The organism is Bacillus sp. ISL-34 (genome assembly GCF_018613325.1).
Lineage (GTDB): Bacteria > Bacillota > Bacilli > Bacillales > DSM-1321 > Peribacillus.
Genome location: NZ_JAGGQJ010000050.1, coordinates 1 through 40,383, shown reverse-complemented (window position 1 = coordinate 40,383; position 40,383 = coordinate 1). Strand labels below are relative to the sequence as shown.

The following is a 40,383-nucleotide window of genomic DNA, read 5'->3' as shown; positions in this document are numbered from 1 at the left end:
AATAAGCTTCTACAATGGATTTATGCACTATTACAAAATAACTCGACTTTCCAAGATCTAACCTAGTTTAAAAGTATAACTAAATAGCACAAAACTTTCCAAATACGGTTCATTGGAAGGTTATTTGGCATGCACAAATTTAGTATAGCATGAAATATTTTAAGTTTTCATTGAAAAATGTTGACTAACTATTAGCTGGTTTAGTTCCATAAAGAAAAAGCTGCCTTAAAGACAGCTCCGATCTTCAGTTAGAGCACCTATTAGTTCACGAACTCTTTTTCTTTAAACTCCAGTAAATGACAAGAACTAATGGAATAATAAGAGGAATAACAATAAAAAATGAAAATGTCCAAGCTGTACTCAAAAAAAATACTGCATCACTACAGCCCTGCGTCCCACATTCCGTTGCTCGTAGCCCTTTTTCATTTATGGCTGAAAAATAACCGATTAGTCGTATTCCGAATAAGAAAAACCATACTACCACTATAGCAATTGAAATTAAAATTAATTTAGACCAAGCTCCTACTCGTTCCATTAAAATCCTCCCAAACTACTCAATAACTTAATTCCCCAATGAAAAGAATTATATCATTTTGAAATGGTTTCTTCTTAAACTAAACTGCCCCGATAGTTGCATAAAGAAAGAGCTGCCTTAAAGACAGCTTTGATCTTCAGCTAACGCACCCGTTAGTTTTAGTACATTTCTTCACAAATATAAGAACAAGAGCTGCCAATGCAACTCCCTTATTGAGTAAAGCACCTGTTAGTTGAAGAAATCATATCCTTGCTTAGCTTCTCAAATAAACAACACTGTTTCTTCGTTCTACTTGAAAATTTAAATCATCCTTAATATTAAGCATATAAACTGCATCTTTATAATTCTCAGATTCAAAAGATATACCATATCCATTATTCTCAGGATAACCATATAAATAGCAGACCACTTTTCCATCGTTCAAGAATACAATTTGATTCATTCCTTCATTTACAGTTGCGTTAATAGTATCCCATTTATAACCTACCGTTTCATATATATGATCTGACGGGGTATATGGTTCAAAGGAATATACTACATCCCAGTCAAACGGTGTTACTTCTAATAAATTTATTGTTTCAACGGAATGTCCAATTGATAACACTTCTTCTTTTAACAACTCTTCGTTTACATCCCATAAATCTTTCTTTAATAGATTTATAAAGATAGCTATACAAATAATACCCAAAGCTATAATTAATACTGTCTTTTTAGATTTCATAACTATACTCCACCTTGAACAACAACCTTCCTAACAAATATTCTATTTCATTATAACAATTATTTCTAAAAATGGAATGTATTCTTAATGAACTAACCTGCCCCTTTAGTTCCATAAGAAAAGAGCTGCCTTAAAGACAGCTCCAATCTTCAGCTAACGCACCCGTTAGTTCATTACTTTTTTAGGTTGTACTTATAAGGTATTATATTCGGAACTTTTATAGCGTCTGTTCGTATAGATTATAGGAGGGGATAGTATGGAGAATAAGAAAGAGACAAATGTTTTGAAAGATGCGGCTAAATCTTTTGTTAAAGGGGTTACTTTTGGTAGTGTTTTTGATCCAGATATGAGAGAAGAAAAGGCTGATAAAACCAAAGAATTTACTGATAAAGAAATTATTGATCATTTATCAGGAAGAAAGAAGCTCCCTGATGCGGATATTGAAGAGTTAAAAAGAGCAGCCAAATATAGAGGATTATTATAAAAATAAGAAAGCCCTATTTATATCAGGGCTTTTTATTTGTGCCAATAACCTAATTACGTGTGATTTCTTATTAAACTATCCTGCCCCGATAGTTCCATTAGAAAAAGCTGCCGAAGCAACCCCTTATTGAAGTAAAGCACCCGTTAGTTGAAGAAGACCGGTTGTAGATTTTGACATCAACTGTACATTAAATAAAAAAACCACTGCATTAGAGTGGTTGAAAAAATTGAAGACGGGCTGACAATGAAAATTAATCGTTGGGATTTATTATGGCTAATACCTGATGATCCTCCCAACGATCATTTATTTTTATATTTTGTTTTGCGATTCCTTCTTTATGAAAACCAGCCTTTTCTAAAACACGTATTGAACCTATGTTATGTGGCATAACGCCAGCCTCAATCCTATGTAAATTAAGAGTTCTAAAAGCATAATCTACAACCATTTTAACAGCTTCTGTAGTGTAACCCTTACCATTATTTTTTTGATCTAAGTAATAACCTATCAATGCACTCTGAAGGGGACCGCGAATAATTTCAAAGAGGCTGATAGTTCCTATTAGTGAATCATTTTTTTTTAGAAAAATTCCAAACTGGTATTTAATATTTTCTTTTGATTTTTGTTCCCAAGTTATTATTAATTCTTTTTGCTTTTCTAAAGAATAGTAGTTAGATGGACGTTTTATTGAGAATGGTTCAAAGAAATCCTTATTTTCTACTAGCAATTGTAGTAAATTTTCAGCATCTGATAAATTAAGTTCTTTTAAATAGACAACCTCACTGGAAAACACAATTAATCCCCTCCCTTAATGGAATATATTTCATTATATACTATCTATAAAAGGCAAAGATTATTTGTTTTTCGCACAGTTCGTCTACTCTAAGCTTCTTCAACTAACCTGCCCCGATAGTTGCATAAAGAAAGAGCTGCCTTAAAGACAGCTCTGATCTTCAGCTAACGCACCCGTTTTAGTGGAAAAATAATATTACATTTGGTACCAAGTTGAGGTTTACTATCTATTTCAATATAACCATCATGAGCTATAACAATTTGTCTTGCAATTGCCATCCCTAAACCAGTACCTGAAATATTAGAAGAAGCACTTATTCCTCTAAAATAACGGTCGAATAAGCGTTCAACTGTTTCTTGGTCCATTCCTACCCCATCGTCCTCGATTGTAAGTTGAATTTCTCTTTCAAGCGAATCCTCATGTAATATGATTCTAACTTTAGTATTTGGAGGGTTGTGTTTGATACTATTCGCAATTAAATTTTCAAATGCTCGCTTTAAATATCTTTCATCCATGTTAAAAATAATTGTATTATTGTTAGGTTCAAAAGAGAAAATCTTATTTTCTGATTCCGGCAATCTTTTCAGTTGTTCCAAAACGTTGTTGATGACTTCTACTAAATTTTTTTCTTCACGTTGTATAGGAAGAGCCTCATTTTTCAATTGAAAAGTTAAGCTAAAGTCTTCAATCAGTTGCTCCATATACTCCACACGTTCTTCCATGGTTCTAGCAAAGTGACGCACTTTATCTTGTTCCCAATCATATTCAGTTGAAGATAATAGTACAGTATAGCCCTTAATAACAGATAAAGGAGTTTTTAAGTCATGGGATACGCCTGTCATCCATTCTTCCCGTGTCTTTTCTAATAACTCTCTTTCTTCTGTGTTTTTCTGAAGGGTTGATGTAAGTTTAGAAAGAGATTGCATCAATTCTTGATATGTTTTATATTCGGCTTTATTGAGTAGGCGTTTTTTAAAATGAAAATTCCCAAAGGGTTCTTCATATTTTCCTTTAGATAGATTTTCAATCCAGGAAACCATATACAGCAATGGAGCACCTAATTGTTTCCCGAAGAATAAGGCAATTAAAATTCCTATTACAATGATGGAAAGAATCCACAGATTATTCATCCAATAAAGAAATGGATTATTGCTTTTCATTGGTTTCCCTAACACCCATGTTAAATCTTGATTGTTTTTGGTTTCATACCATGTAGATAATTGATACCCCTTTTTGGCAGGATATAGGTAATCTGATACTAGCTCTCCAGGTATATAATGATTCGGTATGGTTTTGGGTTTATTAAAGAAGAAGATCTCATTTCCCTGTTCATCTAATACCTGAATCCACATCTGGTTCTTTAATAAATCTTCCTTTGTTTTCGAGTTGATTGAAAGTTGTTGATCTCTAACAACCGTATCAGCAACAATTTTGCTAATTGATAAGCGTGGAGTTTCAATTTTGTTATGCCCTAGAAAGAAGCTGAACAAAAGCGTACTAATCACGATGAGTGAACCCCAAATAAGCATGAGCCAGAAAAGACGTGATACAAAGTAAAATGCCACTCGATTTCTTAATTTCACTTTATATCCTCGCTTGTTGCAGCTTCAAATATATAACCTAATCCCCGAACTGTTTTAATCCATTTAGGTCTGCTTGGATCTGCCTCTATTTTTTCACGTAATCGGCGTACATGTACCATTACGGTGCTATCCCCACCATAAAATTCCCCCCATACATCTTTATAAAGTTGATGTTTGCTCAAAATTTGATTAGGGTGTTTACAAAAATAGAGCAAAAGTTTCATCTCTTGGGTTGGGCATTCTATCCTTGTTCCATCAACAATAAGTCTTCCCATATTGGGGTCTATTTTAAAATAGTCATAATCAAACACCTGCTTTAGAGAATGAGATGAGGAAACTTGAGGAGTTCGCTTTAATTGAGCTTTGACACGAGCTACAACCTCTAATGGGTTAAAGGGTTTCGTAATATAGTCATCTCCACCAAAACTAAACCCCTGCAATTTATCTAAATCTGTTGCTTTTGCTGTTAAAAACAGTATGGGGGCATTTGTATGCGAGCGAAATTTGCTGCATAGAGTAAAGCCATCAATGTCTGGCAGCATAACGTCCAACAATATAATGTTCGGATTTTCTTGTGTTGTTTTTAAGAGGGCCTCGGTTCCTGTAATGGCTGTTAAGATATTATGAAACCCTTCCTTCTCAAAGACAGTTATTAATAAATCTAGGATATGCTGATCGTCATCAACCATCAGGATTTTATGCTCTTCGAGCTTGAAAGTCATATGTATCCTCCCCTTCTATCTTATTATTTTACATGAAAGGGTTGGCTTGCAAAGTAGTTATAGAAAAGAATTAATACCCCGTTCAGGATTCTAAATATTCATTTTTTTTATAACCCTGTGCTTATTGAGGTTTATCATATTAAATAGAAACATTTCTAGAAAGTCGTTAAACAAATGTTTAGTAAGAGTTTCGTTCGTGTTTAAAAACTTTCGTTTACAATAGAAGTGAAGTGAGGAGCAAATGAAAGATCAAATCGTTGTCACGAACGAACTGACCAAAAAGTATAAGAAGCACACATCCGTAGATGGGTTAAATTTACGGATTGAACGTGGGCAAATTTACGGCTTTCTCGGCCCAAACGGTGCTGGTAAAACAACAACAATCCGAATGTTACTAGGTTTGATTAAACCAACAAAAGGAAGTATTGAAATCTTTGGCCAGAACCTTATCAAGAATCGTTTGCAAATTTTACAACGAATCGGGTCACTAGTCGAGTCTCCAACGTATTATGGCAACTTAACTGGTTACGAAAACTTAGAGGCCATTCGTAGGTTACGGGATATACCCGAAAAACGAGTCAATGAAGTTCTGGAAATTGTCAGATTAACTAAAGTAGCTAACCGGCTAACAAAAGAGTATTCCCTTGGAATGAAGCAGCGTCTTGGGATTGCTGCAGCTCTGTTAAGCAGTCCAGATTTATTGATTTTGGATGAACCCACAAACGGTTTGGATCCGTCGGGCATCCAAGAAATGAGAGAGCTGATAAAAGAATTACCTAAGTCAGGAATGAGTGTTCTTGTATCCAGTCATTTGTTGAGTGAAATAGATCAAATGGCTACACAAGTAGGAATCATTAATAACGGAAAAATGATTTTCCAAGATTGTATAGAACGATTACGACAAAAACGTAAACCATTATTAAAAGTCGGGGTAAGCGACGTAATCAAAGCAAAGACACTATTAAAAGGGAAAGGATTAAAGGTTGAAATGCAAAAAGACTTTTTGTGGTTGGCCCAAACAGAACCAGAGTTTGTTTCAGAGATAAACTCCATTCTTGTGCATTCGGGAGTATCTGTGTATCTGCTTGAAGAAGTTAAACGGTCGCTCGAAGATATTTTCTTGGAATTAACCGGAACCGAGGGAAGTCTATGAAAAAGATATTATGGGCGGATCAAATAAAGCTAAAACGTTCCTCGTTATTTATTGTAGTCTTATTGGTCCCCTTACTGATCTTGGCATATGAATTGGTGAATCTCACATATCGAGTTGAGTATGTGGAAAAACAAGCTGAAATGTTCCATGCCGGCTCTATGTGGATGTATTTATTGTATGATAATAGTTTATTATTCGGCCTTGGTTTTCCGTTAGCCGCCACACTTGCTGCGTCAATAATAGCAAATATCGAACATCAGGCGAACGGATGGAAACAAACGCTGTCATTACCCATTTCAAGAGTTCGAATCTATTTAAGTAAATTTGTTTGGTTAGTGGTTAGTTTATTCCTTTCTCTTTCAATTTTTCTAGTTGGCATGGTGTTGTTAGGAAAGATGTTAGTGTTTGAAGGAAGTTTGCCATGGGGGCTGTTGCTCGGCGATTGTTACGGCATGTTGATTACAGTGTTGCCTATATTGGCTTTCCAGCTATGGTTATCCATGATTTTTAAAAACCAGGCATTCTCGATTCTTATTGGATCCGTATCAGCCATGATGGGCCTGTTTTTGGCTGCTTCTCAAACGACGAGATGGTTTCCACTTGCTTATCCTAGTCAGTCTTCAACGGTTATTTTACAGTATGAAGGCATAGCGTATAATCCCGATTTTTCAGCCTACCTTATCATCAGTCTTTTGGTAGGAACAATCCTTTTATTTATAGGATCTATTCATTTTGCTAAACGCGATGTTTTGTAAAAAGGGAGGGAAATACTTGAAAAACATCTTATTTGTTGAACGGTTAAAACTAAAGCGCTCAAAGTTATGGATACTTTATTTGATAGGCCCCTTACTAGGTGTTCTCCTAGCATATACTAATTTCTTTAAAAACTATGATCTTTTTATGAGTCCTGGAGATAATCCATGGGTAGAAGCTTGGACACAAGTTGCCTTGTTTATGGGCCCTTTTGTATTGCCAATTATGGTGGGCATTTATGCAGCACTTGTTTGTCGGGGAGAACATGTCGGAGGAGGATGGAAACAACTTTTAGCTTTACCAATCAAACACTCAGACATCTTTTTAGGGAAATTCTTAACAGTGGTCCGCATGGTAGTCATTACAATGTTAATTTTATTCATCTTTTTTGTTGGATTTGGTTATATGGAAGGAATGGAAGGTAGTCCTCCTATTATTACAATATTAGGGTTCGTGATCAGGGGGATTTTTGCTTGTTTGCCTTTGATCTTGCTACAACTCATTATATCCATCCGAGCTAAAACATTTGGCATACCACTGGCTGTTAGCATTGTTTTTACGCTTCCTGCCATTATTATTGCCAGTACACCACTTGGACAGATATATCCATGGACGCAACCTATGTTAGCCATGTCACCGGAAGATGAATCGCCTATTCAATCTTATTTCCTATTTTACACACTTTTAATTGGATCCTTCATCGTTCTACTACTTTACGGTGTGAAAAGTTTTACTAAACGTGACATAATCTAATCTTACCTTAAAAGCTGTTATTTAAATGAATCCATAAGGATTCAAACCGTAGGAAACAAACCTTCAGCAAACTTATTCTATTTTGGGGATTTCTGATAATAAAGGAATTTCCACCTATACGTTTCGTTTTTATGAAAGGCTCTGTTAAACGATAATGTTTACAATCAGTAAAAAATATAGGACCTTGGGAGGTCCTTTTTTGGGGTTCTACTTCAACTAACGCACCCGTTAGTCCATTAAGGAATACCTTATAGAATTCCGTATAGACCTAAAATAACACACATTAATCCTCCGAAAATAAATAAAACTTTAAGAAACCAATAGTTAAATGTTAGAGGTAAGGGCGTTATATATTTGATGTGTTCAAAAAAATTTCTATTATTAAATCGATAACGAGTTGTATAAAACAAACCAGTCCACGTTGCGATAATACCAAATATAGTAGCAATTATAGACCCAAAAAAGTCTTTGTCCACTCTTTTAATCCCACCTAACCTGGTCTTGAACTCTTTTCCCTGTTATTGGATCAACAATTGCCTATTTTAAAACAAAGCCGTTATGATTATAGATGTCGCAATAAAAGTCAACCAGCCTACTTTATTTGATACCGATTTCTGGAGGAATTCGATTTTAGATAAAATATAAAAGACACCATAAACCATAGCAAATATACATAACAATATAATCCAAAAAGAAATTCCTATTTTTTCAAGATAAGGAGGAAGAAAAGTTAGCACGATTACCATTGAAATACCCCTCGCTACATTTTCCCATTTCTTCATTTACTCTAACCTCCTTTTAGTTTCAAGTTTTTATCATCACTAATATCATAATCGTTTTTTTCATTAGCTATAAAGCTAATTTCAGCCATTTTTCTTTAAATTCCTCTTAGAAAAAGGCATTAATCCTTAGCAAAACTTCAATGCTTTATTCTTTCTTTTTCCAAGACATTAAATCAGAAAACGCCAATCCAAATGATACACCCAAAGGAATACCTAAATCCCAAACACCCATTTCCGAACGTCTAAAAAAATAAGAAAGAAGATAGTGCAAAGCACTTAAAGAAATAAACCAAATAATAAACGTAAAAAACCTTTTTCTTATTTGAATCCAATTTAACTTCCTTGTATTCGCAATAACTAAAAAGATGGAGAACAAACCATATAGAAGAAGATAAATTACATATCCTATAATAAATTTAAGAGATAGCGAAGTACCAATATCCTTATATATTATAAATATCGTAAGTATGGTTCCTGCCAAAAGTACAATAAACAAAATTAGGTTTAACGAAATATATTTCTTCATCTTTTACCCCTTACTTCCAAAGTCTAGATTCCTTTTGATTATCTCAAAATATCAAAACTTAGGTATTGGTAACTAATTCCTTGTTCAACTAACCTGCCCCGTTAGTGCCATAAGAAAAGAGCTGTCTTAAAACAGCTCCGATCTTCAGCTAACGCACCTGTTAGTTGCATAAGAGAAAGCTGCCTCAGCAACTTTCTTTATTGAAGTAAAGCAACCGATAGTAATAAAAAAGAGCTGTTTACTCAGCTCTTGTAAAGGTAATGCTTCTCTAACCGAAGCATTACCCCTATTGTAGCTTTGGAATAATGTTTGACCAAATTGATACTAATAACCCTTATAAACGAACAAAAAGAAAGAGCGTGTTTTGAAAAAAAGTTTGATCAAAACACGCTCTTAATTATATTCAATTGAATCATTCTTTTATAAAAAAGTTTGATCATTTCTGTGATTCTTCCTCAATTAAAGCGCCCGATTGCGGAACAATGATAATTCGAAAAATGCATATTAATCTGTCTCTTTAACTTCCTCATCTGTCGACTTGAATATTTTATTCCTCTAGTTGTTTTAGATAGTTACGAAGACGATTCTTCGGGTTTAGTTCTATATTTGTAATATGCTCTACATACTGAATCGCACTTTGGGCGATTTCTTGGTCACTGATTTTATTTGAACGATATTCGACAAAGGGAGGAAGATAGGTCATGCCTACAAAATTAGCAGATGCTTGAAAGGGCTTTGTCAGTTCGCTTACTGAAAATAAATTATATCCACCGGCTTGAAAAGAATGTTCAGGTGAACCGATAGAAATGGCCATCACCCATTCCTTTCCTCTCAATTTCGTTCCGCTAGGGCCATGAGCCCAACCAAAGGTAAACACTTCATCAAACCACTGTTTTAAAAGTGGGGGACTGCTGTACCAGTACAACGGAAACTGAAAAACAATACGATCATGGGCGAGGAGCAGTTGTTGTTCAAATTCGACATCGATGGGTTGATTACGATATTTTTCATAGAGATCATGAACGGTTATATCCGGTACACTTAAAAGCGCTTCTTTCCACTTTTTATTTACTCGGGAGGATTCAATGTTCGGATGTACAACGAGTACTAATGTTTTCATATTATCCATTCCTTTCATTCCTTTGATATGACTTCGCCCGAGAATTATTTAGATTGGGATGTGCAGCGATAACCATAATTTTCATAACGATCATCCTTTCTTATTTTTCGTTACATCGTGATCTACACACCTATTATTGTGCGGAATTTCATTTTTGCAAAGTACGCTTTTTTTTCAGACTAGGTCCTGTAAAACGTACCATAGACGTTGCCTGATGTAGGTAGGTAGTACGGTAAACCTTACTAAGTATGATAAAACATCGTACTGTTTTCATTCTGGATACTTTGATAAAATTATAACTAACAAGGTAAAGATCATGTGATCGGGAGATGGTAAGATGCGAGAGGAAATTCGCGATTCTAATAAGACACAGGGGATATTGGCCACTCTGCAGGTGATTGGAGGAAAATGGAAACCACTCATTTTGTTTATTTTACTGCATCAAGGCACAAAGCGGTTCGGGGAATTGAGACGTCTGCTTCCGAATGTCACGCAAGGAATGCTCACCAATCAGCTTCGTGAGATGGAACGGGACGGACTCATCGTACGCCGAGTGTATCAAGAGATTCCGCCCAAAGTTGAATATTTTTTGTCCGATCACGGAAGAACGTTAAGTTCGGTTTTGGCCGACATGTGCGGGTGGGGATTTAAGCATATCGAATTTATGAAGAATGCGAATGGGGACGACACGAACACCCTTTGATCTCAATGAAAAAAAGACTCTGGTAAAGGTGTCTTTTTTCGTTCCTGTACATGCCATTTCATTTCGAACATACATGTGCTTTTTTATCGGCACGTGGCATAACTTCCGTCCTTAAAGCTGTTGATTACAAATAAAGTTGTTAACTTCCGAATCATTTATGCAACCTTTTATTCAATTAAATGTCCCTTTAACGGAACAACTCTATTGTCACTATAAAAATACCCCTTTAGATAACCGTATCCAAAGGGGTAAAACGGTGCAACTTTATTATAAACGGTTAAACTTTATTCAAAACGGTACATCTTTTTTATAAACGGTACGACTTTATTTAAAATCTACACCTATTTTTAATCACAACGTTTGTCTAAATGAATAGCACCATTTCTCATAATCTAATTTCTCTTCATAAAAACGGTGAGCATTGTTTCGCTGAATTCCAGATTCTAATGCTACATATGCGGCACCATTTTCTTTTGCCCAGTTATGTATATAACTTAATAATTTCTCTCCAAACCCAAATGAACGGTAAGCAGTATCTGTTACCAGATCATAAATAAAAACGTGACGTTTATTATAAAAGTTAACTCTCCAACTTAAACCAGCTAAGGATACAATCCGATTATCCTTATATAAAGCATACAAAGAATACCCATCTTTCCTCATTTCTGCAAGTAACTCCAGATATGTCTTTTGAGTTAACTCAGTACGTAACTGATTCATAATTGGAAAGGCTTCTAACCATTGTTCTTTATCTGTTAATTCTTGTATTGTTTCTACCGTAGAATTCACATTCACACCCCTAAAAAGTTTTATTAAAATTAAATTCAACTTTGAATCCCGTAATTCCTTCTTCAACTAAACTGCCCCGTTAGTTCCATTAGAAAAGGCTGCCTTAAAGACAGCTCAGATCTTCAGCTAATGCACCCGTTATATTTGTTAATTTTACGGGTTATTTCTTTTTTATAAAAATAAATATTGGTGTTTTTAACATTTAATTTACACCCTATTAAAAATATATTAATATACTTCCCCTATAATTCTCTTTAGCACGTATAATACGACAACAATTGGAGGTAACAACATTGTTTAAAAAGAAGTTAAAGAAAAAGTTATTTCCAGTAGCTGTTCTTTCAACAGTTGCCATTAGTGGTTTAATGGGTAGTTTCTCACATGTAAGCGCAGAGGATTCTGTGAATAAGAACGCAACAAATAACGGGGAAATCAAAAACGTCATTGTTTTAATCGGTGATGGCATGGGAGTTTCTTATACTTCTGCCCATCGTTATTTAAAAGACGATTCATCAACAAAAGTTGTAGAACCAACTACATTTGATCAATACCTTGTTGGTCAACAAACAACTTATCCGGAAGACCCTGAACAAAATGTAACGGACTCTGCTTCTGCAGCAACTGCCATGTCTGCAGGTATTAAAACATATAACAGCGCGATTGCAGTTGACAATGATGGTTCAGAAGCAAAAACGGTTCTTGAAGCTGCTAGAGAAAAAGGAAAAGCAACAGGTCTTGTTGCAACTTCTGAAATTACACATGCAACACCTGCTTCTTTCGGATCACATGATCACAGCCGTAAAAATATGAACTCAATTGCTGATGATTATTTTGATGAAATGGTGAATGGCCAACATAAAATCGACGTTCTTCTTGGTGGTGGTAAGAGCAACTTTGAACGTAAAGACCGCAATTTAACAGAAGAATTCAAAAAAGATGGATACAGCTATGTTGAAAATCGTGAAGACATGTTAAAAGATAAAAATGGCAAAGTTCTTGGTTTATTTGCTGATGGCGGACTTCCAAAGAAAATTGACCGTACAGAAGAAGTTCCTTCATTAAAAGAAATGACAAACACTGCTCTTTCAAAATTAAACAAAGATAAAGACGGGTTCTTCCTAATGGTAGAAGGAAGCCAGATTGACTGGGCAGGACATGACAATGATATTGTTGGCGCTATGAGTGAGATGGATGACTTTGAACAAGCATATAAGGCAGCAATTGAGTTTGCAAAAAAAGACAAGCATACATTAGTAGTAGCAACAGCTGACCACTCAACTGGCGGATACTCGATTGGTGCGGACGGTATTTACAACTGGTTCAGCGAACCAATCAAAGCTGCAAAGCGGACACCTGACTTCATGGCGCAAGAAATTGCTAACGGCGCAGGTGTTGAAGCAACATTGAAAAAGTATATTGATCAAAATATTCTTGCATTAACAGAAAAAGAAATTCAATCAGTTGAAGACGCAGCTAAAACAAAGAAAGTTCTTGATATCGATAATGCGATTGAGAACATTTTCAATAAGCGTTCTCACACTGGTTGGACAACAGGCGGACATACAGGTGAAGATGTTCCTGTGTATGCATTCGGACCATCAAGTGAAAAATTTGCTGGACAAATCGACAACACTGAAATTGCAAAAAATGTTTTTGATGTCTTAGATTACGATATTAAAATTCAAGATAAGTAAGAAATAGATGGGCAAGCTAAAAATATCCCGTTGCTATAGCAAGTAACGGGAACTTTTTTTGAATATAGAATCCTACCTACGGAGGAATCATCATGAAAAAGACTCTTTCTATATTATTTTTAATGCTCCTTGTTGGCTGTTCATCAAATGCCAGTCCTGAAAACGATGAAAAAAATTCAGGGAACGAAAACCAAACAGAAAATAACGCCAATGAAAAAAATGATGAAACGAAACAACAAAAGAATCAAGAGCAAACTGAGAGCAAAATTGACGAGTACCAGCCTAATCCTCAAGTAACAGATGACCGTTCATTGCAAAAGGTTGGTCAAACATATGCAGACCAAAAAGGGGAAGCCACTTTAAAAGAAATTAAAAATGTTAATAAAACGTATGAAGTGGGATCGATCGAATTAACAGTAAGAGAGATGAAATTGATTCACTTAAGACCTGATTATGGTATGATCGATTATTTTCACGTATTAACACATGATGAGGAGTTTGATTTTGTTAAAGTTTTCGTTGAGATCAAAAACAAATCTTCAGAGAAAGTGAATTTCGCACCAATCGCATTACTTGAAACGAACACAGGCGAAACTTTTGATTGGCAGAAAGATATTTACCTTGAAGAATTAAACGGTGAAATTGACGGAAACGGTACAAAATTTGGAAACCTTGGTTTTATTGTAAATGCTACAGGTGATGATCATGTGCATAAAGAGGGGCACAATGAGTCGGACCACAAGGAAGCAAAGGACATTAAGTGGATTGAAATAACAACAAGTGATGTATTTGATAAAGACCAGAAAAAAATTAGCGAAGCGCAAAAAATTAGAATTGAGTTTTAATTCTATGTAAATAAAGATTTCCCGAAATAGATCTTAAAGTTATTCACTCTTAAAGGAACCCATAAAAACCCCTTGACGGCCAAGGGGTTTTCTCTATAGTAAAATAAAGTTTAATCAAATTAATGCTATTAGAAAAGATTAATCAAAATATGCCCTTATTCTATTCTATTGGATTATTCTTTAATAAATTAGATTGATCATTTTTGTGTTCCTTAATGAACTAACGCACCCGTTAGTTTAAGTAGAAACCTTCACAATCTCAATAGAGTAAAACCTTTGGTACATAATCAAACCCTTAAAATTAGACTTCATAATGCCTCATAAGATCTGTATCAAATGCTTATTGTTTGTAAAAATCCATATTTTTCTGATGCCCCCCTATAGGGGGTCTAGCAGACATTTACTTCTTTAGTTAATTCTTAAAAAGAAGATGAAGAAGGTGTTTCGAAGTTCCTGAGTAAAGAGTCCCTTCCAGTATATTTCTACAAAAAGAATAACTTTTGGGGGTTATGGAGAAACCAATTTAACCTTAGTTTATGGCGATGGAACAGCTTCTTTTATGCAGGCCGAGAAAAATAGTTCGTTGTATACAAAACATTTTCTAAAACGCTTTAAAACATCGCATTTATAACCGTTCTTATGAAAAATATCTATATATCCTTTCTCATCTCTGATAAAACGTCCTTGATCTAACCAGTTCATAAAGAAGTTACAAAAAGGTTTATGTTGGTACATGCAAGGCTCAATTGCAATGACTCTCCCATTTGGTTTTAATACTCGCTTAAATTCTTCCGTATAGGTTTTTATGTCAGCACAAGAGATGTGATGTAACACGGAAATAATGAGAATATAATCAATACTTTCATTTTCAACTGGCAGAGAATATTCTTCTAAAACTTTGAATTCATAATTTGAATATAGCTTTTTCGAATACATAACTCTTTTTTGGTCAGGCTCTACACCCATATAACCTTCAGAAGAAAATAAAGTGCAGTTTACCCCTGTACCTGAACCGAAATCTAAGACAGTTTTATCACTAAATTCAAATTCCTCTTGTAAATGAAGATGTATATACTTCTCTGTAAACCACTTAGGACGTACTAAGTTATGATATAATTGCGGGAAAAATTCAGTTAAAATATGCCCTTCACCAACTTTCGCTAAGATTTCTTAATTAAATTTCCTTTCTTCATTCGAAATTATGCAAAAAAGCCAAATGTAAAAATGGCTTTCCTTCTATAATGGTGGAATATCTACAGAATTCCTGATAATAAAAATGAGTACTAACGATGATTTTTGAAACTTGCCCAATTTCACCCGTTCTTTTGATAGATGCTTGTAAAGCATTTCTAATATGTATACTTGTAGACGCTTCATACCGGAATATAATTCCGAATAGTCTTAACCTTGGCTTTAGTTGACCAATATCTAGGTGATTATTGCTTATTATGTTCCAAATTGAGCTTTCTATTTTTTTAGACTAATAACATAATCTAAAATAATAACCTTTTCAAATTTTGGGCAACATGTATATATCTATTCCAAGCAATAGTGGAAAATATAATAAGACCTTCACCTCAAAGAGGTGAAGGTGAAGGAATTTCCGAAAAAACACTAAGGGAAATTTTAATTGTTTTTCTTTTAGATTCAAACTAAAATTTCCTCTGTACTTGTTTTAAAGATTAGGAATTGTTAGTTCATGAATAGTAATTTCCGGTCTGCTCCCTATACGAATATTAAACAAGGTTTGTCCAAGTCCCTCATTTATATAGAAAAGTTTCCCTTGGTAATGAATAAGCCCCTTAATTAAGTTGAGACGAACAAGTTTCCCGAACTTTCTTAAGTGGTACGGTTTCGGCCAACAAATTTGACCGCCATGAAAATGTCCAGCAAGTAGATAATCAAAGTGGAACTTTTCCATTTGTAGAACAAGGTTGGGATCATGAGTTAAAACAAGTCGATAACCTTTTTCTATCAAGCCATTATATGCTAAGCTTAAGTTGCTCCTTTTTGTATGGTAATCATCAATTCCGATAATATAAATTAAGTTTCCTTCCACAATAATCGTATCATTCTGATTTTGCATTGTTTTGATATCATATTGTTCAAATAATTCCTTTAAACGTCCAAAACTGTCCTCTCTTAAAATATAATCATGATTTCCGAAGACTGCATATATGCCATATTTTGGATTAAATTGTTGTATTACTTCTAGATAAGGAATTATTTTAGGAATACTTTTCGTTCGATCTAAATAGTCGCCTGTTAAAGCAATCAAATCAAAATTCTCTTTCTTTAATTGATTATATAGTTTTTCTGGAGAGATCGATAAGTTTTCTAAATGCAAATCTGATAATTGAAGAACGCGTAGATTAGAACAGTTGGGGGTAGTCACATTTGCAGAAACGGGAGCTACAGTGTTAACGATTGCCTCATGTGTATTTTTATTCGCCCTATATATAAAATAAACGAGAATTATCAACATAAAGAATAAAAAAATCAAACTATTTCCTCCTCCCTATAAATCAGTATAGGGATTAAGAAAAAGAAAGTAAAATGAAAATAAAGGAAGTTAAAACGCGTCGTAAGAACCAGACATCCGAGTGATTAATTTGTTGATTGTGCTTCAGGACTATCAAGCCTCCCGTTGAAGATTTTTTTACTGAAATACTGATTAAATGATTTATGATATAAATACGCTTTTACAAAGGTATCATGGGTCAAATCCTCTGCTTGTTGATAATCCTATCAGTTGTCTTAGTAAATAAGGTAAAAATCATGCTCCAAGCTCATGTTTTCCTCCTTAAAATAAGTTCCTCGTTAGATCTAATATTTAGGTATTCCTAATGGGACTATGCTGCCCCGTTAGTTTAAGTACATTTCTTCACAAAATAAAAAAGGTTGTTTTTAGAAACCTATCCAATTTTATCTTTTACTCTCTTCGACTATTTCACATAATTGTATAAATGTGTAATCTTTATCAGATATATTTTTATTATCTGGTAAATGCAACACCCATTTGATTCTTTCTTTTTCCTTATTTAAATAACCTCTAATAAAGGCTGAGCTATTAATTTTAGAACTGTCTAAAGTAACTCCTTTTTCTAAAAATGCATCATCACTTATTCCTTTAGCTTCATAAAAAAACACGGGATACTTTACCTTATTGAAATACTCAACAAACTGATCTTTATCAGCTTCTGAGAAAGCTTCTTTAGTTATAATTAAAGCATCAAAATTGATTCTGCTACTGAAATTTTTAGTGAGGATTGGATATCCGATGACGAGTTTTTTGTCACCGAATCTTTATGGGAATAATAAACACTATCATCAATTGAAAAAAGAACTTCGAATAAGAAAAACATAGGGAGATTTTAGTCTTCCTATGTTTTCATTCATATTATTTATCTGTTTGTTTTTGCTTCTTTTTCAAATACTCCGCACGTATTTTTTCAAGTTGCTTCTTTTTATCAAATTTGGCAGGCGTCTGTTTTTCATGAAACTTTGTCACAGCTACCTGACCTTTGTAATCCAATTGATATTTTCCCACTTTGTTCACCTACTTTTCTTGTCTTTAAAGAGAATCTATTCAACAAATATAATATACCTTATTTTACTGAAGTAAACCTTATTACTTTATTAGTGTACTACTAACTTTGCATATATCAGTAAAAACATTAAAAACTTAGTAAAATAATTCATCGCCAAATGGTATTCATTTCATTGCTATAATCAAAATAAAATGCCTTGACACTCTGCATAAGCCTCAATAATTCTATTTCTTGTTTGTTCAGCTCTCTTCTAAAGGTCCAATTGTTCGGTAAATAAGGTTTAAAATTTTAAAACAATCTAAGTCTACTCCATCTTTTAAATGGTTCTTAATGCTAATAACCATTACGTTCTCGATGATTTCAAATTTAGGTTTCTGAGGGGAAATATTGTTTTTTTTGCAAAGTCTTTTTACTACTTGTTTAAAAAAATCTACTTCCCCAATATTTTTCTCCAAAAAATCACCCCTTGTTATTAACTTTTCTACTTACATCTATCTTAATCCAAATATTACCTTATTCACCTAACCTGCCCCGATAGTTCCATAAGAAAAAGGAACTATCCAAGTATGAACAAATTATAAAGGTTTAATCAAATAAACCATCTCCATAATTTGTTCCATCAGTATCCAAAATGACTACCTTTGATTTTATACGAGTAAGTGCTACAGCTATATACGGATTTGGCTCAGGGTTTTTATTATAAGATGTCCGAATGCGGATGATAGTCTTTTCACTATCTTCGTTCACTTCCAACACTTCAATGGTATTTCCCTTTCTTTCACCACCCATTGATATTAATAAAAAGTCCTCCCCTTCACCTCCTTTAAACTTTTTGTAACCGACAATCGATGTATCTTTCTCGATTTTTTCAATATAATTCCCGGTTTCATCATCCATCAGTCTTTCTTTATCCACTACCCTGTAGTCAACTTGATTGATAAATACGAATAATATATGAAGAGCAATGATTAATGGAACCCCAATAAAGAGAATTTTCCTTCCTAAGGAATACCTATTTAAGAAAAAATATAGAACCGCCAGTGTCAATACACCAAGGCTCAATACACCATACGGCATCCCCTCGAACCCACCAATCACAAAAAGTGAAAACACTAAAATCAAAATGCCTAGTGAGAATAGAAGTAAGAATTGAGTTCTGTCCTCTATCTTTCTCAAAAATAGATAGGTGAGTCCACACATAATAATTCCCAGTATAATTCCTGCTTCATAAACGTATAAAAAAATACTTATCTCTCCCTTGGTTATTATTTATATAAGGATATGTTTGTATAAATGGTTGTTAAGGAATTCCAGTCAAATTTTCAAGGAATTTTTGTGCGGTAGAGACGCGAATACACAATCACACGATTTGTTTTTTTGCTTGTTTATCAAGAATAATAATGAGCGTTTCACTCGGTTTCTTTTTCTTGATCATTCTATTAATTGAATAACGTTGTCCTAAGTAACCTCTAATTTGTTGTGATTAAAAAGCCTAGTGTATTTAGGATTGTAATACAAAGCCGTAAACCAATCGTATTCTTTTAGAATTTCAATGTGTTTGTCCATATGTTTCGTACTATTATGCAATGACATTGATGCAACGAATAAAAAATCTAATGCTAACGATAATAATTCACCCATAACGGGCCTCCACTCTCTAGTTACCCATGTTAGATGGGTTTTTCAAATAAGAACTAAGTATGTAGCCACAATCTGAACAATAGTAAGCAATAATCTTGGAAGGTTTATTCCTTAAATTATCATGGAAAACATCTGAACAAATTTAAACCCGGTTCCAAGAGCTCCTTTCTTAATATTGTTTGAGTAACATTTAGGGCATTGGTCGTCGTTCATTCTCTTTTACACGCTTCTCATTTGGATAATATTACTAATTAATAGGATACCACATTCATTTATTTTATTACTATTCTTAAGGAGTATTAATGTTTACCGCACAGTTCGAATACACTATATTTCTTGAACTATCCTACCCTTTAGTTCCATAAGAAAAAGAGCTGCCTTAAAGACAGCTCCAATCTTCAGCTAAAGCACCCGTTAGTTCTATAAGGAGGTGCGTCAGGAAAATGCGGATTTACAACGTTAAGGAAGTTTCAATATAAAAAAACCTAATTTCTCAGCATTAAATGAGAAATTAGGTTTTTTCATTAATAGAAAAAGACTTATAAGTATTTATCGCTAATCACTTTCAAATGGTGTAACTCGTGCCCGACAATGCCATATGCAAAGGTACCTATCGAAACTGGCCTGTTCATTACAGTTCCATTACGATCCCACGCTGCATCATCAATGGTTGAAATAAGACTTAACGTGTTGGAGCGTACCGTGTCTAAACCAGCTAGTAGCTGCTCCCAGGATAATTTGTTGAAGTTTGCCGCAGAAACGTATTGATCCTGATCCATTGCTGGGAGTGGTGCACTTTCATTTCGTGCAATGGCAAGCATTCGATACGACATCACACGTTCCACGTCGGCCATATGCCCAATCACTTCTTTTAAAGTCCATTTCCCTGGTGCGTACGCCTTCCTTGCTGACTCCTCTGATATGCTGCTCAAGAAGGTAATGGTTTTAGTTCGTTGCTTACTAAGTATTTCTTCAATATCTCCATCTGGCACAAGACTTACATACCTATCATACTCTGGATTTTCAATAGATAATGGTCGTGGACGCACAAGAATCCTCCTCATCGGAATAGTTAATTATGGTTCTAGGCTAATATTCGACTGTCAAGAAGGTATTTCCTTTATTTGATATTTAATTTCATTACCGCAAAATAATTGCAAATTAAACAACTTTATTATCTCTGTACAACTGATTTATGCAGTTAACATACTACAGATAATAATGGAATAATTCACTTTTTATTCCACTAACCTGCCCCGTTAGTGCCATAAGAAAAAGGCTGCCTCAGCAACCTCCCTTATTATGATCTTCAGCTAATGCACCCGTTATGTTTCCCCTTTCCCCTTCATTTTTTCAGTGAATAGGCAGGATACTTCTGTTGGATATAGCGTATAAGTGCAGTGACAACTTGTGGACCGGATTCTACGAGTCTACCTTGTTCAAATGCAGTGAAGTTATCACCGCCTGAAGCTAAATAATTACTAACCGCTACTTCATATTCGTTGTTTGGCTGAATCTCTTGACCCTTCATGTCTTTCAGCGCAACAATGCGGCTGCCAATTGGAGCTTTGGGGTCCCAATCATACGTTAAACCAACCGTTTGCAACCTATTTTCATAATCTTTCGTCCACTGCTGTTCTAAAGCAAGTTTTATCTGTTCTCCTGTTAAGATTAACTTACTGACACTATGACCCATAGGCAAGTCTGTATAAAGGTCTTCTACAGTGATATCCCCTTTTTTAAAACTTTTCCGCATTTCGCCTTGATGGACAAAAGCTATATCTACCCCCATGGCTTCCCGCTCAGATTCTGCAATCATTTTCGCTAATGGGGATTCACCGTTTGCATCTTGATTTCGTGTGATTTCTTCAGGCATTTCTCCTATTACCTGATTAAAATAGCTCCCCAACCTTTTTCTATATTTATTTAGAAGAGCAACCGTTTCTTTATCCGGTTTTATATGATGATGTGAAGTGACAACAATCTTTGCTTGTTTCTTAACAATAATTTTAGTATGTGGGTCAATTTTAAGATTTACTTGAGAAAAGGCTTTCCCATTAGAATAAGCTTGAACGATCAGTTTACCTGCTACAACGGTATTGGCATATTCATGGCTGTGACCCGCAAAAATGACATCGACCTCATCATCGATTTTTGGAGCCATCTCCACTAAAGCTCCACTGGAATTTGCTCCTGCCTTATCTGATTTAGCTGAATCATGTGCCAGTATAACAATCACTTTGATTCCTTTTTGCTTTAAAAGCTTAACGGTTCGGTTAATACCTGAAACTTCATCCGTAATTTCTACTTCTTTTCGATTTTCAGGGGACACATACATGTTGGTCTCTTTTGTGACCACACCGATAAATCCAATATTAATTCCGTCAATTTGTTTAATAACATACGGTGGTAACAAGGGAGTACCTGACTTTCTGTCGATGATATTTGCAGAAATGTAAGAAGTATTGGCACCTTGAAAATAACCTGTTTTTTTATTGAATCCTCCATGAATAAGCCGTTTCATTTCATTTACGCCTTGGTCCAATTCATGATTTCCAGGTGTCCCGACATCAAAGTGCAGGAGGTTTAAAAATTCAATCGTGGGTTCGTCTTGAAATTGAGAAGAGATTGGAGGACTTCCTCCTACCATATCACCAGCATGAACAAGTAGTGTATTTGGGTTTTCTTGTTTATATTTTTTTAAATAGGCAGCCAGATATTCAGCACCCCCTGCCATGGTTCCTGAAACCATTTGATATTTGTTTAGTTGGCCGTGAAAATCATTAACGCCTAACAATTGTAGTTGAATGTAACGGTTGGATGTGGATTGATTCGTTGTGGAATGATTGGATGAGAATGCTGTGATTTTATAAGTTACGAAAATGATGATAAATACCAAGATGAACAAAGAAGTTATGGCCTGAAATTTTAACAACTTCCGATCCCTCCCTCTAGATGTAAATTAAGAATAACTCTGGAATTTTATATCCGTATAAAGGGACCGTGATTTTTTGTTATATTTTATATAATAATTATTAAATTAACCCAGTACATGCATATCTTTTTAAAAATACTCATACGGCTTAACATTTAGAAATTTGTTAAGATTTTGACTGACTTAATTGGAAATAAAATACAGTTTTATTTAAAAAGGCTCCAATTTTTCTTTCATTGTTAAATATACTTTAATATTTTCTGCGATTTCATCAAAAGTTGGAGGATTGGATAAATCTTTAATTGTATATAGCTCTGTACTATAATCTTTAAATAATTTTTCTGCCTCTTCTACATTGACCTCCTCACTATTTTGATTGACCGCATCCTGGTTACAAGCAACTAAACTAAGAAACAATACAAACAAAAACAATAAACTGAGAATTTTCCTTATGATAGCCGCCACCTCACCTCCTTCAAATGTACATACACTCTACAAGTTCTATACAAATTGTGAATTACCCTACTCCATTTCCTGAAACCACTGGGTTTGGATCAAGAGTAGCAATCACCACCTTCTTAATGCCTGCCTCTACAATCGCTACTGCACAAGGACCTGTTCTACCGTGATGGGAACAAGGCTCGAGAGTAACGTAAATAGTTCCGCCTTTAGCTTTATCTCCCGCCATACGAAGAGCGTGAATTTCAGCATGAGGTTCTCCTGCCTTTAAGTGGGTACCAACCCCTACAATTCGGTTATCATTTACAATAACAGAGCCAACCAATGGATTGGGATCTGTCTGGCCTTTCATTGCCTGTGCATTTTGTAAAGCTAAGTCCATATAAAATTCATGGCTAGTCATTGCAGCAAGTCCCTTCCTCCTCTAGGTGACCAGACTTGTTTATTTTAGTTTTTAAATATTTCTCGTTATATTCGGAAATATCTCCCCACAATGGTTTTCTTTCTGAGACTGTAAGCCCAGCATTTTTTAATGCTTCTAACTTTTTAGGATTATTCGTCATCAAAGTAACTGGTTTTGATCGAAGTGCTTTTAGTACTTGAATAGCATCTGAATAGTTTCAAGAATCATCTACAAAGCCAAGAGCATGATTAGCTTCAACAGTATCGTAACCATTTTCCTGTAAGATATAGGCCATTGCTTTACTAAATAACCCGATTCCTCGACCTTCGTGGTTTGCTAAATAAAATAAGGCTCCATTGCCATGCTCCACAATCAGTTTCATTGATTGCTCTAGTTGATACCCACAATCACATCGCTTACTTCCAAATATATCACCCGTATGACAAATAGAATGAAATCTTATAACAGCATCATCTGAGTATCCGAAATCGCCATATGCCAAGACACTCGATTGTTGAAACTCTGCTAAATTAATGGAAGATAGTTTATTTATTATTCTTTCATAGTCCTCTGTAACCTCATCACAATTCAACCAACAATACCATTGAAAAACGACGGTTTCATCATATAGGTTAACGGGTAGCTTAATAGGACCTACCAAGTAGATAGCACCCTTATCCGTTTTAATTAACTGAATTTTATCTTCTAATATAGAGACAGCTTTGCTGTCAAATTTCATTTGTGTCATTTGGAAACCTCTTTTCTCTTATAAAATTTGCTTATCTTTTTGAAACCCCTAATCTAAGTTTGTCCAATGAATGATCTACCTTATTAATAAATCGAAAATTCGCGAAGGATAAAACTTCCATTTCTCGCTAAGTGGACATTGTTCATTAATTGCTTTCCGATGTTCATTTTCGTCTACATAATAGTATTTATTGGTTACAGCTTTTATCAACTTCTATTTGGCATACTAATTCTACCTGCCCCGTTAGAGCCATATAAAAAGGTTGCCGCAGCAACCTTGAGTCTTTTACAAGAAGTAGAAATCCCTTTCATTATTTGAATTTGTCAGGTTGTTCTACATAGAACTCTAAATACCCACATTTAGAACAAACATAAGGAGATACTTTGCTGTAAATCGGACTATCCGTGAAGAAACCTCTTGGTTTTTTATTTATCTGAAATTCTCCTTGAATTCCAGAAATATAGGCTTTCGTAAGTTCGTTGCCGCATTTGCTACAAGTTTCCATTATTTATCATCCCTTATAAGTTATCGTATCCTACCCGTATTACTCTCTTTTATACGATTCCTAAATTATTAAAGTTTCAATCCTCCTTCAACAAACCTGCCCCTAAGAAAAAGGCCACCAAATGGCAGCCCCTGATCTCAACTAACGCACCCATTAGTTTAAGTAGAAATCTTAACAAGATTAATTAACATAAATATCATCCATTTTCCCTTTAAATTAGAAGTTTATAGTGTAAACGGGTTTAGTAATTAAAATAACAGGGTAATTGTGTTTTTGGTATATAAAAAAGGGGGATTAAATTATGAAGGGGTCACTAGATACATATAAATTATTGGAATTCATCATAGAAAATAATGAGCATTTTGAAGGTTCATTATTAAACGAAGCATATAATGTGAAAGATAAAATTGAAGAAATTTTAACGGTCGGTAATATTGACCTGATAAATAATGCCCATCAGCTGGTTCAATACATTATTGAGGGTAAAGAACAAGAACTTCTATCATTTGCTAAACAAGAAGGTATAGCTTGGGCGACACACGAAATACCATTATCTTTTAAATTAGAGTGGGTGCAAGCCATTCGAAGAACCTTGTGGATGTTCCTGCAAGAATATAACGAAGTAATGAATAAGGTTATAACTGAAGAATTTTTTTCGGTAGAAAAACAAATAAATAATCAAGTAGACAAGTTTTTGAATACTTTTTTTATCATATATTCTCAATACAAAGATTCATTGATATTGGCTCAAAGAGAATTGGTTGAAAATCTTTCGGTGCCTATAATACCAATAACACCTACTATATGTATTTTGCCTTTAATTGGTGCGGTTGATATTTACCGAACGAATATTATCGAGGAAAAAGTTTTAATGGAGATTGGAAAATTACGTATTCAAACATTGATTATGGATTTATCTGGAATTATGGAAATGGAGACTGAAGTAATTGATCATTTAATGAAGATAATAGACGGCACTTCATTAATGGGATGTACCACTGTGATTACAGGGTTAAGATCTGAAGTGGTTAGAAATATGATACGCTTAGGAATGAGATTAAATGAAAAAGCACAAACATTAGGAACTTTACAACAAGCGTTGAATAAATACTTAATAAGTTAAACACGGAGAATCTTAGAGGAGTGTCGCTTTGCGGACTCTTTTTTCTTATTCAATTTCTGACCAACTGTCTAAATACTTGTTTTCTGCCCAACAATTACATCTTGGTATATAAAATATAGTTAGGTATTTTATTCAACACCAAGCAATTCGTTTTGTTAAGGACAATTCTCAACAATCCTGCTTAAAAAAGAGTTACCGCTATTTCTTAATTTATGCGAGTCACAGACTAGAATTGTAAAGACTGCAGGCAAACTCTCTTTTCTTCGAGTTTGTCTGCAGTCTGATTAATATATTTATATAAATGATAATTTGTCATAAACGTTTCCTCCCGTTTTTTATGCTTATTAAAGCCAAAAGAAGAGGCAAGTATAAAACAATGAAGCCCACGCTGTATGGATTGATTATTTTATTTAATACAAATAAGGAATCGACATCGAAAAAGAATATATTGACGATTAGTATGATTATTGACATTACCCATAAGGGATACTTTTGCTGGACGTTGAATAAGCGATTGACACCCCTGCTGGCAGCCCACAAAGGAATAACCATGTTGGGAATGATGACGATGGCCCACCAAGAGACAGTTATGTATTCGAAACGTTGAATAAAGGGGAATTCAATGACACTGGTCAATGAGAGTGTTGGCCATAGGGTAAGGACCAACTGTTTCTGTGAATAAAAGACTGTCGAAACAAAATAAAGTAATATCATCAATAACGTAGTGGCCAAGGCTCCTCCATGAGCATACTTTTTTGATGTTTCAGGATTTTTGATGAACGGATAAAACATCAGGATCATTTCAAAACCAAGCATTGATAATGAAGTACTTCTGGTACCTTTCATTATTTCGCTTAAAGTATGATCGAAAATAGGAAGAAAACTGGTGAAATCAGCGTATTTAAAGCCATATAAAGGTACAATTAAAAGCCAGTATGAAACGATTACGGTTAAAAAGGCGATACCCGTAATGGTTCGGAAACCTCCCGTACATATATAATAAATCAGGATCAGGAAAACCAAAGCAAATGCCCAAGAAGGTATCTCTTCAAACATCCAAACATGAATGACATTTATATAGCCGATAATGATCGTCATTCCAAGGACAAAAAAATAAATAATGAATAAGAGACTGAAGAAATTCCCTATCCATTTACCCAATGCATGATTATTAGCAGAAATGATATCACCGGGAACAATGCTAAAAATCTTATATATGACCCAAATTAATATATGAACGATCATTCCGGCTAGGAGTATGGATATCCAGCCATCCGTTCCCGTAGCCTTAGCTAAATCTCTTTGAAAGTTCAACACGCCTAATCCTGTTTGCATGGCATGCAATAAAAAAAACACATAAAATGGCGATACCTTATACTTTTCATTAACACCAGCTTGGTTCATACAGGACCCTCATTTTTATCACTCATATTCCCTATGTTAATAATCTGGCTTTTACAGGAGTAATTTATTCAAAAAGGATACAAACGTTAAGTACAGTTCAAACCTCCCTCAATAAACTAATCACAATCTCACGACTGCCCTGAATTCTACCTTCTCTTCTAAAATCTAAAAAACTTAGGTATGCTTCCTCATTTTGAAGGATTCAATATCTCTCTTTAAAAGGCAGAATCTCCCCTATTGTTGTACAAAGGTTATACAGCACAACTCTTTACTATCCGAAGTACCGTCAATTTAAGTACAATGCCCTGCAGTGTTGATGCTTACCTAATAAAAATCTGCACTGTTCATGGTTACGGAAAGCACGCTCACCATAAGGTTGATTAAAAAACTGGCCCATAGCACAATAATATAGGCAATGTATGTCTGTCTTTACCAAAGGAGGAGTATCCATTTGAAGATTACTTCAATATCATTCAAAGAACCTCCAGTTCATCATGAATTCCCTCCCCTCTATGAAGGTTTAGGGCTGCCTGAGTTATCTGCATTCATTCAGCAACGATTTGAATTCGTATATACCTTGGGGGAAGTCGAAAGAATGGGGCTTGGCAGCATTCGCTTTTATAAACGGCAGAGGGATTTCGAAGTGCATATATCTGATAAATTGCCAGGAGTGGGACCAATAAAGCTTCGGAATTTAAAGGGCATGTTACTGGAGGAAGCCAAAACGGCTTTCATCGAAAATATTGAATCAGAACCAGAAAAGCGGAAGGTCTACTACGGAGAATTTCGTCGACCTCGGAAAGACGCTGAATAGGTGTGCTGTTCCACAAACTGGCGCCTGATAGAGGAAGAGCATTGTTGTCTTGTTGAATTTGTTTTTAAAAAAAGTTCATAGTGAATTTTCCATTTCCACTAAAAAAGGTTGCCGCAGCAACCTCCCTTATTTTAATAATCGCTTTATTTATCATTATCTAAATCATAATCAAGATAAGGCTTTTTATCTTCTTTAACTCCATACTCATTTTCAAGAAATTGACCAATAATAGAACTGTTAATTCCTTTTCTTACTGCTGTTTCAATAACTATATAAAGAATGAATAACCCAATAATTAAATAAACAAAAAAGATTACTAAAAATCCCCCAAACACCAATTCACACCATAAATTCCACTATTCCTTGTTGAAGTGCTCGTTTGATGCATAAAAAAAGGAGCTGCTGACCAGCTCCTTGAAAAGTATAGACAGCCTAACCGGTATAAACACTTTCACATGTTCCTGGTTTAGGTTCATAATAACAATGATTTTTATATTGACCAGCAAAAGGTTGATCGTACCATGTTGGCGGGCACGGGGCATATGGATTAAAATACCAAAGAGCATATTTCCCTGGGTGTTCTCTCCAATAATCCAAATTCTGTTTTGCTAATCTTTTTTCAGCAGATCTTGCTCTTTGATAAAATACATTACCTTTTTGAACAGCTTCAAAAGAATAATTTCCTCCTTGCACTTGAAAAATGACTTGTGAAATTGTTCTTAAATCTTTAAAGTCTATACAATTTGCTTTAAGACGATTAACAATTACATTCCCAACGTATAGCATTCCTTGTAATCCTTCACCTTCGGCTTCTGCTCTCATCATCCTTGCCATTAAGTCGACGTCTGAGCTCCGGTAACTTACTCTTGCCATTTTTTCACCCCAAAAATATCGTATGAAAAAAAGCCTGCATTAATGTCATTGTTCATAAAATAAGATTGCTTATTTTTTTAAGCTTACGGTTTTTAAGTAAGATAACTTAAAGACAGCTACTTTTTTAGTAATCACAGAAAAATAGTACCGGCAGAGTAAATCAATAACAAACACATAATTAATCGAAATGACTTGTCATGTTTAGCGAAAAAATCTTTGAACAGCGAGCCGAATCCTGACCACAGAAGCAATGCCATCCATCCCAGAAAAATAGTCAAAGCTAAATAGATGGCTACAAATTTAAGCGACTCGTTAAACGGTAAAATAAACGCACTCAACACGGTTAGATAGAACAAAATGCTTTTGACATTGATAATTTGAAGAATGAAACCTGATAAAAAAGAAGACTGCACATCTCTGGATTCCTTTTTTGAACCTTTGGGCATACCAATCTGCCAAGCTAAGTAAAGAAGATATGCGGCACCGGCTATTTTAAAATATGGCTCTACGATAGGAATCCAATTGTAGAGGCTTGTTGTAAATACTCCGCTCATGATCCCTAATACTGCAAATCCTGCCAAGATGCCGCTAGTGAACCTCCATGAACCAAAAAAGCCGAACCTCCTTGCTTCATTCATCAATAAGATGTTACTTGGACCAGGCGTAATCGATGTAATCATCACATACGAAAGAAACGCTATTATACTCATAATCTCACCTTCATTTACTATTTCCTAACGAACAGTCTTTATTGTAAGATGACTATAACTATAAATAAAATTGAAATTCAAAAATTCATTATCATTTTTTTCGATACATCATCCAACTTAAGGAGAACGATATGGAAATTAGACACCTTAAAACGTTTCAGACTATCGTGGAAATAGGAAGTTATACAAGGGCCGCTTCGAAGTTGGGTTATACTCAATCGACGATTACTTCACATATTCAGGCGCTCGAACATGAGATTGGCGGGGAAATTTTCACTTATGCAAATAGAAATTTGCAGCTTACTACTCTAGGCAGGGACTTAATCCCATTAGCGGAAGATTTACTTTCCACTCACGAACAGATCAAGAACCTGCGTTGCACCAATGAAGTTAAAGGTGTTTTAAAAGTGGCTGCACCAGAGTCTTTAACAATCTCCAGGTTGGGTCCAATCATAAGGGATTTTTCCTTGAAATATCCAAATGTAAAAATCATATTGACCAACGGTCCATGTGGCCAAAACCAAACCGACTTAATAAGTGGGCGGGTTGATGTCGCTTTAATGGTCTATCCGGAAATAAACCCGGAAAAGTGCATTCATTATTCATTGATTGAGGAGAGAATCGTTCTTGTGAGCAGTCCTGATGGTCCTGATCATTTAGATGAGTATAAAAATATCGGGACCAACACCAACCAATTTTTCATCACAAATGAAGAAGGCTGCAGTTATCGGACCATGTTTGAAAGATATCTACTAAAGCATGAAATGGATAACTTTCAAACCATGGAGTTATGGAGTATAGAAGCAATTAAACAGATTGTCATGAGCGGACTCGGTTTTTCTGTTTTGCCTTATATTACAGTAAAGGAAGAAGTTGAGAGCGGCAAGCTTAAAATCCTTAGTCATTCTGAAAATCTCGATCCCATTTATTCCTATATGCTGATAAAAGAGAAAAAATGGCAGTCTCCAGCCGTGGAGGCTTTTGTTGAAGTTGTATTAAACTCGTTTAGTAACACTGAGAAAATGAGTGTATCAATTAAATAAAATCATGGTCATATATGCCAGTCAGAGAAGTGCCTAAGGAATCCAAGTGAATAAACACTCCCCCTTTAAATAGACAGTAAAAAAGAGAACTTTATGTTCTTGATAGTCTATTTGAAGGGGGTTTTTTGGACAAAAAAAGGCAAACCTTCTCTTCAATATTTCGAATCATTAAAATTAATACCTTTTAGGTATCGTTTTCATGCATATTAACAATTAGATGTTATGGGTGAATGAGCATAATATTAAAGTGAAATAAAAAAACAAGTGAGGTAATTTAATGGATTGGCATCAAATCAATTATTTTCAAAAGGTTGCGAGTGTCCAACATATTACTCGTGCAGCAGAACAATTATCCATTTCCCAGCCTGCGCTTAGTCGGTCCATTTCAAAGCTTGAAGACGAATTAGGTGTACAGCTTTTTGATAGAAAAGGCAGGAATATATATTTGAATCGATATGGAAAGATGTTCTTAAACCGTGTGGAGCAATCAATTAAACAAATTGAAATTGGAAAACAGGAAATATGGGATGAAATCCATCCAGATCATGGCACGATTTCCTTGTCCTTTTTGCCCTCTCTTGGGATACATGTGGTTCCTGACATAATAAGTTCATTTCAAAAAATGCATCCGAATATCAAGTTTCAATTAACTCAAGCCTCGAATCGGCAAATTATAGAGCAATTAAAATCAAGAAAGGTCGATCTGGCTCTTACCTCACTGCTACATGAGGATAAAGAGGTGAACTGTCAGGCACTCTTAACCGAAGAGTTATTTTTGGCAGTATCCTTCGATCATCACTTAGCATCTTGGAATGCTATTGACTTAAATATGGTTAAAGATGAACCATTCATCTCTTTTAAAAATGATAATGTACTTCAGACCATTATTGATGATTTATGCAAAAAAGCCGGCTTTTCGCCGGATGTTGTGTTTGAAGGCGATGATATTGGGACGGTATCCGGGTTAGTCGGTGCAAAATTAGGCGTTTCTTTAATACCTGAATTACATGTTTTGGACAGAAGCAAAGTGAAGCTTATACGTGTCAATAATCCAGTCTGCAAAAGGGAAATCGGAATGGCCTGGTTACAGGAATCCTACCTGTCGCCTGTTGCCAAGAGATTCATTCAGTATATAAACCGCTTTTTCAAAAACACTTAAAGGGGCAGGCTTAAAAAATGACTTACATGAAGCGCGGAACAAAAGAATTCAAAAAGGTAAACCTTGCTTTATTTGCAGGTGGATTCTGTACCTTTGCCATCCTTTGGGGAACACAGCCCCTCCTTCCTGAAATCGCAAAGGAATTTCAAATATCACCGGCGGTTTCAAGTTTGAGTCAAACCTCCACAACGATTGCATTGGCTATTAGCCTATTGATCGCTGGCACATTATCAGAAATTTATGGGCGGAAGCGAGTTATGACCATATCTTTGGTAGCATCATCCTTGCTTGCCGTATTAACAGGGCTTATGCCGAATCTCGATTTACTGATTACTTGCAGAGTATTACTGGGCATAACGTTGGCAGGGCTTCCAGCGGTGGCAATGGCATATTTAGGTGAAGAAATCGACCCTAAAAGTTTAGGAATGGCCATCGGTTTATATATAAGCGGAAATTCATTTGGAGGAATGGCAGGGCGGATTATTAGTGGGATATTGACTGATTATTTTGGTTGGCGCACCGCATTAACCGGGATTGGAATCGTTAGTTTGGCTGCGACCTTTATTTTTTGGTCACTCCTCCCTCAATCAGCCAATTTTAAAGTGCAAACCTTTAAATTAAAACAATTTGGGATTGGCCTGTTTAGCCATTTTAAAACACCCGGTCTCATCCATCTTTTTCTGATTGGTTTTTTATTGTCGGCTGGCTTTGTTTCTTTATATAACTACATTGGGTTTCAGCTCATTAACCCACCCTATTCACTTAGTCAAACCTTGGTCGGATTTATCTTCATCGTATATATTGTCGGTACATTCAGTTCTACGTGGATGGGAATGTTTGCAGATCAATATGGTAAAATCAGGATGTTACTGTTATCCATCATTATTTTAATATTTGGGGTATGCATCACATTGAACCTCAATCTATGGATAAAAATGTTCGGAATAGCAATCTTTACTTTCGGTTTTTTCGCCAGCCATTCTATAGCCAGCAGCTGGGTTGGCAGATTGGCCGCTCAAAATAAAGCTCAAGCAGCCTCATTATATTTATTTTCCTATTATTTTGGGGGAAGTATTGTAGGAACGGCAAGTGGTACATTTTATAGTAATTTTGGGTGGATTGGCATTGTCATCATGATTGCTGTTCTTTCTACAATATCCCTCTTGATTTCAATTCGTTTAGGAATGATTTCTTCACGAACAATAAAGTTGTTTAATATACAATAAATATTGTACAAATGCTTATGTAAAACCCCAAAAAGGAGATTTGACGTCCTGCTTTTTTGGGGTTTTTTTATATTCATAAAAATATTCAATTGACTTTTTGAAAAAAATAAAATAAAATTCTAAGTACTTCATTCAAACTACTCTAACTTGAGTACTTTGAGTGTAGTAATATATTGAAATTAAATCAAAAGGATGGATTCAACATATGAAATTTACTGCATTCTTAAAAACAAGAGGTGCAACTGCGGCAATCTTTATGGGGATTTTCTATGCAGTTGCCATGCTAGGCATCTTCTTGCCTGGGTATACAGCCATTCCTGGAAATGTCGATAAATTACCGATCGCCATCATCAATGATGATGCTGGGGAAATTGGTGCGAAGATTGCCGAACAGTTACAAGAAAATTTACCCTTTAAAGAAATCGAGACGGATATAACCAATAAACAAGCCTTAAAAGATTTAGAGAAAAATGACTTAGCATTAGTCGTATACATCCCGAAAACCTTCTCTGAGAATATGCAAAAAGGTGAATCTTCTTCAAGCATTGACTTTACAATCAATGAGGCAGGGGCAACAGCCGTTTCTTCTACCATGAATTCTGTCGTAACCGAAATTAACAATCAGTTAAGCACACAATTTTCACAACAAACGGCTCAAGGCGTATTGATGAACTTTAATGTACCAGAAAAGCAAGCCGCTGAATTAGCGAAAAAGATAGAGAACTCCTATGCAGGAAATGTAGTTACAATTAACGAAATACCAGATGGCATGAATCATAATATGCTGCCTATGTTCTTGACAATGGCCGGTTATGTTGGGGCGATGATCGGAGCGATGCAAATAGTAGGTGCATTTAGAGCAAGCCGGGGAAAAGCAAGTAAAACACGGTTATTCATGTATGTGCAATTAACAGCATTATTAATTGCAGTTATATCATCACTCATCGCTGTAGGTGTAGCGTATTTAATTGACAAGCCAAGCGGTGACCTATTCTTCGGTATAGTTGGTCAACAAATACTAAACTATATGGTATGTTTTAATTTCACTGCAATTTTAATCTTCTTATTGGGTGAAGGCGGCATGATTTTAAACTTACCGATTTTATTAATGCAAACAATAGCAAACGGTTCCACTATCTCACGTGATATGATGCATTTACCATATGAATGGATGAGCCACATTTCCCCGATGTATTACTCGGTGCAAGCGTACTTTGCAAACCTATATGGCAGCATCAGTCCAAGTCCGTATCTTTGGTCAATGGCTGCGGTTGGTGCCGTTGCGATGGTAATTAATATGGCTATTGTCGCGTTTCTTCAAAAACCATTGCCAGGACAGGTTTCTGAAACAGAAGTTGAAAAGAAAGCGGCTGAAATCACGGCTTAAGTTTTGCTACAATAAGGATATAATACTTCTTAAGGGAGCGTAGAAAATGTCCATCCAAATTTTTATATTGAGCAAGCTGATGGAGGATAAAAACTATCCTTATAAATTAAAAAAGCAGCTTTCAGAACCCATTCCATTGGATCGCCTAGGCGGGTTAACTGAAAGTAAACTGTACTACCATTTTGAATCATTGGTAAAACAAGGTTTAGTCGAGCCAGTTGAAGTGATAAAGGAAGAACATCGGCCTGATAAACAAGTATTTGCGATTACGGCTAAGGGTCGTGAGGAACTACCCAAAAAAATCTATAAATTATTTGAAAATGCAGATGAAATTAAGGAAATGATTGTTGGTCTAGCCAACATCAAGTATGTAGATCGAGATAAAGTAGTAGATATATTAGAAAAAAAAGTAAAGTCCATCAAGGCTTTTTGGGAGCAGCTTGGGAATTTCGAGCCAGAACCTAAAGACAACGAGAATATTCGTGAATTTTTGGATGGCTATTTTTCGACCAGAACAGATCACACAATATATTGGTTTGAGGAGTTAATTAAAAGGATCAATTCAAAGGAATTGTAAGTTTACTTTTTGGAAGGAGTTTCAAGCTTCAGATTAAAAGCAAGATTTACGTGTAGATGGCGGTACTACAAAGAATGCAGCGAAATTATCCCAATCGAATAACCAAAATTAACATGTTATTTGTAGAGCTATGTGAAAACTTATATTCACATAACTTTTATTTTTATATTTCAAATAAAAAAACTTGCTCGGAATGAGCAAGTAACCAGGTTGTAGATAAAAGGATTTCTATAAATTTTAAAACAAAGTTGATTGGAACGTTAGGTACGAGACTCCTGCGGGAGAAACGTGTCCAAGGGAGAACCCGCAGGCGTATTGGCGCCGAGGAGGCTCCCGGACCGCCCGCGGAAAGCGAGTGCCTGGAGTGGAAATCAACGACATTTATTGAAACAAACCCTTAAAAACTGTAGACAATCTTGCTCGGAATGAGCAAGTAACCTATATCTATTTGATAGTTTTTAACGTTTATTTATCATCCACTTAGTCCATACCAAAAATTTTCCCATATATTCTGTATTCTTGGTTCCATATTCTCTATTCCGTAATAAGAAAATTCCATGAATATTCCATCAATCAAACAGAAATAGGACATGATTAAGTTCTCTATTTTCCCTTGGCGTATTTCTTTTTTGTCAATTCCTTCGACAAAGATAGCATGTAAGATGGCGGAAAATGATTCTTCAGATCTAAGGAATTTATCATTTAATATGTGCTTCAAATGCTCCGGCGGAAAAATCATTGCCCTCTTTAAAAAAGTTGCTTTATCTTCATGGTTTTTATAATAGTTACAAGTATCGAGAAGGATATGCTTTAACTTTTCTTCAGAAGAGAGTGTATTTATTTCTTCGACAAATTGTTCGACCTGGTGTATATGCTCTTCCAGAATTTCTTCAAACAGAGTCAAGAAAAGGTCATCCTTATTTTTGAAATGGTTATAGATTGAAGGTTTTTGTATACCTACCCTCTTGGCAATTTCCGATAAAGCAGTTCCCTCATATCCGTACTTAGTAAAAAGTGTTAAGGAAATGTTTTTAATTTCATTTTTTGTCATAATGAGCCCCCAAACTATCTAACGTTAGTTAATATCATTATAAACTCATTTCCCTTTTTAAACTAAAGATTTGATACATTAGAACATCTAAAATATAGGAGAATCAGAATACGCTCGATAAAGAAGTTTCTTCGCTTTTATACACAACTTCCCCATCGTTTATTGTAAGTTCCACTTTAGTTTTGAGCACTTCATTTACTGGAATATCGAAAAGATTTCTGTCTAAAACCACAAGATCAGCAAGTTTTCCCTCTTCTATTATACCTAGCTCGTCCTCTCTAAAACATCCATAGGCTGAGCCGGATGTATATGCTTGCAAGGCCTCTGCCAAAGTGAGCTTTTGTTCAGGATGCCATGTGTTTTTTGAATCTCCGCTGCTATCAACTCTTGTAATTGCAGTATATATTTGTCGCATAGGATTTAATGAGATGGAAACCGGAAAATCTGTTCCTAATGCTAAAGATGCACCTGAATTTAAAAGCGACTTCGTCAGGAAAACATTTTTTTCCCTTTCAGGACCTATAATTGAAGAATATACCTCTCTTGATGAAGCAGCCATGTGGTCAGGCTGCATCGAGGCAATGACCCCTAGTTTTGAAAAACGTTCAATGTCATCCGAATCGATTACTTCAATATGCTCGATTGTATGCCTTGAGTCTCTTTTTCCATTTATACGTACTGCTTCTTCAAAAGCGTCTAAAGCTAAACGAATTGCTCCATCTCCAATAGCGTGAAACCGGATTCTAAATCCAAGTTCATCCGCTTTAACAACTCGATCAATCAATAGTTCTGGATCTAGAGCTGGATGACCGCAGATATCCACTTGATCGGCGTAAGGTTTCAGGAAGTAAGCGGTATGACCTGTGACTGTTCCATCAACAAATTGCTTTAATCCTGAAAATTGAAGTTTCTTTGATTCATATTTATTTCTCAGCATTTGGGCTTTATCCAAATTGCCATCTAATTCAGGAGTGATATGAAATCTAGTCGTTAATTCTCCCTGCTTATCCAATCTTTCAAAAAGTTCATAGTCTTGAATGAAGTCATCTATTGGAGCAAACAAATCGTTTACAGAAGTTATTCCAAATTGGGATAACAATCGTAAAAACTTTCTTAAAATCGTTTCTTTTTTATTTTGTGTTAACCGTAATGCCTCTTTTAAGACTATTTGCTGGGCTTCTTCATATAAAATTCCAGTAAGTAAACCATCTTTATCTCTTTCATAACGGCCAAAATCCGGATCACATATATCCTCAGTAACTCCCGCTAAATCCATGGCTTTACTGTTCACCCATGTATAATGACCTTCAGCATGAAAAAGAACAACAGGAAGATCTGGAATAACAGCGTCGAGTATTTTATAATGGGGCTCTTGTTTATCATGCCAATAACCTGCGTCCCATTGCATACCTATAATCCATTCTTCCTCAGAACAATCTTTAGAAAATTCCAGTACTTTTGCAGCTACTTCTTGAGCTGACCTGGCTTCAAATAAATTAACACTATTTAAACTTAGTGCACTAAACATGATGTGGAGATGAAAATCATGAAACCCAGGCATGATTAATTGATTTCCATAGTTAAATACTTTTGTCTCACTTCCTATAAAAGGTTCGATCTCCGCTTTTGATCCTACACTCATGATTTTGTTACCTAAGATAGCAATTGCACCAGACATCGGCTCATGTGTAAGCCCTGTAAAAATAGCATCACTGGAAAGAACAATATCTGCTTTTTTAATAGCCATAGGAGTTACCTCTTTTCATATAAAATAATAAAACCGTTATGATCGTTGCACTAACTTTACATCGAATTCTTCTCTTTGCTCTTCAAAATTCAGTTCAGGTGGATGTTCCTTAAACATTTTTGTTAAGTACAATAAGTAAATGAACCCTACAACCATCCAAGTAATTCCTAATACTAATGAATGGATATCTAACTTTGTCATAAACAATATAGTTATACCGGTGCCTATTGATGGAAGAAGTAAATTTAAAACGATACCCTTAGGCGACCTCTGCTTCTGTCTCACAAAATAATGAATAAGCACAGAAAGATTAACGAATGCAAAAGCAAACAGGGCTCCAAAGTTAATGAAAGAAGTAGCTGTTGCGATATCCAAAAATACAGCACTCATAGCAACACAAGCAATGATCAAGATATTGAATATGGGCGTTTGGAATTTTGGAGAAACATATCCGAAAATCCTCTTAGGCAGAACATTATCTCTCCCCATTGCATATAAAATCCTGGCTCCACTTCCTCCTGAAGCAATAGCAGAAGCAGTAGCAGATGTCACTACCACCAAAATAAACAAACTATTCAGTAAATTACCTCCAGTATAAATCATGATATCCACTATCGCTGTATCAGGGTTTTTAAAAGCATTAAAATTCGGGAAAATGGATTGTGTAAAATAGGTAGATGCAACAAATAGTAACCCTCCAATCAATGTCGTAGCATAAATAGCTTTAGGAAGTGTCTTTTTTGGATTTTTGGTTTCTTCAGCTAGTGTAGTAACCGCATCAAACCCTAGAAAACTAAAACATAATAGAGGTACAATCGAGAGCAGATTATTAAAATTTACTTCAGGACTAAAAAAAGGATCCTTGGAAAACAACTCTCCGGTACCCTTTCCTGCTAAAAGTCCATTTATACAAAGCAGGCTGAAGATAATAATAAAAAGAATTTGAAATATCACCAAAAAGGTATTCACATTCGCAGCAACTTTAATCCCAAAAATATTAATGGTAGTCACACCTATAATAAAAGAAATAATAACTACGATGATAGGAATGCCAGGGAAGTAAGCATTCACCATAATCCCAAAAAGTAAAGCACTGATCATAGGACTGAAAAGATAATCCAATAAAATGACCCATCCTACCAGAAAACCAAGGTGTGAATTGATTCCCTTCTGCACAAAGGTATAAGCTGAACCGGTAGTGGGATAAACTTGAACCATTCTTGCGTAACTATATGAAGTAAATAGCATGACAATTAAAGCAATTATGTATGCTGTCGGAATCATTCCATGGGTACGATCAATGGCGATACCATATGTGCTAAAGACTGTCACAGGCGCCATAAAGGAAAGTCCAAATACAATAACATATCTTGTATTTAGTGAACGCTTAAGCTCGGGTAATCCTTTCATCGCAAAGAGCTACCTCCTTTATTAAATGTAATGACTGCTTTTAATTAAAGTGATTATTTATTATCTTCTTTCGTACTTAATGCTGCAAGACTGGCAAATTCATGTACAAGTGTTGCTGCTAAAAGTGAAGTGATTTGACTTGGATCATATGGTGGCAGCACTTCAACCACATCGTATCCTATAAAGTTAAAGTCAGTCAGGGAACGTATCATTTTTAATGTTTCATAGCTGCTAAAACCACCTGCTTCAGGCGTACCTGTTCCTGGAGCAAAAGAAGGATCAACGAAATCTATATCGAACGTCAAGAAACAAGGTGTGTTACCAATAGTTTTTCTAATCTCTTTCAAAACATCTTCAAATCCACGATTGGAAAGGTCACCAGTTGTAATCAAACGATAACCTAAATCAAGGCTTGCCTCTAAATCTCCAGAGTGGTTTAGCGTACCTCGGATTCCTACTTGAAATACTTTATCTGCCTGCAGCAAACCCTCTTCATGTGCACGAATAAATGGAGATCCATGCCAATATTTTTCCTCATAATATGTATCCCAAGTATCTGTATGGGAATCAAAATGAATCATGGCTACAGGGCCATATACCTTTGCCGCAGCGCGTAAACTAGCTAAAGTGACAGAATGATCTCCCCCTAATCCAATAGGTATGACTCCTTTGGACATCAATTCATACATGGATTCCTTCATTAGATCATAACTTCGATGAATATTATGAGGAATAACAGGGATATCACCAATATCAATGGCATTCATTTGTTCAAAAGGATATACCTTATGAATAGGATGATAAGGAAACAGGGTCATGGATGCTTGGCGAATGGCTTGAGGAGCAAACCTGGCTCCCACCCGAAAAGAAGCTGCTGTATCAAAAGGCATGCCCACAATGGCCAGCTTTGCATCATGCTTTTGAGAAGGTAAACGCATAAAAGTTCCTGTTGTACAAAACTCTGGCTTTACATCTGGTGTAAGTGGATATTTCATAAGTATCATCTCCTGGTTTTAAATAAAAATCATTTCATACGAATTTTGCAAACACAGTGTAATCGCTTACAACTGATAATTCAGTAGATTACTTTTTATTTCTAACACCTACTTTTTGCACTTTTATTAACTAACGGTAGTTAGTATTAAACCAAATATAAACATAGTTGTAAAAAAAGTCAAACTATTTTTTATTATCTAATAAATCCACCTTTTGATCAAACCTTCCCCTTTAGCTCATGGAAAAAAGAGCTGCCAAAGCAGCTCCCAGACAGTAGACAAACTCGAAGAAAGCATTTGCCAACAGCCTTTTTCTTTAAAAAACGTTCCAGTTGATTTCAGAAATCCGCTCCCTTTCCGCCGACTGTCTGCCAAGCCTCCTCGACGCAAGCGCCTGCGGTGTCTCGGCTAGACAGGTATTCGGCAGGAGTGTCGCAAATTTCTTCAATCCAATGAGAGTTTCATCCATATAAAAAAGTAAAAAAACATGAAGGATAACCAAGTCTTATTGGTTCGGGATGAGACAATTCCGTACCCCCTTTTGTCTACAAACTCAGAGATGTAAAAGCAGCTCCCTAATTGAAATAAAGCACCATTAGTAGGAAAGCATACCTTATTAAAGAATTGCACCCTTTCTAATAGCATGTATTCTATAAGGAAAAGTGAACC

41 protein-coding genes and 2 pseudogenes are annotated in these 40,383 nt (G+C 35.4%); 14 read left to right on the top strand and 29 right to left on the bottom strand.

Going from position 1 to position 40,383, the window contains the following annotated elements; genetic code table 11:
- Window positions 1-265: 265 nt before the first annotated feature.
- Window positions 266-535 carry a DUF2333 family protein gene (locus J7E52_RS26310; RefSeq protein ID WP_214751470.1) on the bottom strand — a complete coding sequence of 90 codons (270 nt, stop codon included), beginning with the start codon at window positions 533-535 and terminating at the stop codon, window positions 266-268.
- Window positions 536-788: 253 nt separating this feature from the next.
- A complete protein-coding gene (locus J7E52_RS26305) occupies window positions 789-1,256 on the bottom strand; it encodes a hypothetical protein (protein ID WP_214751468.1) in 468 nt (155 codons plus the stop codon).
- A 256-nt stretch (window positions 1,257-1,512) separates the two neighbouring features.
- On the opposite strand from J7E52_RS26305, the gene J7E52_RS26300 reads away from it, so the two are divergent.
- Window positions 1,513-1,740 (top strand): hypothetical protein, encoded by a 228-nt coding sequence (locus J7E52_RS26300; RefSeq protein ID WP_053533520.1) that lies wholly within the window; start codon window positions 1,513-1,515, stop codon window positions 1,738-1,740.
- A gap of 250 nt (window positions 1,741-1,990) precedes the next feature.
- On the opposite strand, the gene J7E52_RS26295 is transcribed toward J7E52_RS26300, so the two are convergent.
- From J7E52_RS26295 to J7E52_RS26285, 3 genes are all read right to left on the bottom strand, one after another.
- A complete protein-coding gene (locus J7E52_RS26295) occupies window positions 1,991-2,530 on the bottom strand; it encodes a GNAT family N-acetyltransferase (RefSeq protein ID WP_214751466.1) in 540 nt (179 codons plus the stop codon).
- Window positions 2,531-2,694: 164 nt separating this feature from the next.
- The gene (locus J7E52_RS26290; RefSeq protein WP_214751464.1) at window positions 2,695-4,113 is read right to left on the bottom strand and encodes a sensor histidine kinase; all 1,419 of its coding nucleotides are present in this window, start codon (window positions 4,111-4,113) and stop codon (window positions 2,695-2,697) included.
- Window positions 4,110-4,835, bottom strand: coding sequence for a response regulator transcription factor (locus tag J7E52_RS26285; protein ID WP_214751461.1), 726 nt, complete (start codon window positions 4,833-4,835; stop codon window positions 4,110-4,112). Before J7E52_RS26285 ends, J7E52_RS26290 begins: the two co-directional genes overlap by 4 nt.
- 241 nt (window positions 4,836-5,076) lie before the next feature.
- Here J7E52_RS26285 and J7E52_RS26280 point away from each other — a divergent pair, with 241 nt between their 5' ends.
- From J7E52_RS26280 to J7E52_RS26270, 3 genes are read left to right on the top strand one after another with little or no spacing between them, the layout of a single operon-like run.
- Complete coding sequence (locus J7E52_RS26280; protein WP_214751458.1) at window positions 5,077-5,988, top strand: ABC transporter ATP-binding protein; 912 nt, start codon at window positions 5,077-5,079, stop codon at window positions 5,986-5,988.
- Window positions 5,985-6,743, top strand: a complete 759-nt coding sequence (locus tag J7E52_RS26275; protein WP_214751455.1) for an ABC transporter permease — start codon at window positions 5,985-5,987, stop codon at window positions 6,741-6,743. The genes J7E52_RS26280 and J7E52_RS26275 overlap by 4 nt, the downstream gene beginning before the upstream one ends.
- Window positions 6,744-6,759: 16 nt before the next feature.
- Window positions 6,760-7,494, top strand: a complete 735-nt coding sequence (locus J7E52_RS26270; RefSeq protein WP_286198095.1) for an ABC transporter permease — start codon at window positions 6,760-6,762, stop codon at window positions 7,492-7,494.
- Between the two features lie 542 nt (window positions 7,495-8,036).
- Here the strand turns inward: J7E52_RS26270 and J7E52_RS26265 are convergent.
- From J7E52_RS26265 to J7E52_RS26255, 3 genes are all read right to left on the bottom strand, one after another.
- On the bottom strand, window positions 8,037-8,276 hold the full coding sequence (locus J7E52_RS26265) for a hypothetical protein (RefSeq protein ID WP_214751452.1): 240 nt from the start codon (window positions 8,274-8,276) through the stop codon (window positions 8,037-8,039).
- 145 nt (window positions 8,277-8,421) lie between these two features.
- A complete protein-coding gene (locus tag J7E52_RS26260; protein ID WP_214751449.1) occupies window positions 8,422-8,802 on the bottom strand; it encodes a hypothetical protein in 381 nt (126 codons plus the stop codon).
- Between the two features lie 547 nt (window positions 8,803-9,349).
- Complete coding sequence (locus tag J7E52_RS26255) at window positions 9,350-9,931, bottom strand: NAD(P)H-dependent oxidoreductase (protein ID WP_214751446.1); 582 nt, start codon at window positions 9,929-9,931, stop codon at window positions 9,350-9,352.
- Between the two features lie 328 nt (window positions 9,932-10,259).
- On the opposite strand from J7E52_RS26255, the gene J7E52_RS26250 reads away from it, so the two are divergent.
- Window positions 10,260-10,625: a winged helix-turn-helix transcriptional regulator gene (locus J7E52_RS26250; RefSeq protein WP_214751443.1), complete on the top strand. Its 366-nt coding sequence runs from the start codon at window positions 10,260-10,262 to the stop codon at window positions 10,623-10,625.
- A 351-nt stretch (window positions 10,626-10,976) separates the two neighbouring features.
- Here J7E52_RS26250 and J7E52_RS26245 read toward each other — a convergent pair whose 3' ends face one another.
- Window positions 10,977-11,414 (bottom strand): GNAT family N-acetyltransferase, encoded by a 438-nt coding sequence (locus J7E52_RS26245; protein WP_309476947.1) that lies wholly within the window; start codon window positions 11,412-11,414, stop codon window positions 10,977-10,979.
- A 293-nt stretch (window positions 11,415-11,707) separates the two neighbouring features.
- Between J7E52_RS26245 and J7E52_RS26240 the strand changes: the two genes are divergently transcribed.
- Window positions 11,708-13,108, top strand: coding sequence for an alkaline phosphatase family protein (locus J7E52_RS26240; protein WP_214751440.1), 1,401 nt, complete (start codon window positions 11,708-11,710; stop codon window positions 13,106-13,108).
- A gap of 92 nt (window positions 13,109-13,200) precedes the next feature.
- On the top strand, window positions 13,201-13,953 hold the full coding sequence (locus J7E52_RS26235) for a hypothetical protein (protein ID WP_214751437.1): 753 nt from the start codon (window positions 13,201-13,203) through the stop codon (window positions 13,951-13,953).
- A gap of 534 nt (window positions 13,954-14,487) precedes the next feature.
- Here J7E52_RS26235 and J7E52_RS26230 read toward each other — a convergent pair.
- The 12 genes and pseudogenes from J7E52_RS26230 to J7E52_RS26175 all read right to left on the bottom strand — a co-directional run bounded on the left by J7E52_RS26230 (window position 14,488) and on the right by J7E52_RS26175 (window position 23,690).
- Complete coding sequence (locus J7E52_RS26230) at window positions 14,488-15,024, bottom strand: class I SAM-dependent methyltransferase (RefSeq protein WP_309476948.1); 537 nt, start codon at window positions 15,022-15,024, stop codon at window positions 14,488-14,490.
- Window positions 15,025-15,628: 604 nt separating this feature from the next.
- Complete coding sequence (locus tag J7E52_RS26225; RefSeq protein ID WP_396020324.1) at window positions 15,629-16,456, bottom strand: metallophosphoesterase; 828 nt, start codon at window positions 16,454-16,456, stop codon at window positions 15,629-15,631.
- 422 nt (window positions 16,457-16,878) lie between these two features.
- Window positions 16,879-17,103 (bottom strand): hypothetical protein, encoded by a 225-nt coding sequence (locus tag J7E52_RS26220; RefSeq protein ID WP_214751434.1) that lies wholly within the window; start codon window positions 17,101-17,103, stop codon window positions 16,879-16,881.
- Window positions 17,104-17,353: 250 nt separating this feature from the next.
- On the bottom strand, window positions 17,354-17,503 hold the full coding sequence (locus tag J7E52_RS26215) for a hypothetical protein (RefSeq protein WP_172827351.1): 150 nt from the start codon (window positions 17,501-17,503) through the stop codon (window positions 17,354-17,356).
- 240 nt (window positions 17,504-17,743) lie between these two features.
- Window positions 17,744-17,959 (bottom strand): hypothetical protein, encoded by a 216-nt coding sequence (locus J7E52_RS26210; RefSeq protein ID WP_214751431.1) that lies wholly within the window; start codon window positions 17,957-17,959, stop codon window positions 17,744-17,746.
- Window positions 17,960-18,089: 130 nt separating this feature from the next.
- Window positions 18,090-18,716: a YesK family protein gene (locus J7E52_RS26205; RefSeq protein WP_286198096.1), complete on the bottom strand. Its 627-nt coding sequence runs from the start codon at window positions 18,714-18,716 to the stop codon at window positions 18,090-18,092.
- Between the two features lie 246 nt (window positions 18,717-18,962).
- The gene (locus tag J7E52_RS26200; RefSeq protein WP_214751426.1) at window positions 18,963-19,145 is read right to left on the bottom strand and encodes a hypothetical protein; all 183 of its coding nucleotides are present in this window, start codon (window positions 19,143-19,145) and stop codon (window positions 18,963-18,965) included.
- 539 nt (window positions 19,146-19,684) lie between these two features.
- Window positions 19,685-20,194 carry a DinB family protein gene (locus J7E52_RS26195; RefSeq protein WP_214751424.1) on the bottom strand — a complete coding sequence of 170 codons (510 nt, stop codon included), beginning with the start codon at window positions 20,192-20,194 and terminating at the stop codon, window positions 19,685-19,687.
- A 296-nt stretch (window positions 20,195-20,490) separates the two neighbouring features.
- The gene (locus J7E52_RS26190; protein WP_214751422.1) at window positions 20,491-22,080 is read right to left on the bottom strand and encodes a bifunctional metallophosphatase/5'-nucleotidase; all 1,590 of its coding nucleotides are present in this window, start codon (window positions 22,078-22,080) and stop codon (window positions 20,491-20,493) included.
- Between the two features lie 210 nt (window positions 22,081-22,290).
- A complete protein-coding gene (locus J7E52_RS26185; protein WP_214751419.1) occupies window positions 22,291-22,545 on the bottom strand; it encodes a hypothetical protein in 255 nt (84 codons plus the stop codon).
- 58 nt (window positions 22,546-22,603) lie between these two features.
- Window positions 22,604-22,942 (bottom strand): annotated as a pseudogene (gene ribD, locus J7E52_RS26180) (bifunctional diaminohydroxyphosphoribosylaminopyrimidine deaminase/5-amino-6-(5-phosphoribosylamino)uracil reductase RibD); the annotation flags it as partial.
- A pseudogene (locus tag J7E52_RS26175) lies at window positions 22,935-23,690 on the bottom strand (GTP cyclohydrolase II). The pseudogenes J7E52_RS26175 and ribD, both read right to left, overlap by 8 nt.
- An 806-nt stretch (window positions 23,691-24,496) precedes the next feature.
- Here J7E52_RS26175 and J7E52_RS26170 point away from each other — a divergent pair.
- Window positions 24,497-25,318 (top strand): STAS domain-containing protein, encoded by an 822-nt coding sequence (locus tag J7E52_RS26170; protein WP_214751416.1) that lies wholly within the window; start codon window positions 24,497-24,499, stop codon window positions 25,316-25,318.
- Between the two features lie 312 nt (window positions 25,319-25,630).
- On the opposite strand, the gene J7E52_RS26165 is transcribed toward J7E52_RS26170, so the two are convergent.
- On the bottom strand, window positions 25,631-26,722 hold the full coding sequence (locus J7E52_RS26165; protein WP_214751414.1) for a GerAB/ArcD/ProY family transporter: 1,092 nt from the start codon (window positions 26,720-26,722) through the stop codon (window positions 25,631-25,633).
- Between the two features lie 451 nt (window positions 26,723-27,173).
- Between J7E52_RS26165 and J7E52_RS26160 the strand changes: the two genes are divergently transcribed.
- Window positions 27,174-27,536 carry a hypothetical protein gene (locus J7E52_RS26160; protein WP_214751411.1) on the top strand — a complete coding sequence of 121 codons (363 nt, stop codon included), beginning with the start codon at window positions 27,174-27,176 and terminating at the stop codon, window positions 27,534-27,536.
- 143 nt (window positions 27,537-27,679) lie between these two features.
- Here J7E52_RS26160 and J7E52_RS26155 read toward each other — a convergent pair whose 3' ends face one another.
- The 3 genes from J7E52_RS26155 to J7E52_RS26145 all read right to left on the bottom strand — a co-directional run bounded on the left by J7E52_RS26155 (window position 27,680) and on the right by J7E52_RS26145 (window position 29,119).
- Window positions 27,680-27,871 (bottom strand): hypothetical protein, encoded by a 192-nt coding sequence (locus J7E52_RS26155; RefSeq protein WP_309476946.1) that lies wholly within the window; start codon window positions 27,869-27,871, stop codon window positions 27,680-27,682.
- Window positions 27,872-27,968: 97 nt separating this feature from the next.
- Window positions 27,969-28,409: a cell wall hydrolase gene (locus J7E52_RS26150; RefSeq protein ID WP_214751405.1), complete on the bottom strand. Its 441-nt coding sequence runs from the start codon at window positions 28,407-28,409 to the stop codon at window positions 27,969-27,971.
- A gap of 131 nt (window positions 28,410-28,540) precedes the next feature.
- The gene (locus J7E52_RS26145) at window positions 28,541-29,119 is read right to left on the bottom strand and encodes a LysE family translocator (RefSeq protein ID WP_214751403.1); all 579 of its coding nucleotides are present in this window, start codon (window positions 29,117-29,119) and stop codon (window positions 28,541-28,543) included.
- Window positions 29,120-29,250: 131 nt separating this feature from the next.
- Here J7E52_RS26145 and J7E52_RS26140 point away from each other — a divergent pair, with 131 nt between their 5' ends.
- The 5 genes from J7E52_RS26140 to J7E52_RS26120 all read left to right on the top strand — a co-directional run bounded on the left by J7E52_RS26140 (window position 29,251) and on the right by J7E52_RS26120 (window position 34,511).
- On the top strand, window positions 29,251-30,162 hold the full coding sequence (locus J7E52_RS26140) for a LysR family transcriptional regulator (protein ID WP_214751400.1): 912 nt from the start codon (window positions 29,251-29,253) through the stop codon (window positions 30,160-30,162).
- 277 nt (window positions 30,163-30,439) lie between these two features.
- On the top strand, window positions 30,440-31,321 hold the full coding sequence (locus tag J7E52_RS26135; RefSeq protein ID WP_214751398.1) for a LysR family transcriptional regulator: 882 nt from the start codon (window positions 30,440-30,442) through the stop codon (window positions 31,319-31,321).
- A 17-nt stretch (window positions 31,322-31,338) separates the two neighbouring features.
- A complete protein-coding gene (locus tag J7E52_RS26130) occupies window positions 31,339-32,547 on the top strand; it encodes an MFS transporter (protein ID WP_214751397.1) in 1,209 nt (402 codons plus the stop codon).
- Window positions 32,548-32,752: 205 nt separating this feature from the next.
- Window positions 32,753-33,934, top strand: a complete 1,182-nt coding sequence (locus tag J7E52_RS26125; RefSeq protein ID WP_214751395.1) for a YhgE/Pip domain-containing protein — start codon at window positions 32,753-32,755, stop codon at window positions 33,932-33,934.
- A 46-nt stretch (window positions 33,935-33,980) separates the two neighbouring features.
- Window positions 33,981-34,511, top strand: a complete 531-nt coding sequence (locus J7E52_RS26120; protein ID WP_214751393.1) for a PadR family transcriptional regulator — start codon at window positions 33,981-33,983, stop codon at window positions 34,509-34,511.
- Window positions 34,512-34,983: 472 nt separating this feature from the next.
- Here the strand turns inward: J7E52_RS26120 and J7E52_RS26115 are convergent, their stop codons facing one another.
- From J7E52_RS26115 to speB, 4 genes are all read right to left on the bottom strand, one after another.
- Window positions 34,984-35,562 carry a TetR/AcrR family transcriptional regulator gene (locus J7E52_RS26115; protein ID WP_214751391.1) on the bottom strand — a complete coding sequence of 193 codons (579 nt, stop codon included), beginning with the start codon at window positions 35,560-35,562 and terminating at the stop codon, window positions 34,984-34,986.
- A 103-nt stretch (window positions 35,563-35,665) separates the two neighbouring features.
- Window positions 35,666-37,309, bottom strand: coding sequence for an amidohydrolase (locus tag J7E52_RS26110; RefSeq protein ID WP_214751389.1), 1,644 nt, complete (start codon window positions 37,307-37,309; stop codon window positions 35,666-35,668).
- Window positions 37,310-37,345: 36 nt separating this feature from the next.
- Window positions 37,346-38,719 (bottom strand): APC family permease, encoded by a 1,374-nt coding sequence (locus tag J7E52_RS26105; RefSeq protein WP_214751387.1) that lies wholly within the window; start codon window positions 38,717-38,719, stop codon window positions 37,346-37,348.
- Window positions 38,720-38,772: 53 nt separating this feature from the next.
- Entirely contained in the window at window positions 38,773-39,714 is a 942-nt protein-coding gene (speB, locus tag J7E52_RS26100; RefSeq protein ID WP_214751385.1) for an agmatinase, read from the bottom strand.
- Between the last annotated feature and the right edge of the window lie 669 nt (window positions 39,715-40,383).

Coding starts and splice junctions, on each gene's coding strand:
- J7E52_RS26310 (WP_214751470.1), bottom strand. CDS start 535: ATGGAACGAGTAGGAGCTTGGTCTAAATTAATTTTAATTTCAATTGCT.
- J7E52_RS26305 (WP_214751468.1), bottom strand. CDS start 1,256: ATGAAATCTAAAAAGACAGTATTAATTATAGCTTTGGGTATTATTTGT.
- J7E52_RS26300 (WP_053533520.1), top strand. CDS start 1,513: ATGGAGAATAAGAAAGAGACAAATGTTTTGAAAGATGCGGCTAAATCT.
- J7E52_RS26285 (WP_214751461.1), bottom strand. CDS start 4,835: ATGACTTTCAAGCTCGAAGAGCATAAAATCCTGATGGTTGATGACGAT.
- J7E52_RS26280 (WP_214751458.1), top strand. CDS start 5,077: ATGAAAGATCAAATCGTTGTCACGAACGAACTGACCAAAAAGTATAAG.
- J7E52_RS26275 (WP_214751455.1), top strand. CDS start 5,985: ATGAAAAAGATATTATGGGCGGATCAAATAAAGCTAAAACGTTCCTCG.
- J7E52_RS26265 (WP_214751452.1), bottom strand. CDS start 8,276: ATGAAGAAATGGGAAAATGTAGCGAGGGGTATTTCAATGGTAATCGTG.
- J7E52_RS26260 (WP_214751449.1), bottom strand. CDS start 8,802: ATGAAGAAATATATTTCGTTAAACCTAATTTTGTTTATTGTACTTTTG.
- J7E52_RS26255 (WP_214751446.1), bottom strand. CDS start 9,931: ATGGATAATATGAAAACATTAGTACTCGTTGTACATCCGAACATTGAA.
- J7E52_RS26250 (WP_214751443.1), top strand. CDS start 10,260: ATGCGAGAGGAAATTCGCGATTCTAATAAGACACAGGGGATATTGGCC.
- J7E52_RS26235 (WP_214751437.1), top strand. CDS start 13,201: ATGAAAAAGACTCTTTCTATATTATTTTTAATGCTCCTTGTTGGCTGT.
- J7E52_RS26200 (WP_214751426.1), bottom strand. CDS start 19,145: ATGGGTGAATTATTATCGTTAGCATTAGATTTTTTATTCGTTGCATCA.
- J7E52_RS26170 (WP_214751416.1), top strand. CDS start 24,497: ATGAAGGGGTCACTAGATACATATAAATTATTGGAATTCATCATAGAA.
- J7E52_RS26165 (WP_214751414.1), bottom strand. CDS start 26,722: ATGAACCAAGCTGGTGTTAATGAAAAGTATAAGGTATCGCCATTTTAT.
- J7E52_RS26150 (WP_214751405.1), bottom strand. CDS start 28,409: ATGGCAAGAGTAAGTTACCGGAGCTCAGACGTCGACTTAATGGCAAGG.
- J7E52_RS26145 (WP_214751403.1), bottom strand. CDS start 29,119: ATGAGTATAATAGCGTTTCTTTCGTATGTGATGATTACATCGATTACG.
- J7E52_RS26140 (WP_214751400.1), top strand. CDS start 29,251: ATGGAAATTAGACACCTTAAAACGTTTCAGACTATCGTGGAAATAGGA.
- J7E52_RS26135 (WP_214751398.1), top strand. CDS start 30,440: ATGGATTGGCATCAAATCAATTATTTTCAAAAGGTTGCGAGTGTCCAA.
- J7E52_RS26130 (WP_214751397.1), top strand. CDS start 31,339: ATGACTTACATGAAGCGCGGAACAAAAGAATTCAAAAAGGTAAACCTT.
- J7E52_RS26125 (WP_214751395.1), top strand. CDS start 32,753: ATGAAATTTACTGCATTCTTAAAAACAAGAGGTGCAACTGCGGCAATC.
- J7E52_RS26120 (WP_214751393.1), top strand. CDS start 33,981: ATGTCCATCCAAATTTTTATATTGAGCAAGCTGATGGAGGATAAAAAC.
- J7E52_RS26115 (WP_214751391.1), bottom strand. CDS start 35,562: ATGACAAAAAATGAAATTAAAAACATTTCCTTAACACTTTTTACTAAG.
- J7E52_RS26110 (WP_214751389.1), bottom strand. CDS start 37,309: ATGGCTATTAAAAAAGCAGATATTGTTCTTTCCAGTGATGCTATTTTT.
- J7E52_RS26105 (WP_214751387.1), bottom strand. CDS start 38,719: ATGAAAGGATTACCCGAGCTTAAGCGTTCACTAAATACAAGATATGTT.
- speB (WP_214751385.1), bottom strand. CDS start 39,714: ATGAAATATCCACTTACACCAGATGTAAAGCCAGAGTTTTGTACAACA.